Raw genomic sequence first — 56,998 nt, 5'->3', positions numbered from 1 at the left:
GCGTTGGCGGCGGACAGGATCGTCTGCGTGGAGCGGTAGTTCTGCTCCAGCAGGATCGTGGTCGCGTCCGGGTAGTCCTCCTCGAACTGGAGGATGTTGCGGATGGTCGCGCCGCGGAAGGCGTAGATCGACTGGTCCGCGTCACCGACGACGCACAGCTCGGCGGGGGCGTCGACCTCGCCGGCCGGGCCGACCAGTTCGCGTACGAGGGTGTACTGGGCGTGGTTGGTGTCCTGGTACTCGTCGACGAGGACGTGCCGGAAGCGGCGGCGGTAGTGCTCGGCGACGCCGGGAAACGCCTGGAGCAGGTGGACCGTCGTCATGATGATGTCGTCGAAGTCCAGCGCGTTGGCCTCGCGCAGCCGGGACTGGTACATCGCGTAGGCCTGGGCGAGGGTCTTCTCGAAGCCGTCCGATGCCTGGCCGGCGAAGGTCTCCTCGTCGATCAGCTCGTTCTTCAGGTTGGAGACCTTCGCCGTGAACGACTTCGGCGGGAAGCGCTTCGGGTCGAGGTCGAGATCGCGGCAGACCAGGGCCATCAGCCGCTTGGAGTCGGCGGCGTCGTAGATCGAGAACGACGACGTGAAGCCGAGCTTCTTCGACTCGCGGCGCAGGATGCGTACGCACGCGCTGTGGAAGGTCATGACCCACATGGCGTTGGCGCGCGGTCCGACGAGCTGCTCGACGCGCTCCTTCATCTCGCCCGCGGCCTTGTTGGTGAAAGTGATCGCCAGGATCTGGCCGGGGTGCACCCCGCGCTCGGCGAGGAGGTGGGCGATCCGGTGGGTCAGCACCCGGGTCTTTCCGGAACCCGCCCCGGCGACGATGAGCAGCGGGGAGCCCGCGTGGACCACGGCGGCGCGCTGCTCGGTGTTCAGCCCGTCGAGGAGCGCCGCGGGGTCGATGACGGGGCGGTGCGCGCCGTCGCGGTAGTACGCCTCCCTGGGCGGCGGGGGCCCGTCGAATACGCCCGCGAAGAGGTCCTCCGGCACCGCTTCGGGTGCGGAGTCCTCGGGGGGCGGCGGGGGCTCTTCCTCCGAGTGCTGGAGGCCGGCCAGGAAGCTGTCGTCAAAGAGGCTGCTCATCGCTTGTCGAGTCTAGGCCGCCGCAACGACACACGACGGCCGCATGCCGAACCGCACCCGGGCCGCGTGCCCGCCCCACCCCGCGACCGGGCACGCAAAGAGAGCGGACACCCACTCCCGGTGAGGAATTCCGGGCCTCCGTCCGCCCCTGCCGCCCCACTTCGCCGAGGTCACGAAAATGTATCGGGCATATCGAACATCAACCTTCACAGCAGCACCGTGGGTTGGCTAGCGTGCTCGTCCGGGCGGCCCGTACCCCCTGAGGCGAACCACGCCGAGCGGGCGCCCACGCCGAATCCGGGCTGCCCTCGTGGGAGTTCGGAACCGGGGACCCACACGCAGTACCGGGGTGAATCGGTCCTTTTCCCCATGCGGACCGTAGGGCAGCCTTCCGTTCCGCCCGAACCCGACAGCTAACCCGGTAGGCGGTCCACGGAAGGAGATGCCGACCTTGGCGTCGCATCGCAAACCGCGCACCCGGATGCGCACCACCGCACCGGCCGTCGGGCTCACGACGGCCGCACTGGCGTCCGTGACCCTGCTCTCCACGCAGAGCGCGACGGCCGCCCCCGCCCCGAAACCCGGCATCGAGGACGTCCAGAAGAAGGTCGACGACCTCTACCGGCAGGCGGGCACCGCGACCCAGCAGTACAACCAGGCGAAGGAAGCCGCCGCCACCCAGCGCACCAAGGTCGACGCCCTGCTGGATGATGTCGCCAAGCGCGCCGACCAGCTCAACGACGCCCGCAGGACGCTCGGCACGTACGCGGCCGCGCAGTACCGCAGCGGCACCATCGCGCCGAGCGCCACCTTCTTCCTGGCCGACGACCCGCAGTCGTACTTCGACCAGAGCCAGCTGATGGACCGGATGACCAGCCGGCAGCAGAAGGCGATCACGGACTTCCGTACGCAGCAGACCAAGGCGGCGAAGAAGCGTGCCGAAGCGGTGCAGAGCCTGGAGACGCTGACCACGACGCAGACCACGCTGCGCACCAGCAAGCAGGACGTCCAGAAGAAGCTGGGCGAGGCGCGCGCGTTGCTGTCGAAGCTGACCGCCGAGGAAAAGGCGCGGCTCGCGGAGCTGGAGCGGAAGAAGGAGGCGGAGGCCCGGCGCAAGGCGGAGGAACTGGCCAAGCAGCAGGCCGCCGCCAAGGCGGAGGCGGACCGCAAGGCCGCGGAGGCCGCGAAGGAAGCGGATTCCGGCAGCGGTACGGGCACGGGCAGCGGTACGGGCGCCGGCACCGGCTCGGACAGCAGCGCCACCGCCAAGGCGGAGCAGGTCCTCGCCTTCGCCCGGGCCCAGATCGGCAAGCCGTACGTCTGGGGCGCGACGGGCCCGTCCTCGTACGACTGCTCCGGGCTCACCCAGGCGGCGTGGAAGGCCGCGGGCGTCGACATCCCGCGCACCACCTGGGACCAGGTGAAAACAGGCACCCGGGTCGCGACGGCGGACCTGCGCCCGGGCGACCTCGTCTTCTTCTACGACGACATCAGCCACGTCGGCATCTACAAGGGCGACGGGATGATGATCCACGCGCCGAAGCCGGGGGCGAATGTGCGCGAGGAGTCGATCTACTACATGCCGATCTACGGCAGCGTGCGGCCGGCCTAGCGGTTCGCGTGACCATCGGCCGGGGCGTGAGCCGACATCGGCCGGGGCGTGAGCCGGCCCGCGCCCCGGCCCGCCCGCGCCCCGGCCGATTCAGGACCCGGGTCCGGCTCAGGCCCCAGGCCTCAGGCGCCTGGCGCCTGGCGCCAGGCGCCAGGACAGCGACCTCAGACCCCAGGCCCCAGGCCCCAGGGCAGCGACCTCAGGCCCCAGTTCTCAGGTCCAGAGCGTGGCGATGAAGATGTTGGCGAGCGTCAGCCCGCCCACGGCCGAGAAGGCGCCCTTGTCGACCTTCTCCTCGTCCCGCTTGATGTAGACCAGCGCGAGGACGACGACCAGGAGCAGCAGCTTGACCCCGATCTTGATGTTGTTCACGGGGTTGTCATCGGCCTGGTTGAGCCCGACCAGTGCGACACCGGTGACCAGCATCGTCAGCGCGCCGTGGAGCATCGCCGGAACGAACCGGGCCGTGCCCGCGCCCATCGCCTTCATCTGGGTCAGGAAACCGCCCAGCAGAGAGGCGATACCGATGATGTGCAGGGCGACGAAGACATGAATGAGTACGTCCATGAGGCCGCAGCCTAGCCCCGCCCATATCACCACTCCGCAGGCAGGTACGGCTTCCTGCCGCTTCGCTCGCGTCTGCACCAATTGCCTGACTCTGGTGCAATTTTTCCGATCGATTGGCGACAGTGCCGCGCCAAATTCGGGCAATAGGCGTCATTACGACTCTTCCCCGTGCCCCGGGTTTAGCGTCCTGACCAGGTGACCGGCCTCACCGCCGCTCCGCACCCGGACGGCACACCGGTCACCCCGCTGGGAGATCCGGCGGCGGGCCGCTCCCCCGTTGGCGACCCGCCGCCGGACCTCCGGCGGGCCCGCCGGTAGTCCCCGACGGGCAGTCGCCAGGAAGGACGCACGCCCCCGTGGCAGCGCACCGGAAACCCAAGCAGCGCCCGTACACCGGCTCTGCTGCCCGCACCGCGGCCGCCCTCGCCTTCGCCGGGGCCGCCACCGCTGCCGTACTACCGGGGTCGGCGCACGCCGACCCCCAGCGAACCCCCGCCCAGATCAAGGCCGAGGTGGACCGGCTCTACCACGACGCGGAGGTCGCCACCGAGCAGTACAACGGCGCGAAGGAAAAGGCGACCGCCGCCGCCGACGCCGTCGACACCCTGCGCGACGAGGCCGCCCGCAGGACCGAGCGCCTCAACGCCTCGCGCAACGCACTCGGTTCGCTCGCCGCCGCGCAGTACCGCACCGGCGGCCTCGACCCGTCCGTACAGCTGGCGCTCTCCTCCGACCCCGACCAGTACCTGGAGCGCGCGTCGTACGTCGACCGGATCGGCGACCGCCAGGCCGCCGGGGTCGACGAGGTGGAGCGGCAGGTCGTCCGGATCGCCCAGCTGCGCTCGCAGGCCAAGGGCAAGCTGGCGGCGCTGGCATCGCGCCAGGCCGAACTGAAGAAACACAAGGCGACGATCAGGGCCGAACTGGCCGACGCGCAACGGCTCCTCGCCGCCCTGTCCCCGGCCGAGCGCACCGCCTACGAGGGCTTGGACGGCGTGCGTTCCGCCGGCCACGCCGACCGCGGCACCGCGCGCGGCCCCGTCCTCGCCCCCAACTCCCGCGCCGCCGAGGCCGTCGCGTTCGCGTACGGGGCGCTCGGCAAGCCGTACGTCTGGGGCTCGACCGGTCCGTCCTCGTTCGACTGCTCCGGGCTCACCCAGGCCGCCTGGCGCTCTGCCGGCGTCTCGCTGCCCCGGACCACGTACACCCAGATCAACGCCGGTCAGCACGTCTCGCGCTCCGAACTGGCCCCGGGCGACCTGGTGTTCTTCTACTCGGGCATCAGCCATGTCGGGCTCTACATCGGCAACGGCCAGATGATCCACGCCCCGCGCCCGGGAGCGCCGGTGCGGATCGCGCCCATCGATCACATGCCCTTCGCCGGAGCGACCCGGGTGGCATAGGCTCGCCGCTTCCGGTCAATAGGCAAGAGGACACCCGCACATGCCCATGGACGCCGAGGTCCAGATCCACGCCCGTACGCTCGCCCTGCGCTCCCCCAACCATCTGCGGGTCGGCCCCTTCACCGTGCAGTACACCCCCGGCTGGTCGCTCAAGTACGCCAATTACGCGATACCCGACCAGGACGCCGAGCCGACGGCCGCGGACCTCGACGCGCTGATCGCTGCGTTCCGCGAGCGCGAGAGGCTGCCTCGGCTGGAGTATCTGCCGGGCTGGGCGCCCGCAGTCGAACCGGCTCTGCTCGCCGCCGGGTTCACCGTCGAGAACCGGGCCCCGATCATGGCCTGCGCCCCGGACGACCTGCTGCCGCCGAAGCCGGTGGAATCCCTCGTGATCGCCGAACCGGTCACCGACGCGGAGTTCGACGCCGCCGCGCTCGTCCAGCACCACGGCTACGGCGGGACCGGCGAACCCGAGGGCGGCGAGGCGGCCTGGCTGCGCGCGGCGGCCGGGGGCGGCGGGGCCGCGGCCCTCGCCACGGTCGACGGCGTCCCGGCGGGCGCGGGCGGCTGCTCGATCCCGGCCGACGGCCTCAGCGAACTGACCGGCCTCGCCGTCGCCGACGCCTTCCGCCGCCGCGGCATCGGCGCCGCGCTCTGTGCCCACCTGACCACGACCGCCTTCGAGCGGGGCTGCCGGGTGGTGTGGCTGGAGCCGGGCGACGCCGATGTGGAGCGGATCTACGCAGGCATCGGCTACCGCCGGGTCGGCGAGAAGCTGAACATCTCGCTCGACCCCGACGGTACGGCCGGCTGAGACGGGACCCGCCCTCGGCGGGCCGGTACCGGAACCAGCCCGCCGACTCAGACCAGCCGTCGCGCCGTCGCCCACCGGGTCAGCTCGTGCCGGTTGGACAGCTGGAGCTTGCGCAGCACCGCCGAGACGTGCGACTCGACCGTCTTCACCGAGATGAACAGCTGCTTGGCGATCTCCTTGTACGCGTAGCCGCGGGCGATCAGCCGCAGCACCTCGCGCTCGCGCTGCGTCAGCCGGTCCAGGTCCTCGTCGACCGGCGGGGCGTCCGTGGAGGCGAAGGCGTCGAGGACGAAGCCGGCCAGCCGGGGCGAGAACACCGCGTCGCCGTCCTGGACCCGGAAGACCGAGTCGACCAGGTCGGTGCCGGTGATCGTCTTGGTGACGTAGCCGCGGGCGCCGCCGCGGATGACGCCGATGACGTCCTCGGCGGCGTCCGAGACGGACAGCGCCAGGAACCGCACCGGGTTCTCCACGGCGCCCATCAGCGGGGCGCAGCGGCGCAGCACCTCGACGCCGCCGCCGCCCGGCAGGTGGACGTCGAGGAGGACGACCTCGGGGCGGGTCGCCGTGATGACGGTGACCGCCTGGTCGACGTCGGCGGCCTCGCCGACCACCTCGACGCCCGTCTCCTCGGTGCGGCCGATCTCGGCCTGGACGCCGGTGCGGAACATCCGGTGGTCGTCGACGAGCACGACCCGTGCCCGGCGCTCCGGGCCCCCGGTCGCCTCAGTGGTCTCCGTCATCGCTCGCCCTCTCCATTTCCAGCTCGACTTCCGTGCCCCCGCCGGGCACCGAACGCAGCCGCGCCGTACCGCCGTTGCGCTGCATCCGGCCGATGATTGATTCTCGTACGCCCATTCTGTCCCCCGGTACGGAATCCAGATCGAATCCCGGGCCCCGGTCGCGTACCGAGACGAAGACCGTGCGGCCCTCGACCTCGGCATAGACCTGCACGGCTCCGCCCTCGCCACCGTACTTGGCAGCGTTGACCATCGCCTCGCGCGCGGCCTGCATCTGCGCGGCCAGCTTCTCGTCCAGCGGGCAGTCGCCGACGACGACGACCTCCAGCGGGACGCCGTGCTTGTCCTCGACCTCGGCGGCGGCGCGTTTGACCGCCTCGGCGAGGGTCTCGGGTTCGTCGTCCTCGTCCTTGCCGGTGCCCTCGGGGTTGTACAGCCAGTTGCGCAGTTCGCGTTCCTGGGCGCGGGCCAGTCTGCGGACCTCGCCCGCGTCCTCCGCGTTGCGCTGGATCAGGGTGAGGGTGTGCAGTACCGAGTCATGGACATGGGCGGCGACCTCGGCGCGCTCCTGGGCCCGGATGCGCATCGTGCGTTCCTCGGAGAGGTCCTGGGTCATGCGGACGAGGTAGGGGCCGGCCAGCAGTGCGATGCCGGTGAGGACGGCGATCGCGGCGGTGAGGACGTTGCCGAGCTGGGCCGCGGAGCCGCGTACCACCATGAAGACGGCCAGTCCCAGGCCGACCAGGGCGACCCCGGCCAGCCCCCGGGCCAGATGCAGGACCCGGCGGCGGCTGCCGACCTCCATCCAGCGGGCGCGCCGGGCGTTGTCGGCCTGCCGCCACACCAGTACGGAGCCGGCGCCGATCAGCAGCGTGGGCCAGATGTAGCGGTCGGCCTTGCTGCCCATGTTGACGTTGCCGACGAAGATCATGGCGCCGACGAACAGCGCGATGAGGGCGAAGATCTGGCCCCTGTCGGGTTTGCGGAGCCGGCGTCTGCCGTCCGGGGCGGTCTCGAAGACGGAGCGCGGCACCTCCACGCCACCGACACCGAGCGGGACGATGATCCAGAAAACGGCGTAGAGCAGCGCGCCGAGGCCGTCCGCGAAGAACAGGCCGAGGAAGACGAACCGTACCCAGACGACGGGCAGCCCGAGATGCCCGGCGAGTCCGCGCGCGACGCCGCCGAGCATCCGTCCGTCGGCGCTGCGGTACAGCTTGCGCAGCGGCGGCTCCTCCGGGTCGGTTCCGGGGGAGCTCGCGGCGGCTCGGGGCGTGGCGGCTGGCATGACCCGATGGTCACATGCCCGCACGGGCGACGGCATCAGGGTCCGCCCCGGACTCGACCCTGAGAGCTCGGCTCCGGGGGCGCGAACATTTCCCCCCAGGGGTCCCGCGGGCCAATATCAGGGATCGGCCAGGGTCGGCGCGGGTCCCGGACGGGCGCCCGGCCCGTCACCATGGAGCCATGACCGTTCCCCAGGACGCCTCCCCCGGTGTCGCACCGCCCCCGGCCCCGGGACCCCACCTGCGGCGCAGCTCGCGGCACAAGGTCGTGGCCGGGGTGTGCGGCGGGCTCGGCCGGTACTGCGACGTCGATCCGGTGATCTTCCGGATCGTGCTCGGTGTGCTGTCCGTCACCGGCGGCATCGGGCTGATCTTCTACGGCTTCGCCTGGCTGCTCATCCCCCTGGAGGGGGCGGACGAGAACGAGGCACGCAGACTGCTGTCCGGTCGCGTCGAGGGGGCGTCGCTGATCGCGGTGCTGCTCGCGCTGATCGGCTGCGGGCTGTTCCTCTCGATGCTGGGCAACGGCGGCACGCTGGCGTTCTCCGCGATGCTGACGCTCGCAGTCGTCGGCTTCGCCGTCTGGACGCAGAATCGCAGGACCGCGGCGCCCGAGGACCCGCTGCATCCGGCGACCGCGCAGGCGGTGGCGGACGCGCCGCCCGAGGTGAAGGCCCCGCCCAGGCCGGGCAGCCCGTCGTGGTGGCGGGACCCGATCGTCAAGGACGGCACCTCGGGACCGGTGGGCCCCGGCTATTTGTGGGGTCCGGCCGACGCGGCGTTCGACGGGCGGGCGGTACGCCCCCAGGGAGCGACGCCGAAGGACCCGTTCCGCGCGCCCCGGCGGGAGCCCGGCACCACGGGTCCGGTCTCGATCGGCGGTCTCGTGTTCCTGTTCGCGCTGATCGCGGGCGGGCTGGGCACGGGGCTGAGCTGGGACTCCCACCCCCTCGGCACGAGTCTGCAGATCGGTCTGGCCGGTGCGCTCGCGGTGTTCGGGCTGGGGATGCTGGTCAGCGCGTTCCTCGGGCGGACCGGATTCGGCACGGTCATGCTGTCGATGATCACGGCGGCCCTGCTGGCGGGCGCGTCCGCGCTACCGAAGGACATCACCACCCAGTGGGTGCGCGAGGGCTGGCGGCCGGCCTCGGTGGCGGCGGTACGGCCGCACTACGAACTGGGCTCCGGGGTGGCGCGGCTGGACCTCACGGAGATCACGGTTCCGCCGGGCGGCACCGTCCGTACGGAGGTCAACGTCGGGGCGGGCCGCGCGGTCGTCGTCGTACCGAAGGCCGTGACGGTGAAGGTGGACGCGCGGGCGACCCTCGGCGACATCACGCTGCCGCTCAGCCGGCCGAGCGGCGCACCGGCCGGCAAGGCGCGCGAGGTGAATGTCAATCCTTCGCAGAATGAGCACAGGACGCTGCCGCCGCCCCCGGGGAGCAAACCGGCCGGCACGGTCGAGCTCACTCTCGAAGTCGGCATCGGACAGGTGGAGGTCACCCGTGCTGCGTCATGAGATCCGTCCGGGACGGGCGGTGGCGGGCGTGGTCATGCTCGCGCTGGCAGCGGGATACGCGGCGGACGCGGCGGGGGCCTGGAACGCCCCCTGGGTGTTCTTCTTCCCGCTGTTCTTCGGCGGCCTCTGGCTGGCCGCCACCGTGACCTGGGCGAACTACCTGATCCGTCGCCGTCGGGACGCGAGAAAGGCATCCACGGAGAACGCCGCGGCCCCGCCGAGCAGCAGTGGCAGCCAGGCCATGAGGTAGGCCAGGTCGTTGCCGAAGTAGTACGGCTCGACCTGCCAGCTCACCGTCAGCCACAGGCTCAGCGAGATCAGTGCCCCGCCGAGCGCGGCAAGCCGCGCCCGGAGCCCGATGAGGGTGCCGATGCCGACGAGGAGTTCGCCGATGGCGATGGCGTACCCGAAGGCGCCGGGGCTCTTCAGCGCGAGGTCGACGAGGGCCGGGATCGCGGACGAGTCGCGCACCGCGTGCATCGTCTCGCCGATGGAGCCGGCGCCGTTCGCACGGAAGAAGGAACTGTCCGTCAGTTTGTCGAGCCCGGCGTAGATGAAGGTGACACCGAGAAAGATCCGCAGGGGCAGCAGGGCATGCTCCCGTGCCAGCTCCTTGATCCCTCTCGGCTCACCCAGACCGCGTACCCTCGTGCCGTAACCCTGAATGTCCTGCATGTGGCTGCCCCGCCTTCCGTAGACCCGTTGACAGACCATACGTACGTGGTGAACGCGCGGCTCACCCGGTGGGGCATCCGTTCGGCCGGTATCCGCCACCCCTCGGCGGGGGGGCACGGGCTCCGGCGGTCAGTCCGTCACATCGATCTCGACCCGGTTCGTCTCGACCCCGGCGGCGGTCACGACCTGCACCTCCACCAGCCCCGGTTCCACCTCCACCGGTACCGGCACGGTGAGCACGCCGTCGGTCGGGTTGGCGAAGCCGCCGGCGACCGGGACCAGCGGCACATGCACATGGACCCGGCCGATCCGCACGACCATGCGGGCCAGCCGGTCCGGCGTCCCGGCGCCGGGCGGCACGAAGCCCGCACCGCGGATCTCGATGTCGTCGCCGGTACGGATCGGCGCGTCCAGATCCCCGGCCTCCCGGGCCCGGACCACCGAGAGCACCACCGGACGCCCGCCCTCCACGTACTTCCCGGCGAAGTACGCGAGCGCCGAGACGGTGACCAGCAGCGCGAGGCCCCAGGGCAGGTCGGGCAGCTGCTCGGGCCGCCGGGCCAGCCGGACCGCGGCGAACAGCACGGCGACGGTGCTCACCAGCACGTACTGCACATCCGTGAAGCTGCCCCGCCCCGAGTCGTCGGTGAGCAGATCCGCGGCGCGCGGCCGCTCGGCCCGCAGCTTCTGCAGCCGCCCGGACAGGGCGCGTACGGTCACCACCCGGCGTACGACCACGGCGACGGCGCACACCAGCGCCAGCACGGTCACCACCCCGGCGCCCCGGGACAACTCCAGCCCCTCGATCAGTTCGTCGCGCTCGGCGTGGCCGGACGCGCCCGCCAGCTGGAGCGCCAGCACGAGGACGGAGAAGACGGCGATCAGCACCCAGGACGCGGCGACCGCCCGGGAGGTGGAGAGCCGGTTGTCCTCGCCGATCACCGGGGCGAACAGGCCGCCGCGGGCCCGGTGGACGTGGGCGGCGGCGGTCAGCAGGCCCGCGGTGACGAGCCCGGCGACGAGCCCCGCCGTACGGGCGTTGGTCCAGCCCGCACCGATGGCGGTGGCGGCCTCGGCGACGACCAGCACGGCGACGCTCCCCCACACCGCGATCAGGGTGCGCCGCCACACCCGGTACAGCCAGGCGCCGCCCGCCTCCCGGCCCCGTTCGGCCACGGTCCTGGCCGACTGGGTCAGCTCGTCCGAAACCCACTGGCGGGTCGCGGAGGCGGACTGGGCGACCCCGGGCGGCAGCCCCTGGCCCGCGGCGAATTCGTCCCGTTTGGTCAGGAAGGCGGCCACCGCGCGCCGGTGGCCCTCACGCGCCCCGTGCGGGCAGTCGCCGCACGTGCAGCCGCCGCCGTGCGTGCTGCTCGCCCTCGCCTCGTCCAACGCCACGGAGAACGCCGCCCTTTCAAGCCCAGGTACAGCCAACTCGGCTGTGATTGCTGCGAATTGTGCCGTACGGCAGGGCTGCGGACCGCATCGGGGCGGTCCGTCGGCGCGTATCGTCAGAATGTGCGACTGATCCGGCGCCACAGCGGCTGGTAGTTGATCCAGGCCACCAGGTCGCTACCGAGCTGCTCACGGGTGGCGACGGCGTCCCGATGTTCGATCAGCACCGGCTTTCCGGCCGCCCGCGCGGCCAGTTGCACCTGGCAGGAGCGTTCCAGCGCGATGAACCACCAGGCTGCCGCGTCCACCGAGTCGCCGACGGTCAGCAGCCCGTGGTTGCGCAGCACGACCGCCTTGTGCCCGCCGAGCGCGGCGGCGATCCGGCGCCCTTCCTCCTCGTCGACCACGACGCCGGTGTACGCGTCGTACAGCACATGATCTTCATAGAAGGCGCAGGATTCCTGGGTGATCGGTTCGATGAGCTCGCCGAGCGCGGAGAGGGCCCGCCCGTGCACGGAGTGGGTGTGCGCGACGGCGACGACGTCCGGACGCGCCCGGTGCACCTGCGCATGGACGGCGAACGCCGCCTGATTGACGTGGTGCCGCCCCTCGACGACCTGCCCTTCCCCGTTGACCAGAATCAGCTCGTCCGGCGCGAGCCCGTCGAAGGGGGCCCCGAAGGGGTTGACCCAGAAACAGTCGGCGAACTCCGGGTCCCGCGCGGTGAGGTGACCGGACACGCCTTCCTCGTACCCGTACGCGCCGAACAGCCGCAGCGCCCCGGCCAGCCGCTCCTTGCGGTACGCGCGTTCCTCGTCGACCGTTTCATGGACGGGCGGCAGCGCGAACTGCAGTTGTTCCACAGGTATCGGTGTGGGCTCGGGCATGGCGGCTCCTCCGGACTCCCAGGGCGTACGGAACCGGAAGTTACCGCCGGTTGCCGCAAGTGGCCAGGGGTGTCGGGGAACGATCCGTTGTGGGGCCGGGCGCGGGCTCCTTCAGGGGCGGCGACGGTTGATCGCGGTGAGGTCGATATCGATGGGGAAGGGGGCGTCCAGCTTCAGCCTGCTGTGGTGGATGCCGGTGGCCACGTAAGCCCTGAGCGCGGGATCGAGCTCGTAGACGTACACCACCGGGAGGCCCTCGTTCTGCTCCACCCGCCAGAAGTACCGAACGCCTGCGGCAGCGTATTTGCGGGGCTTGACCTCGCGGTCCCTGTCTTCCGACTCCTCCGAGACGACCTCCACGGCCAGAATGACGTCCTCCGGCCGCAGCCACGTGTCGTTCGGTCCGGTATCCGCTCCGAGCGGAACCACGAGCACATCCGGCTCCGGCCGGTTCCGCTTGTTCAGCCTGATGCTGAATTCCCGGAAGACATCGAGATCGTCCGGAGCCTGGTCGAGAAGTGCGTTTTCCAGCAGACGCATGGTTCGCATATGAAACATTGTCTGCGGACTCATGAAAACGAGACTCCCGTCGATCAACTCCGTGCGCCTCGGCAGATTCGGCAGCCGATCGAGGTCGTCAGCCGTCCAGCCACCGGGCGGCGGAACCGGATAGTTGTACTTCTCGTCCAACTCGAACTCGGGTGCGGCGCTCATGATTGCTCCCATGGGAGTGAGTCTCGTCCAATAAGCCAGCCTACCCAGCTGGTACGACAATGCCGCCGCCCAAACGAATGAGCGACGGCATCAGCGTTGACCCTGCAAAAAGGTCACTCCCACTCGATGGTGCCCGGCGGCTTGCTCGTCACGTCGAGCACGACGCGGTTGACGTCGGCGACCTCGTTGGTGATGCGGGTCGAGATCTTGGCGAGCGTCTCGTACGGCAGGCGCGACCAGTCGGCCGTCATGGCGTCCTCGGAGGAGACCGGGCGCAGGACGATCGGGTGGCCGTACGTGCGGCCGTCGCCCTGGACGCCGACCGAGCGGACATCGGCGAGCAGGACCACCGGGCACTGCCAGATGTCGCGGTCCAGACCGGCCGCGGTCAGCTCCTCGCGGGCGATGGCGTCGGCCTCGCGGAGCAGGTCGAGCCGCTCCTTGGTGACCTCGCCGACGATACGGATACCGAGGCCGGGGCCGGGGAACGGCTGGCGCTGGACGATCTCGTCGGGCAGGCCGAGCTCCTGGCCGACCATCCGGACCTCGTCCTTGAACAGCTGGCGCAGCGGCTCGACGAGCTGGAACTCGATGTCGTCGGGGAGACCGCCGACATTGTGGTGGGACTTGATGTTGGCGGTGCCGGTGCCGCCGCCGGACTCGACGACGTCCGGGTAGAGCGTGCCCTGGACGAGGAACGCGACGTCCTCGCCGGCCGCGCCCGCCTCGGCGACGAGCTCGGCCTGGGCCTGCTCGAAGACGCGGATGAACTCGCGGCCGATGATCTTCCGCTTCTGCTCGGGGTCGGAGACCCCGGCCAGCGCGGTCAGGAACCGCTCCTCGGCGTCGACGACCTTCAGCTGGACGCCGGTGGCGGCCACGAAGTCCTTCTCGACCTGCTCGGTCTCGCCCTCGCGCATCAGGCCGTGGTCGACATACACACAGGTCAGCTGGGAGCCGATGGCCTTCTGCACGAGGGCTGCGGCGACCGCGGAGTCGACTCCGCCGGACAGGCCGCAGATGGCGCGCTTGGTGCCGACCTGCTCGCGGATCAGTGCGATCTGCTCATCGACCACATTGGTCGTGGTCCAGGTCGGCTCGATTCCGGCGCCGCGGTAGAGGAAGTGCTCCAGGACCTGCTGGCCGTGCGTGGAGTGCAGGACCTCGGGGTGGTACTGGACACCGTAGAGCTTCTTCTCGTCGTTCTCGAAGGCGGCGACCGGTACGACGTCGGTGGACGCGGTGACGGTGAAGCCCTCGGGGGCGGCGGAGCAGGCGTCGCCGTGCGACATCCAGACCGACTGCTCGGCGGGCGTGCCCTCGAAGAGCGTGGAGCCGGACTTGGAGACGGTGAGCGGGGTACGGCCGTACTCGCGGGCACCGTTGTCGTCGACGGTGCCGCCGAGCGTGGTGGCCATCAGCTGGAAGCCGTAGCACATGCCGAAGACCGGGACCCCGGCCTCGAAGATCGCCCGGTCGAGGGAGGGCGCGCCCTCCGCGTACACCGAGGAGGGGCCGCCGGACAGGATGATCGCCCGGGGGTTCTTGGCCAGCATCTCGGCCACCGGCATCGTGGACGGGACGATCTCGCTGTAGACCCGGGCCTCACGGACGCGTCGGGCGATGAGCTGGGCGTACTGCGCCCCGAAGTCGACAACGAGGACCACGTCGGTGGCGATGTCGGGGGCGGCGAGGGGTGCTGCTGGCACGGGCGGCCTTCCGGCGGTGAAGGGGGGTCGGTTTTGTCGATTCTACCGGTCGACCGGGGTTACCGAGTCGGCCGTCGTCCCACCCGGGACCGCGGGTGCGGAGCCGGCCGTCGTCCCACCCGGGACCGCGGGTGCGGGAAGCACGGGCTCCGGAGCGGCCTCCGGGTGGTGTCTCAGCATCCGGGCGCCGTGTTGGCCCGCCCGGGCGGGCCGGGCCATACTGAGTTCCATGCGACAGCACACGACCTTCGTCTTTACCTATGGCATCCGGCCCGCCGGCTGCCATGGTCGTGCTGCTTGATCCACTGACAAGCAACGTTCCAGGCGCCCCGGGCCGAAAGGCCCGGGGCGTTCTGGCGTTCCGGACCGGTCGGTTTCGGGGGCCGCACCCCACGAGGAGTCACCACCATGGCCGGCACCGCCCCCACGAGGACCGTTACCGAGCAGACCGCCCCCACGAAGACCGCCGCCGAGAAGACCGGCGCGCACACCGATGAGGCCGCCGCCCTGATCGACGGCGCCAGGTCCCGCATCGACGCCCTCGACGACCGGATCATCGGACTCGTCCAGGAGCGGATGGCCGTCTCGGCGGTCATCCAGGAGGCGAGGATCACCTCCGGCGGCCGCCGGATCAATCTCTCCCGCGAGATGGAGATCCTCGGCCAGTACCGGGACGCGCTCGGCAAGCCCGGCACTTCCCTCGCCATGACGCTGCTGGAGCTCTGCCGCGGCCGGGCCTGACGCCCCGAGCCCGGGGCCCGGGAGTGTGCGGACGTATCCCAGTTCGGGCCGACTCTCACCCGTACGGCGCGTGACCGGGTCCGTCGCGGCTTCGTTGGTCCCGGTGTCCGTGCCAGCCAGGGGCGGCTTTGGAAGAAACCACGCGTGGCTCCGCTGGAGCGTGTGGCGTACTGCAGGTACGCCGTGGGACCGCGCCCCAGCGTGCGTGACCGGTCGGCAGGGGACAGCAGCCCGGTCACTCCAAGAAACGGTCGGCTCCGGGGACGCCCGGAGCCGACCGTATCCGGTCGGAACGGTTTGCTCGGGGAGCAGCCCGTCCAGCTCGGCGCCGAAGCCGCGTCCGGGTGTTCATCCAGCAGGGCCCCCTGGACCACTTCCGGTCCGCGGGGCCCTTGCTCATGTGCCGTGTCCAGGTTCCCGGCGACCACGGGTCGGGCGCGGAGGGGCACGTGAGCGGCGTCACATAAAGGTTCTGTGAACAAGCGGACAACCATTGCGGCGGACCACGGGTCAATCATGCGGAACCACCGGCCCCGCTCGTGTTCCCCCGCCACGCCGGGCCAGTCCCTTATCCGTACTGCTCAAAGCGGTACGCCGGACTTCTGAGGTCATCATGAAGCTTCGCCGCACCATGGCGCTCGCCGCCGCCACGGCAGTCATCGCTCCCGCCGCGGTCCTGGCCGCCCCGGCCGCGTTCGCCGAGACGACGGACGGGACCGCTGCCGTCGAGACCACCGCCTCGCCCTCGCCGAGCGACTCCGAGTCCACGGAGGCCGAGGCGAGCCCCTCCGCCAGTGAGTCCACCACCGCTCCCGCCGAGGAGTCCGGCAAGCCCGGCCCGGGCGAGACGGCCGAGCCGACCGGGAGCACCGCCCCGAACGAGGTCGCCGCAAGCCCGAGCGACTCTGCGCGCGCATCCGCCTCCCCGTCCGCGTCCTCCTCGGCCGCGCCCCCGTCGGAGTCCGAGGACCCGGAGGAGCCGGCGGAGTGCTCCAAGTCCGACCTGGACATCTCCATCAACGGCCTGCCCGGCAAGATCGCCCGGGGCAGCGGCTGGCACCAGTTCAAGATGAACGTCTACAACTCCTCGAAGTCCGTCGTGAAGGAGATCGACTACTTCGCGGGCGCCTCTTCCGACAAGGACGGCAACGACCTCTTCAAGTCGAAGCACGTCAGCCTCCAGGCCCTGGACCAGGACACGAACAAGTGGGAGGACCTCAACGAGGACGGCCGCGCGGTCGGCTACGTCGGCCAGTCCGACGACATCCGTCCGGGTTACGAGGTCGACATCCCGCTGCGCATCAACGTGAAGTCGACCGCCCCCGTCGGCGCCGGCTTCACCCTCGGCGCCGGTCTGTACGTGGGCGACAAGGACTGCTTGGGCTTCAGCGACGTCGCGTACAAGTTCAAGATCGTGAACTCCGGCGAGAGCGGCTCGACGCCGCAGACCGGCGGCACCGCTCCGGTCCCGTCCACGAAGCCGGCCGACAACCCGACGGCCAAGGTCTCCGGCTCCCTCGCGGAGACCGGTTCGTCCTCCGCGGTGCCGGTGTTCGCCACCGCGGGCGGCGCGGCCATCGTGCTCGGCGCGGGCGCGATGTTCATCGTGCGGCGCCGCAGGAACGGTGACGCGGCCGCGTAAGGCGTTTCGTCACCGTAAGCACGGAGGGGCTGCACTCGGAGGGGGGTGCAGCCCCTTCTGCTGTCCCGGTCCGCCGCGGGCCCCTGCTACCGCTGCTCCGACTACTCCGACTGCTTCTACGGATTCTTCTTCGGCGGGACCGTCGGCAGCCCGAGGAACGGCAGCTTCAGCGCGCCGAACGCCTCCTTCGGTACGGCCGGTGCCTGCGGCTCGACCGCGGCCAGCCGTTCGTACCCCTCACCCTGCACGGGGCGCGAGTCCGCCTCGCCCTTGTTGGGCCAGAAGGACATCGCGCGCTCGGCCTGTGCGGTGATGGTGAGCGATGGATTGACGCCGAGGTTCGCGGAGACCGCGGAGCCGTCGACCACGGAGATGCCGGGGTGTCCGTAGAGCCGGTGGTACGGGTCGAGCACCCCTTCCTCGGCGCTCGCGCCTATGGGGCAGCCGCCGAGGAAGTGCGCGGTGAGCGGGGTGCCCATCAGCTCGCCGATGTTCGAGCCGGCGAAGCCGTTGATCTCGTCGGCGAGCAGGGAGGCGCTGCGCGTCGCCTCCTCGATCTGGGTCGGGTTGGGTGCGCCGTGCCCCTGCCGGGCGGTGAGCAGGCCCTTGCCGATTCCGCCCGGCTTGCGGTACGTCGTCAGGGAGTTGTCCAGCGACTGCATGACGAGCCCGATGATGGTCCGCTCCGACCAGCGGCGGTTGGAGAGCGACCGCAGGGCGAGGGTCGGATGCTTGGCCACATTGCCCAGCCAGCCCAGCACCCGGCGGCCGCCGTAGGGCACCTGGAGGATGGACATCGCGCCCATCGCGTTGGAGCCCTTGCCGTAGCGGACCGGCTCGATGTGGGTGTTCTCGTCGGGGTGGATCGAGGAGGTGATCGCGACGCCCTGCGTGAAGTCGGCCTTCGCGGTGCCGTGCTTCTTGCGGTAGCGCCGGTCGCTGGTCTGCGAGCCGACGAGCGCCTCGGAGTTGGTACGGGTCAGCTCACCGAGCCGGTCGGAGAGCCGGGGCAGCAGACCGCGGTCCTTCATGCTGTGCAGCAGGGTCTGCGTTCCGTACGTGCCCGCCGCGACGACGACCTTGCGGGTCCGCAGCCGCGTGGGCTTCGCCTTCCTGCGGCGGTCGGTGGGGACGGTGGTGACGTGGTAACCGCCCTCCGGGTGGTCCGTGATCGCGACGACGGAGGTCATCGGGTGGATGACCGCCCCGGCCTTCTCGGCGAGGTGGAGGTAGTTCTCGTTGAGGGTGTTCTTCGCGCCGTGACGGCAGCCCGTCATGCATTCGCCGCACTCGGTGCAGGCCTTGCGGGCGGGCCCCGCGCCGCCGAAGTACGGGTCGGCGACCGTGCCGCCGGGCTTCGCCGTGGCCGTGCCGTCGGCGTCCTTGCCGTCGCCGAAGAAGACGCCGACCGGGGCGAGACGGAAGGTGTCGCCGACGCCCATGGTCTGCGCGGCCGCCTTCAGATGGACGTCGGAGGGGGTCATCGTCGGATTCAGCCGGACCCCGAGCATCCGCTTCGCCTGGTCGTAGTACGGCTTCAGCTCGTCCTGCCAGTCGGTGATGGACGCCCACTGCCGGTCCTCGAAGAACGGCGCCGGGGGCACGTACAGCGTGTTGGCGTAGTTGAGCGAGCCGCCGCCGACGCCCGCACCGGCCAGCACCATCACATTGCCGAGCAGGTGGACGCGCTGGATGCCGTAGAGGCCGAGCGCGGGGGCCCACAGGTAGTTCTTGATGTCCCAGGAGTTCTTGGGGAGGGTGCCGGGGCCGAAGCGGCGGCCCGCCTCCAGGACCCCGACCCGGTATCCCTTCTCGGTCAGCCGCAGGGCCGACACCGCGCCGCCGAAGCCCGAGCCGACGACCAGGACGTCGTAGTCGTACGCGGCGTCGTCGTCGGTCCCGCCGGCCGGTTCGGCCTGATTCTGGGCAGGGCTGTCCTGGGACATGGCTCTCCTCGGTACGAAAAGGGCAGAACGTGCTGCGGTGTTACGGGGCAGCGCGGGCGGAACGCCCTGCTACGGGGGTCAGCGCAGGCGGAACGCCTTCATCGCCTTCAGGCTGCGGGTCATGAACGCCGCGTACTTCTCGTCGTCCATGCCGAACGCCGGGGCGAGCGGAATCAGCCGTTGCTGGGCAACGGTCTGCGCCTCCGTGTACTTGAGGATGCCCTCGGATCCGTGCCGCCGGCCGAGACCGGAGTCCTTCATGCCGCCCATCGGGGACTGCACGCTGCCGTACGCGGGGGCGTACCCCTCGTTGATGTTGACCGTGCCGGTCCGGAGCCGGGCGGCGACCTGGTGGCCGCGCTTGGCGTCCTTGGTCCAGACGCTCGAATTCAGGCCGTACGGGGTGGCGTTGGCGAGGGCGACGGCCGCGTCCTCGTCGGTGAAGCGGTAGATGGAGACGACCGGGCCGAAGGTCTCCTCGTTGCACACGGCCATCGGCGCCTCGACGCCGTCGAGGATGGTCGGCTCGTAGAAGAGCGGGCCGATGTCCGGGCGGGCGACGCCGCCCGCGACGAGTGTGGCGCCCTTCTCGACGGCCTCCGCGACATGCTGCGTGACAGTCTCCAGCTGGCGTTCACTGACGAGCGAACCCATGTCGGCGCCGTACGCGAGGGAGCTGCCGAGCCGCATGGCCTTGGTACGGGCGGCGAACCGCGCCACGAAGTCGTCGGCGACCGACTCGTGGACGTACAGCCGCTCGATGGAGATGCAGAGCTGGCCGGCCGAGGAGAAGCAGGCGCGGACGGCACCCGCGGCGGCCTTCTCCACGTCGGCGTCCTTCAGGACCAGCATGGCGTTCTTCCCGCCGAGCTCCAGCGAGACCCCGACGAGCCGGGCCGCCGCGCCCTGCGCGACCTCGCGGCCGGTGCGGGTGGAACCGGTGAACGAGACGTAGTCGGCGTGCTTGACGACCTCGGGGCCGACGACCGGTCCGTCACCGAGGACCACCTGGAACACCTCGGCGGGCAGCCCGGCCTCGATCAGCAGGTCCCGGGCCCACAGCGCGGTCAGCGCGGTCTCCGTGTCGGGCTTCATCACGACGGCGTTGCCGGAGACGAACGCGGGCAGCGCATCGCCGACGGACAGCTCGAACGGGTAGTTCCACGGCGCGATCTGGCCGATGACACCGCGCGGCTGACGCAGCTCGGTGACCTTGGTGAGGGTCGGTACGACTCCGGTGTGCCGCTTCGGCTTCAGGTACGCGGGGGCCTTGCGCCCGTAGTGCCGGGCCGCGACGGCGACGGCCTGCACTTCCTCGTGGGCGTGCAGCCGGGCCTTGCCGGTCTCCAGCTGGATGAGGTCGAGCACCTCGGCCTGGCGGCTGAGCACGAGGTCGTGGAAGCGGAGCAGGACGGCCGCCCTGGCGCGGACGGGGGTCGCGGCCCAGCCCGGCTGGGCGGCCCGGGCCCGCTCGAAGGCCGCCGCCACGTCCTCGGGGGTGGACTCGGGCAGATCGGCCAGCTTCTCCCCCGTGAACGGGGTGTGGTTGGCCGTACGGCCGGAGCCGGCCATGCCACGGGTCAGCTGGGCGATCACCTCGGGTGTCACCACATCGGCGGCGGTGCGCACGCCTGCGGGGGCGGCGGCCACGGGGTTGGTGCCGACCGGGTCTGCGGGTGTGGACGTGGAGGCCTGCGAGTCCGTCATGAGGGCGAGAGTACGTCCAGCCGCACACTTTGGGTACCCGTGAGTAACGGGTTTTCACACTCCCCACAAACAAGCCAGTGATCACTGGCAACAAAGCCCCTGATCAGGACCCCTGCGGTCGCCGGACCCACACCCGACGGGCCCCGGGCTGCGGGATCTCGGTCCGGGCTGCCGGATCTCAGCCGGAGCTGTCGGGCGCCCGCCAGCCGCGCAGCATCGTGTCGAACTGTTCCCGGGTCGTGTCCCAGTCCGATGCCGGACCCGTCATGTACATCGCGTACTCCGGGCCGCCGTCCTCCCCGTAGTACATCTGGTCGATCGCGTGGCGCGGGCCCGGGTGGTCCTTGGTCTCGGTCCAGGTGAACTCCCAGAGCGAGCCCTCCCGGTCGCGGTACGTGTTGGAGTGCAGGGTCTCGCGCTGGTAGCCGGGAAGCCGTTCGGCCAGCTGCTTCTCCAGGTTCAGCATGTGCATGTACGAGTTCTCGAAGTCGGGCGCCGGGTCGATGCTGATCCGGATGTAGTGCACGCCGTTGTCCGGGGTGTAGTCGATCTGGTTGCCGTCCGCCCGGCGCACCCAGCCGTCGGGCACGATCAGGCTGAAGCCCTCGGGGTCGTTCACCCGGTTCCAGCCGTCGGGTATGCCCTTCCCCGGGGTGTCCGGCTTCGGCGCCCGCGAAGTGCTGGGCTTCGAGGGGGTGTCGGTCGCGTGCGTGCCCGTGCCGCCGCGCCCGGCGGCACTGTCCGCACGGTCCCCGTACTTCATCGCGGCGAGCCCCGCGCCGCCGCCGACCAGCGCGGCCGCGGCGATGACCAGGACCGTCGTACGCCACCGGCTCCGGCTGCGCCGGGTCACCGGGGACGACGCCGGGCCGGCGACAAAACCGGCGGCCGGGTGCGGAAGCCGGGCCGTACCGGGCGCACCCGCCGTACCAGGAGCACCGGAAGCACCCGCCGCCGAATGCGCACCCGCACCCGCTCCCGACGCGCTGTCCGGGCCCAGCGTGCGCAGGACCTCGTCGGGGACGCGCTGCGTCGGTACGTACGCCTGCGCGGCCCGGGGCTCGCGGCCCTCCATGGCCTCCAGCAGCATTCGTTCCGCCTCGGCCGCCGACGGCCGGTCCTCGGGCTCCTTGCGGAGCAGCGCGGTGATCACGGGACCCAGCGGACCCGCCCGCTCCGGCGACGGCGGCTCCTCGGTGACGACGGCCTGCATGGTGGAGATCGGGGACGTACGGCGGAACGGCGAGCGTCCCTCGACCGCGGTGTAGAGCGTGGCACCGAGGGACCACAGGTCGGACGCGGGGCCCGGATCGCCGCCGCGTACCCGTTCCGGCGCCAGATAGTCGATGGAGCCGACCAGTTCACCGGTCCTGGTGATGGTCGAGTCGCCCTCTATCGCCGCGATCCCGAAGTCGGTGAGCAGCACCTGGCCGTCCCTGGCCAGGAGTACGTTGCCGGGCTTCACGTCCCGGTGCAACACCCCCGCACCGTGTGCGGCACGCAGGGCGCCCAGCACGTGGAGGCCGATCCTGGCGGCCTCGCGGGGCTCGATCTCGCCGGACTCCTTGGCCGCGTCGGCGAGTGACGGACCGTCGACGTACTGCATGACGATCCAGGGCCGGTTGTCGTACTCGATCACGTCATGGACGGTGACCACGCCCGGGTGCGTGATCCGGGCGGCCGCGCGGGCCTCCTTCTGCGTGCGGGCGTGCAGCACGATCCGGTCGGCCTCGGCGACGTACAGCCCGGCGGTCAGCTCCTTGACCGCGACCGTGCGGTGCAGCACCTCGTCGTGGGCGCGCCAGACCTTGCCCATGCCGCCGCGCCCGAGGACTTCACCGAGCCGGTACCTTCCGGCCAGCACCAGTCCCGCGTCCGTGCCCTGTGATCGATCCACGTATTCCGCCCCGTTCCCTCGGAGGCCAGATTACGGAGGGGACGCACGGCCACGGAACCTCGCAACCCCCAAGAGACCGCACTGTGATGCTTGTCGCTCCGCCCACTGCCGAGGTGACGTACCGGAATGCTTCAGGGCGTCACGCGGTAGGAGGTGATGGCTTGTTCGTAGATGTCCGAAACCTTGTCGCGCCGATCCTCCGGGCCGATGACCTGGAGAATGTGGTAGCGGCCGTCGACAATCATCGCGAGGTTGCGGGCGTACACCTCGCGGCCACTGGCGTCCTGCCAGGTGAACTGCCCCTCGGCCATGGCCTGTCGGCCGACGTCGATCCGGCGCAGCCCGCTCGACCCCGACCAGCTGGAGTCGCGGAACGGCCGCAACTCCGGCTCCTTGTCGGCCTGGTACGCCAGCGGGTCGTTGCCGTTGGCCTTGACGGTGTCGCGTCCGGGGACGATCAGCAGGCTGAAGCCGTCGCTGCCGTACCGGATCTGCCGGTCCGCGTTGGCGGGGCTGCGCTGCCAGCCCTTGAGCACACCGATCTCGAAGCCCTCCGGGTCCTTGCGCAGGACGTAGCCGGGGGCAAGCGCGACGGCGGAGCGGCTGGTCTGCGGCTGCTGCGCGCCGGGGGGCTGCGAGGGCGACTGCCCGCCGGACGCGCCGGCGCCGGGCTCCGGTGAACCGGACGCCGACGACGCCGGGCCCGAGGAGCGGGTGCCGGAGCCGCTGTCCGCCTTGGGCATGAACATCACGGCGTACGCGATGGCGGCGACCAGGGCCAGCAGGATCAGCACCAGAAGCAGCCGCCCGAGCCGACGCGGCGCCCGCCCCTCACCCTGCTGGGGGTGGGGCGGCGGGGTGCGCAGCGCCTTGGGGCCCTTGGGCTCGCGCGGTGCCCTGGGCGCCTTCTCCGCCCGGGGCCTGTCGTGCCGGTCGGGCTTCTCCTTCGTGTGGCGGTGGCGGCCGTGGGACGCCCCTTGGCCGAGGCGACCGCGACGCCTGCGGACCAGCTCGCCCCGGCGGCGTACGACGGGGAGCCGGGCGCTGTCGAGGGAGGGCAGGGGTACGACGTCCAGACCGGCCTCGGGCTCGGGCGCCGACCGTACGAGGGAGCGCAGCCAGCCGCGCAGCTCTTCGAAATCCGGCCGCTCGGTGGGGTCCTGACGCAGCAAGGACTCGACCACGGGGCGCAGCGGACCGCATTCCTCGGCGAAGGCGGGCGGCTCGGCGCAGACCATCTGGACGAGCTCGGCCGCGTTCTCCTCGGGGTACGGGGCGTGGCCCTGGACGGCGCGGTAGAGCAGCGCGCCGAGCGCCCAGAGGTCGGTGGCGGGGCCGATCGGCGGCGCCAGCTGCCAGTTCTCGTGGACGGGGCCGGCCTGCTCGGGCGCCCAGCGCTCGGTGACCGCGCCGACGACGGCGATCCGGGCCTGCCGGGCACGCTCGGCGGCGAGGGTGGTGACGGGGCCGCGGTAGGCGGGGCCCGCACTGCCGCTCGCCACGAGGTCGTCCCAGCGGGTCGGCTCCTGCCGCTGCTCGGGCCGGTGTGCGGGCAGCGCCGGGGAGTTGCCGTGACGGCGGGCATCGGCACGCAGCGCGTCCTCGCCCGAGCCCCCGGCGGGCACGGGACGCCCGGATCCGGGCCCGTCGCTCCAACTGCCGGTGAGGTGCAGCCGCCGGGCGGGAGGTGACTGATCGTCGCCTCCGTAGCCGTCGTCCTCCTCGTCCTCCTCGTCCTCCTCGTCGTCCTCGTCGTCCTCGTCGTCGTACGGGTCCTCGGCGGGCCGGCTCCAGGGGCCGGTCGGCCGCGGGTGGCCGCGGTCCGGGTCGGACGGCCCCGCGGGGCGCTGGACGGGGAGGGATCCGGTGTCCTCCGCGTCCTCCGCGTCGCCTGCCCCGGCCCGACGCCGCTCCTCACCGGCCCGGGCGGCGGCGAGGGCGCCCGCGCGGTAGGCCGCGATGGCTCCGGCGCGCTCGGCTCGTGACTGCGCGGCGCTCCCCGTTCCGGGTGCGGCGCTCCCCGGCCGCCGTACGCCCTCCAGCTCGCCCGGCACACCGGTCTGCGCGTCGCCACCGCCGTACGGACCGCCATCGCTGTACGCGTCGTCACCGCCGTACGCGTCGTCACCGTACGGATCGCCGCCGGCCGCGCCACCCGTCTCGATCGCCGCCGGGCCGCGCGAGGCCGGCACCTCGGCCGGAGGGACGGGTGGGACTGACGGGACGGGCGGTGCGTACGGCCCGGACGGACCCGTCTCGGCCGCCGGACGGCCGAAACCGATCTCTTCCTCGTCGTCGGGCTGCGGCGTCGGTACGTACCCGCAGAGCGCCTCCTCCGCCGCCCCGGCCGCCAGACCGGTCAGCACGACGCGGCCGTCGTCGCAGATCAGCACCGTGCGGACGGTGATGTTCCGGTGGGTCCAGCCATGGGCATGCAGCACCCGCAACGCCGTCAGCACGTCGGAGCCGATCTCGGCGGCCCGGAAGGGATCGAGCGGGCGATCCGCCAGCAGGGCCGCGAGTGGGCGGGCCATGACCAGTTCGCTCACGATCCACAGCGAACCGGCCTCGGCGAACACGTCGAAGACCTGGTCGAGCCTGGGATGGTCGGGGACCTGGGCCGCCGCCTGCGCCGCCTCGATGGCGCGCCGCACCGCCGGATCCGTGGACCGCCGCACGGCACGCCCGGTGACCTGCCGGGCCGCCCGTGCCGGACCGTCGGCATCGAGCACCTCGGCATCCACCACCTCGGGCAACGGCACCTGCCGGACCAGGACTTCCTGTCCGCTGTAGGTGTCGAACGCCCGGGTCTCGACCAGTTCGTACTCGTCGGACGGCGGCAGCGGAAGGCGGTAGCGGTCGGCAAGCACCCGACCCGCGTAGTCGTCCACGACGCCTCCCCAGAGCGCGCTGTCCCCCCGGTCACGATGACCGCACAAACCCATCAATTGCGGTCACTTACCGTGCAATTGACCCGCCGTTCCGGCTGCGTACGGTCTTCAGGCTCTCACGATACGTGGCAAGTGACGGCCACGCGTCGGGGTCAGCGCATCCCGGCCCTTTTCACCCACGGATCAGTCGGTGGGCTCGAACGTGTCGAACGCGGTCTCGCGCAGTGTCCGGCACTCCTTGCTGTCCCATTCGCTCGCCTTGCAACTGATCATGATCGCGTAGCCGTGGGTGGCGTCGACCTTGAAGCCCCGGTTCAGCACGTGGACCTGCTGGCCCTGCTGGGTGCGCTCGAACTGCCAGTCGGCGACGGTCGGGTAGCCGTTGTACTGGACCTTGTTCACGCCGAGGTGGTGGTAGCCGTTGCTGCTGGCCGCGACGGCGCCCTTCGCGGCGTTCCAAGCCGCGGCGGCGTCGCCGCCGGGCGAGTCGGTGTAGTCGACCTGGACGCGCGGGAAGCCGCCGCCGGCGTTGTAAATGGCACCGGAGTTATTGCCCGAATTCTTGTCGAACCGGAAGTCCTCGGGCATGGCAATCGTGAAGTGGAAGCTTTTGTTCGTGACCGTCCGATATCCGGCGGGCATTGCGTCGCCCGGCTTGTCGCCCTTCGAACCGTCCGACCCCTTGTCCGCGCTGTCGTCCTTGCCCTTGCCCTTGCCCTTGCCCTGGTCCTTGCCCTGGTCCTGGGCCTTGTCGCTGCCGCTGCCGCTGTCCGTGTCGGCGGAGCCCCCGGTCGTCGTCGAGGCCCCGGCCGAGGTGGACTTGTCGTCCTTGCCGTTGCTACCGCTCGCGTCGTTCTTGTCGTCCCCGCGGAGCGTGAGCGCGAGTACCGTGCCGATCACGGCGAGCACGATCACGGCCGCGATGATCGCGAGAGTGCGGCGCGGCACCACGTCCGTGATGGACGCGCGGGACGGTGCGGTCGGCGACGTGGCCGGCCGCGGCGGCGGTACGGCGGCGGAGGCCGTGGCCGGCTTCGCCGGAGTCGAAGGCTTCGAAGGGCCCGTCGAGGGAGCGGTCGAGGGAGGGGGCGGCGCAGTGGTCGATGCTGCGGCCGCACCCACCGCTGCGGCGGGTGTCGCCTTCGCGTTCCGTACGGAGCGCAGCGCACCCCGCAGCCGGTCCCGCGCGCCCTCCCCCGGCTCCCCGGACTTCGACGCCGCCTTGGCGGCGGGTTTGGTGGGCTTGGCGGGCTCCCCGGGAAGTGCCATGACCTGGGTGGCGTCGGCAGGCGGGGGCACCACCGGGTCCGGCTTCTCTGAGGCGTGGATCACGTCATTGAGCAGGGCGCGCGCGCCCGCGTCGTCGAGCCGCTGATCCAAATCCCTGGCGAGCAGGCCGTAGATGACCTCCTCCAGCGGACCGGCGTTCTTCGGCGGGTCCAGCGGCTCGGTCATCACCGCGGTCAGGGTGGCGATGGCCGACCCCTTGTCGTACGGCGGGGTGCCCTCGACGCTGGCGTACAGCAGTCCGCCGAGCGACCACAGGTCGGCGGGCGGCCCCGGCTTGTGTCCGCGGGCGCGCTCCGGGGAGATGTACGAGGGGGCGCCGACGAGCATGCCCGTCGAGGTGACCGACGGGTCGCCCTCGACCTGCGCGATGCCGAAGTCGGTCAGCACGACCCGGCCGTCCTCGGCGATCAGTACGTTGGACGGCTTCACATCGCGGTGCAGGATGCCCTCGCGGTGTGCCGAACGCAGCACGTCGAGGATGGCGAGGCCGACCTCGGCGGCGCGCTTCGGCGTCAGCACCCCGTCCTCGCGGATGGCCTCGGCGAGGGACTTGCCCTCGATGAGCTCCATCACGATCCACGGCCGGTCGTCCTCGTCGACCACGTCGTAGACCGTCACCGCGCCGTTGTTGCGAATCCTGGCGATCGCCTTCGCCTCACGCAGCGTGCGCGTGATGAGGCGGCGCTTCTCGTCCTCGTCGATGGCCGAGGGGAACCGCAGCTCCTTGACCGCGACCGTGCGGCCCAGCGTCTCGTCGACGGCGCGCCAGACCGTGCCCATACCGCCCCGGCCGAGCACCTCCCCGAGCCGGTAACGCCCCGCAAGGAGACGTCCGTCCTTGTCCCGTTGGGGCTCCCGTGCCTGCTCCGCCTCCGACATGCGTCCCCTCTGCGATCAACCCGCCCTGGCAGAGCGTTCATTGTCCCTCACCCCGGGACCGGTCATGGTGCCGGGTCCGTGGGCCCGTCATGATGTGCCCGGAGGAAGGGAATCCCTGCCATGCCGACACTCAGGGCGCTGCTCGCCGCCCCGCTGCTGCTGGCGCTGTTCGGCCTGGGAACAGCGACCCTGCCCAGCGAACCACACCTCACGCCCGCAGCCTCCCACCTTCCCCGGCTCGTCGCCGGGGGCGGTGCTCCCACGGCGGCGCTGCTGGCCCGTCACGCCTCTTCCGCACCGTACGACACCTATCGCTCGACGGGACCCGGTATTCGCAAGGAGGACCGGTTCCGGGCCGGCAGCGTCACCAAGACCTTCGTCGCCACCGTCGTGCTCCAACTCGCCCGGGAGGGACGGCTGCAGCTGTCGGACACCGTCGACCGGCGGTTGCCCGGTCTGATTCGCGGCAACGGCAACGACGGCCGCCGTATCACCCTGCGCGCCCTGCTGAGCCATACCAGCGGCCTCTACGACTACACCGCCGACACCTCCGCCCGCCCCGTCTCCGCCACTTCGGCGGTTCGTGTCGCCCTGGCCCACCGCCCGACGAATGCCCCCGGCCACTACGCCTACTCCAACACCAATTACGTCGTACTCGGACTCGTCATCCGACGCGTCACCGGACACGGCTACGCCACCGAGATCCGTCACCGCATCATCACCCCCCTCCGTCTCACCGGTACCTCCCTGCCCGGCTCCCGTACCGCGCTGCCCTCCCCGCACGGCCGCGGCTTCACCCGCGACCCGGCCGACGGCAGCCTCCGCGACGTCACCGAGCTCGACCCTCGCACGGCGGGCGCGGCCGGGGAGCTGATCTCCACGCTCGCCGATCTGAACCGCTTCTACGCGGCCCTGCTGGGTGGGCGCCTCCTCCCGCCCGCCCAGTTGACGGCCCTCCTGAACACCGGTGCCACGCACGGCGTCTACGGCCTGGGCATCTATCCGCAGAAGCTCTCCTGCGGCATCACCGTCTGGGGCCACAACGGCCACATAGCGGGCAGTTACGTCCGTACCGCCGCCACGCGCGACGGCCGGCACACCCTGACATACCGCATCGACACGGACACCCTGACCCATGCGGAGACGCTCGAACCGGCGCTGCTCGACGCGGAGTTCTGCAGCCGCCCGGCCCGGCCCTAGATCGGCACGATGTCCGGCGCGCCGAGCCGTGCCGCGTCCGCCGTGAGGTCGTCCGGCTGCCGCTGCGACTCCCGCTCCGCCTGCACCCGCTTCTCGTAGTGCTCGACCTCCCGGTCGATCTGCCCCTCGTCCCAGCCGAGCACCGGCGCCATCAGCTCCGCGCAGATCCTGGCGCTGCGTGTGCCCCGGTCGAAGGTCTCTATGGAGATCCGGGTGCGGCGGGTCAGTACGTCGTCGAGATGGCGGGCCCCCTCGTGCGAAGCGGCGTAGACGATCTCGGCCTTCAGGTAGTCGTCCGCCGACGGCAGTGGCTCACCCAGCGTCGGATCGTCGACGATCAGTTCGAGCAGTTCCTCGGTCATGGAGCCGTAGCGGTTGAGCAGATGCTCCACCCGCGCGACGTGGAGCCCCGTCCGGGCCGCGATTCTCGCCCGGGCGTTCCACAGCGCCCGGTAGCCCTCCGCCCCCAGCAGCGGAATGTCCTCGGTGACGCAGTCCGCCACGCGCTGGTCGAGACCGTGCACCGCCTCGTCCACGGCGTCCTTCGCCATCACCCGGTACGTCGTGTACTTGCCGCCCGCCACGACCACGAGGCCCGGCAGCGGATGCGCCACCGTGTGCTCGCGCGAGAGCTTGCTGGTCGCCTCCGACTCACCGGCCAGCAACGGCCGCAGCCCCGCGTAGACGCCCTGGACGTCATCCCTGGTCAGGGGCGTGGCCAGGACCGAGTTGACGTGTTCGAGCAGATAGTCGATGTCGGCGCTGGACGCCGCCGGGTGCGCCTTGTCCAGGTCCCAGTCGGTGTCCGTCGTCCCGACGATCCAGTGCCGTCCCCACGGGATGACGAAGAGGACGGACTTCTCGGTCCGCAGGATCAGGCCGGTCGAGGAGTGGATGCGGTCCTTCGGGACGACCAGGTGAATGCCCTTGGAGGCCCGGACGTGGAACAGCCCGCGCTCCCCGATCAGCGCCTGGGTGTCGTCCGTCCAGACCCCGGTCGCGTTGACCACCTGTTTGGCCCTGACCTCGTACTCACCGCCCGCCTCGACGTCCTCCACGCGTACGCCGACGACCCGCTCGCCCTCCCGGAGGAAGCCGATCACCCGCGCCCGGTTCGCCACCCGGGCGCCGTATCCGGCGGCGGTGCGCACCAGCGTCGCGACATAGCGGGCGTCGTCCATCTGCGCGTCGTAGTACTGCAACGCCCCGACCAGGGCGTCCTTCCTCAGCGCCGGGGCGACCCGCAGGGCGTGGCGGCGGGAGAGATGCCGGTGGACGGGCAGGCCGCGGCCGTGCCCCGAGGACACCGACATCGCGTCGTACAGCGCCACTCCGGATCCGGCGTAGAGCCGCTCCCAGCCCTTGTGCTGCAGCGGGTAGAGGAACGGCACGGGCTTCACCAGATGCGGGGCCAGCCGCTCCAGGAGCAGCCCACGCTCCTTCAGCGCCTCCCGGACCAGCGTGAAGTCGAGCATTTCCAGATACCGCAGCCCGCCGTGGATCAGCTTGCTCGACCTGCTGGATGTGCCCGAGGCCCAGTCACGCGCCTCCACCAGGCCGGTCGAGAGGCCTCTCGTCGCCGCGTCCAACGCCGTTCCCGCGCCGACCACGCCCGCCCCCACGACCAGCACGTCCAGTTCGCGTTCGGCCATCGCGGCGAGCGCCTCGGCGCGCTCCGCAGGTCCCAGTGTCGCTGTCCTCACCGCTGCCTCCCGGGTAGATCGGGGTGGTCCGGCACAGGGCGCGGCCCGACCGAGCGGTCGGACGCCCCGTGCCCACCTCTCGATTCTGTCCGCCGTCCACGACTTCGGCCACCGCCTGTGGACAACACCAGGTCGACAGGAGCCGCACAATGCGACATATAGGTCATATTTACGCCTAGTCTGACATTGCGCTGTCCCCAGCGGTTGCGCTTTCCGCTCTCATGTGTCTTGGCACCGACCGGCAAATAGAGGGTGGCGCCCTCCATCTGCCGGTCGGTCCAAGGGAAGGACGGCCCATCCACATGCCCGCAGACCTCGCAGTCATCGGACTCGGCCACCTCGGCCTGCCCCTCGCCCAAGCCGCCGTCGCCGCCGGTGTCCAGACCGTCGGTTACGACACCGACCCACGCGCCTACGCGGAACTCGCCGCGGGCCGCACCCCCGTCGAGGGATCGCTCACCGCCTCGGACCTCCGCCGGATGCTCTCGGGGGGTTTCCGGCCCACCACCAACCCGGCCGAACTGGGCCGGATCCGTACCGCGGTGATCTGCGCGCCCACCCCGCTCGGTGCCGACCGCACCCTCGACCTCACCGCCGTCGGCGACGCGGCCCGCGCGCTCGCCGCCCGGCTGCGCCCGCACACCACCGTCCTGCTGGAATCGGCCGTACAGCCCGGCACCACCGAGAGCTATGTACTGCCCCTCCTCGAAGAGGGCTCGGGGCTCCGCGCCGGCCGCGACTTCCACCTCGCCTACTCCCCCAGCCGCCTCGACCCCGGCAACAGGACCCACGTCTACGCCAACACCCCCAAGGTCATCGGCGGCCTCACCCCCGCCTGCACCGAATCCGCCGCCGCCTTCTACGGCCGGCTCACCGACAAGGTCGTCCGGGCCCGCGGGCCCCGCGAGGCCGAGATGACCAAGGTCCTGGAGACCAACTTCCGGCACGTCAACATCGCCCTGGTCAACGAGATGGCGGTGCTCTGCCACGATCTCGGCGTCGACCTGTGGGACGTCATCCGGTGCGCCGAGACCAAGCCCTTCGGCTTCCAGCCGTTCCGTCCGGGCCCCGGCGTCGGCGGCCACGGCGCCCCCGTCGACCCCGGCTACCTTCCGTACAACAGCCGCACCCCCGGCCACCCCCTGCGGATGGTCTCGCTCGCCCAGGAGATCAACGACCGGATGCCGCAGTACGTGATCCAGCGCTGCGCCACCCTCCTGAACGAGCACGGCAAGTCGGTACGCGGCGCCCGGGTGCTGCTCCTCGGGGTCACCTACAAGCCGGACCTCGCCGACCAGGAGGCCTCCCCCGCCCGGGAGATCGCGGCCCGGCTGATGGACATGGGCGCCCAGATCGGCTACCACGACCCGCACGTCCTGGACTGGCGGGTCCGTGAACGCCCTGTCCCGCGCGCCGACTCGCTGTACGAGGCGGCATCGAGCGCGGACCTCACGGTGCTGCTCCAGCACCACCGCACGTACGACCTCCAGGGCCTCGCCGTGAAGGCCCAACTGCTCCTGGACACCCGGGGCGCGACCCCGGCGGGGGCCGCACACCGGTTGTGAGAGGGGATTCCCCGTGGATTTCGGTGGGTGATGTCGTAGGTGACTGCTAGCCTGCGGCGTCACTTCTCGCACAGTCGTGCGCTTCCGTCCCAGGGGGATCCCACCAATGAGCCAGCCCGTGCCACCGAACCAGCCACAGCAGCCGTACGACGCACACCCCGGCGGCGGCAACCCGTTCGCGGGCCAGCAGCCGGGCCGGCCCGACGTCCCGACCGGCAACCCGTTCGCGGGCCAGCAGCCCGGCCAGCCCGGCGTCCCGTTCGGCGGCGCGCCGTTCGCCCCGCCGGCCCCCGCCCGCAACAACATCGGCCTCGGCCTGGCCGCCGCCGTCGTCGCGACCCTCGTCGCCGCGGGCATCTACGGCGGGATCCTCGGCGCCACCAAGCACGAGATCAGCTACGCGGCCGTGGGTGTCGGCGCCATCGTCGGCTTCGCCGCGGGCAAGGTCGGCGGCCGCAACCCCGCCCTGCCGGCCATCAGCGCCGTCCTCGCGCTGATCGGTGTCTACTTCGGCCAGCTGCTCGGCGAGGCCATCTTCATCAGCAAGCAGCTCCCGCTCTCGGTCAGCGAGATCTTCTTCGACCACTTCAGCGACCTGAACAAGGTGTGGAAGGAAGACGCCGACGCGCTGACCTTCGTCTTCATCGTGATCGCCGGAGTGGTCGCCTTCTCGGCCGCCCGCAAGGCGTCCGACTGATCGCGGCCGACTGATCGCGGCCTCGCCCGCGACATACGGGAGGGCCCGGACCACACACGCGCGGTCCGGGCCCTCCCGTAATGTCACAGCCCCGCTGTCGCTCAGCGGCGGTGCTGGGAGTCCGCCACCGTCACCTCGACGCGCTGGAACTCCTTGAGGTCGCTGTACCCCGTCGTCGCCATCGCGCGGCGCAGCGCACCGAAGATGTTCATCGAGCCGTCAGGGGTGTGCGAAGGACCGGTGAGGACCTCCTCGGTCGTGCCGACGGAGCCCAGATCCACCAGCTTGCCGCGCGGCACGTCCTCGTGGACGGCCTCCATGCCCCAGTGGCGGCCGCGGCCCGGCGCATCCGTCGCACGGGCCAGCGGGGAGCCCATCATCACGGCGTCCGCGCCGCAGGCGATGGCCTTGGGCAGGTCGCCGGACCAGCCGACGCCGCCGTCCGCGATCACGTGCACGTACCGGCCACCGGACTCGTCCATGTAGTCGCGGCGGGCCCCGGCCACATCGGCGACCGCGGTCGCCATCGGGACCTGGATGCCGAAGACGTTGCGCGTGGTGTGCGCGGCGCCGCCGCCGAAGCCGACGAGGACACCGGCCGCGCCGGTACGCATGAGGTGCAGGGCGGCGGTGTACGTGGCGCAGCCGCCGACGATCACCGGGACGTCCAGCTCGTAGATGAACTGCTTGAGGTTGAGCGGCTCGGCCGCACCCGAGACGTGCTCGGCGGAGACCGTCGTACCGCGGATGACGAAGATGTCCACGCCCGCGTCGACGACGGCCTTGGAGAACTGCGCGGTGCGCTGCGGGGAGAGCGCGGCGGCGGTGACGACACCGGAGTCGCGCACCTCCTTGATGCGCTGCCCGATCAGCTCCTCCTGGATCGGCGCGGAGTAGATCTCCTGAAGACGGCGGGTCGCCGACTCGACGGGCATCTCGGCGATCTCGTCGAGCAGCGGCTGCGGGTCGGCGTGCCGGGTCCACAGGCCCTCGAGGTTGAGGACACCGAGGCCGCCCAGCTCACCGATGCGGATCGCGGTCTGCGGGGAGACCACGGAGTCCATGGGGGCCGCCAGGAACGGCAGCTCGAAACGGTAGGCGTCGATCTGCCAGGCGATCGAGACCTCCTTCGGGTCGCGGGTACGGCGGCTCGGAACGATGGCGATGTCGTCGAATGCGTACGCCCGGCGGCCGCGCTTGCCGCGCCCGATCTCGATCTCAGTCACGATGGTGTGGCCTTTCCCTCTACGTCTGCGCTGTCCAGTATCCCCGACACACGGCTGAGGGGCGGTCCCGGGAACCCCCGACACTGTTGGTCAACAGTGTCCTGGAACCCCCGGGCCGCCCCTCGGCTGCGCTGATGCGTTACTTCCTGCTGTAGTTCGGCGCTTCGACCGTCATCTGGATGTCGTGCGGGTGGCTCTCCTTGAGGCCCGCCGAGGTGATCCGGACGAACCGGCCGTTGGCCTGGAGCTCCGGGACGGTGCGGCCGCCGACGTAGAACATCGACTGGCGCAGTCCGCCGACGAGCTGGTGCACGACCGCGGAAAGCGGGCCGCGGTAGGGGACCTGGCCCTCGATGCCCTCGGGGACCAGCTTCTCGTCGGAGGCGACGCCCTCCTGGAAGTAGCGGTCCTTGGAGAACGACTTGCGGTCGCCACGGGTCTGCATCGCGGCGAGCGAACCCATGCCGCGGTACGACTTGAACTGCTTGCCGTTGATGAAGAGCAGCTCGCCCGGGGACTCCTCGCAGCCCGCGAGCAGCGAGCCGAGCATCACGGTGTCCGCGCCGGCCACCAGGGCCTTGGCGATGTCGCCGGAGTACTGCAGGCCGCCGTCGCCGATGACCGGAACACCGGCCTCCTTGGCGGCGAGCGAGGCCTCGTAGATCGCGGTGACCTGCGGGACGCCGATGCCGGCGACGACGCGGGTGGTGCAGATGGAGCCGGGGCCCACGCCGACCTTGATGCCGTCGACGCCCGCGTCGATCAGCGACTGGGCGCCGTCACGGGTGGCGATGTTGCCGCCGATGACATCGACACCGGAGGCGTTCGACTTGATCTTGGCGACCATGTCACCGACCAGCCGGGAGTGGCCGTGGGCGGTGTCGACGACGATGAAGTCGGCACCCGCCTCGATCAGTGCCTGGGCCCGCTCGAAGGCGTCGCCCGCGACACCGACGGCCGCGCCGACCAGCAGCCGGCCTTCCTTGTCCTTCGCGGCGTTCGGGTACTTCTCGGCCTTGACGAAGTCCTTGACGGTGATGAGGCCCTTGAGGACCCCCGCGTCGTCGACCAGCGGAAGCTTCTCGATCTTGTGGCGGCGCAGCAGCTCCATGGCGTCCACGCCGGAGGTGCCGACCTTGCCGGTGACCAGCGGCATCGGCGTCATGACCTCGCGCACCTGGCGCGTACGGTCCGGCTCGAAGGCCATGTCACGGTTGGTGACGATGCCGAGCAGCTTGCCCGCGGCGTCGGTGACCGGGACACCGCTGATGCGGAACTTGGCACACAGCTCGTCGGCGTCGCGCAGCGTCGCGTCCGGGTGCACCGTGATCGGGTCGGTGACCATGCCGGACTCGGAGCGCTTCACCAGGTCGACCTGGTTGGCCTGGTCGGCGATGGAGAGGTTGCGGTGCAGCACACCGGCGCCACCCTGCCGCGCCATGGCGATCGCCATGCGGGCCTCGGTGACCTTGTCCATCGCGGCGGAGAGCAGCGGGATGTTCACCCGCACGTTCTTGGAGATGTACGAGGAGGTGTCGATCTGATCGGGCGCCATGTCCGACGCGCCGGGCAGCAGCAGCACGTCGTCGTATGTCAGCCCGAGCGTCGCGAATTTCTCGGGCACTCCGTCGACGTTTGCAGTCATGACACCTTCCCCAAATGGCCTTGATCGGTGCGGATGTCCATGCTAACGGCCTCCGGGGGTGTCTCATTCCACGAGCAAGATCAACCAGAGGTTCTGTAGCTTCGTACGGACCGGGGCAGCCGGCTCGCACAGCCCCGGACAGGCGGCTCGTACGGACCCGGACGGGCGACTCGCACAGCCCCGCACAGGCGGCTCGTACGGATCCGGAAAGGCCCTGCTCACTGTTCCGCGAGGGCCCGCAGCCTGCTCAGCGCCCGGTGCTGGGCGACCCGGACCGCGCCCGGCGACATGCCCAGCATCTGTCCGGTCTCCTCCGCGGTCAGGCCGACCGCGACCCGCAGAACCAGCAGCTCACGCTGGTTGTCCGGGAGGTTGGCGAGAAGTTTCTTGGCCCAGGCGGCGTCGCTGCTGAGCAGCGCACGCTCCTCGGGCCCGAGCGAATCGTCCGGCCGCTCGGGCATCTCGTCGGAGGGCACGGCCGTCGATCCCGGGTGCCGCATGGCGGCGCGCTGGAGATCGGCGACCTTGTGGCCCGCGATGGCGAAGACGAAGGCTTCGAAGGGTCTGCCGGTGTCCTTGTAGCGCGGCAGCGCCATCAGTACCGCGACACAGACCTCCTGCGCCAGGTCCTCCACGAAGTGGCGGGCATCACCGGGCAGCCGGTTCAGCCGGGACCTGCAGTAGCGCAGCGCGAGGGGGTGGACATGCGCCAGCAGATCATGAGTGGCCTGCGCATCTCCCTCGACAGCACGGTGCACCAATGCACCGATCACCGTCGTCTCGTCGTCGCGCATCGGACCATGGTGCCTCGGAGCCTCATCTTCTGCTCCGCCGCGTCCGTAGTTGTACACCGAAGCGTTATGAGCGGGTGCGCCGGAAGTCATGTCCTGCGCCCTCCCCTTCCGCTCGACCGAATCGTCCCCGAGGAACTCCACGACTCAAGGATGCGGCATCGGCCGGGAAGCGTCACATGCCGTGGGCGCGGAAGGCGCCACCGGCGGGGTGGAGCCCACGCCGCGCACCTCGGTCACATCTCCCCGTCCGCCGTTGTGCGGACGGGGAATCGATCGACTGCCGGCCATGACCTGCCCTCAGCGGACCAGGCCCCAGCGGAAGCCGAGCGCCACGGCGTGCGCCCGGTCCGAGGCGCCGAGTTTCTTGAACAGACGCCTGGCGTGCGTCTTCACCGTGTCCTCGGAGAGGAACAGTTCACGGCCGATCTCGGCGTTCGAGCGGCCGTGGCTCATTCCTTCGAGCACCTGGATCTCCCGCGCGGTGAGCGTCGGCGCCGCGCCCATCTCGGCCGACCGCAGTCTGCGCGGGGCGAGCCGCCACGTCGGATCGGCCAGCGCCTGGGTCACGGTGGCCCGCAACTCCGCGCGGGAGGCGTCCTTGTGCAGATAGCCGCGGGCACCGGCGGCGACCGCGAGCGCGACGCCGTCCAGGTCCTCGGCGACGGTCAGCATGATGATCCTGGCGCCGGGGTCGGCGGAGAGCAGCCGCCGGACCGTCTCCACACCTCCCAGACCGGGCATGCGTACGTCCATCAGAATCAGATCCGAACGGTCGGCGCCCCAGCGGCGGAGGACTTCCTCGCCGTTGGCCGCCGTCGTCACACGCTCGACGCCGGGCACGGTCGCGACCGCGCGACGGAGCGCTTCTCGGGCAAGCGGGGAGTCGTCGCAGACGAGGACGGATGTCATGACCGTCCTCCGCAGCTGATGCGCGTCACCTTGAGCCTCCAGGCTGTTACAAGTCGTCACCTGAGCGGTTGACGCTCTCGGACATCTGCCCGATCGCTTTTTCTGTCAACCGCCTCCGCCCTCTCAACGACGGTCACTCGAAAGAGTTACGGGTCGGACGGCCGGGTTCGGCACCCTACGTGAGGACCCGCACACGGAGGAGAGCGGCACGGTTCATCCAACCGTCAACGGAAACTTCATATGAAGCTATGCCCCATTTAGCGGGTTTTCTTCCCTTTTGCTGGTGTCTGTGGCTAGATTCGCAATCAGTCATATTTACATCTACTTACACCGTAGATGTAATGTCATGAGCACGGTCAAAAATGGATGACAACGACGATTCCGACTCAGCATGGTTTGAGGGGACAAGCAATGGCAGATTTCTCCCGCCTTCCCGGACCCAACGCCGATCTGTGGGACTGGCAACTGCTGGCGGCCTGCCGCGGGGTCGACAGCTCGCTGTTCTTCCACCCGGAGGGTGAACGCGGGGCGGCTCGGAGCGCCCGCGAGAACTCGGCAAAAGAGGTCTGTATGCGATGCCCGGTGCGCGCCGAGTGTGCAGCACACGCGCTGGCCGTACGAGAGCCCTACGGAGTGTGGGGCGGACTGACCGAGGACGAGCGCGAGGAGCTCATGGGACGGGCCCGTAATCGCCTGATCGCGGCAGCGGCGCCGTCGGGCGTTCCGTCCCCGTCGGGGCACGGCTGAAACTGCCCCGCCCGCACACCAATAGAAAAACGTTTTTGCGCTTCACCCGGCCACCGAAGGAGGCCGGGTTACAGGCAGGCCCCGTTCAGCGGGCGGCCGCCAGGGACAGCTGGTCCAGGGTGGCCGCCACCGCCGGCACCTGGGCCAGGTCGGGCAGGGTGAGGGCGACGATCTCGCGTTCGATGGCCGGTTCCACCGCGACAGTACGGGCCCGCTTGGGGCGTACCGACTCGATCGCCAGCTCCGGCAGTACGGCCACGCCCAGTCCGGCGCCGACCAGGCCGACGACCGCCGGGTAGTCGTCGGTGGCGAAGTCGATCCGGGGCGTGAAGCCGGACTCCTCGCAGACCTCCACCAGCTGGCGACGGCAGCGCGGGCAGCCCGCGATCCACGACTCCTCGGCCAGCTCGGCGACGGCGACGGCGTCCGAACCGGCCAGCCGGTGCCCCTCGGGGACCAGACCGATCAGCCGGTCGGTGAGCAGCGGGCGTACGACCAGGTCGTCCCACTCGGTGCCGGAGGTGCCGTAGCGGAACGCCAGCGCGATGTCGCAGTCGCCCTCGCGCAGCATCTCGACCGAGCGCGGCGGCTCGGCCTCGACCAGGGAGACCCGGGTGCCGGGGTGGGCCGCGCGCAGTGCCGCGAGGGCGCCGGGGACCAGGGTGGAGCTGCCGCTGGGGAACGAGACGAGCCGGACGCGGCCGGCCCGCAGCCCGGCGATCGCGGCGACCTCCTCCTCGGCGGCGGTGAGTCCGGCGAGGATGCCGGAGGCATGGCGGACGAGCGCCTCGCCCGCCTGGGTGAGCCGCATCTCGCGTCCCGTGCGGATCAGCAGCGTGGTCCCCGCGGAGGCCTCCAGAGCCTTCATCTGCTGACTGACCGCGGGCTGGGTGCAGCCCAGTTCGCGGGCCGCGGCGGAGAACGAGCCGGTGGCGGCGACGGCGCGCAGGACACGGAGATGACGGGCTTCGATCACCCTCCAACCATAAGCCGCTCTTGGGTTGGGTGCGAATTATCGGCATGCACCTTTGGGGATGGAATGGTTAGCGTTCTCCGTATGAAGCCGATGAAGCCGATGAAGCCGATGAAGCCGATGAAGCCGATGAAGCTGTTGAAGCTGTTGACCGTGAACGCGGGGCGACCGAAGGTCGTCGAGTACACAGACGCCGCCGGCGGCGTGACCGGGATCGGCAAGCAGCCGGTCGACGGCCCCGTACGCGTCGCCGATCCCGGCCCCAAGGGCACCGGGGGCAGTGGCCTGGCCGGGGACGCGGTGTGCGATCTGCGCCATCACGGCGGCTCCGACCAGGCCGTGTACGCCTTCGCCCGCGAGGACCTCGACGGCTGGGAGCGGGTGCTCGGCCGCCCGCTGGCCAATGGCGCGTTCGGCGAGAACCTGACGACCGCGGGTCTCGACGTGAACGGCGCGAGGATCGGCGAGCGCTGGCGGATCGGCCCCGATCTGGTGCTGGAGGTCACGTCGAGCCGGATTCCGTGCCGTACGTTCGCCGGTCATCTCGACGAGAAGGGCTGGGTCAGGCGGTTCACGCAGGCTGCCGCCCCGGGTGCGTACCTGCGGGTGATCGAGCCGGGTGAGATCCGCTCCGGGGACCCGGTCGAGATCGTGCACCGGCCCGGCCACGACGTCACCGTGCGGCTGGACTTCCAGGCGTCGACGACGCGAAGGGAGCTGCTCCCGAAGCTGCTCGCGGCGGGCGACGCGCTGCATCCCGAGTCGCTGCGTGCCGCGCTGAAGTACATGGAGAAGGAGGCCGCGCGCGACTGATCGCGGTGGTCCGCGGGGCGACGGCTCCTGTCCGGTCGGGGTCGGCGGACAGGCACTAACGTGCCGCGTATGACGACTGCACTGATTACGGGCGCGACCGCGGGCATCGGAGCCGCCTTCGCGCGGCGGCTGGCGGCCGACGGGCACAACCTGGTGCTGGTGGCCCGGGACACCGAGCGGCTGCGCGAGCAGGCGACCGAACTGCATGACCGGCACGGCATCGAAGCCGAGGTACTGACGGCCGATCTGTCGGAGGACAAGGGGATCGCCGCGGTCGAGGAGCGGTTGACGGACCGTCACCAGCCGGTCGATCTACTGGTCAACAACGCCGGGTTCGGCAACAAGGGCAGCTACCTGGATGTGCCCATGGCCGATGAGCTGAACATGCTGAAGGTGCACTGCGAGGCGGTGCTGCGGCTGACCTCGGCGGCCGCGGCCGGGATGCGCGAGCGCGGGCGGGGCGGGGTCGTCAACGTGGCCTCGGTGGCGGCGTTCGTGCCGCGCGGGACGTACGGCGCGTCCAAGGCGTGGGTCGTGCAGTTCACCCAGGGCGCGGCGAAGGACCTGGCCGGTTCGGGGGTGCGGCTGATGGCGCTGTGCCCCGGTTTCGTACGGACGGAGTTCCACCAGCGGGCCGGAATGGGGACCGGCAGCATTCCGGGCTGGATGTGGCTCGACGCGGACAAGCTGGTGGCGACGGCCCTGGCGGACCTGGCACGCGGCAAGTCCCTCTCCATCCCGGATCCGCGGTACAAGGCGCTGATGGGGCTCGTGAAGGTGACGCCGCGCGGCCTGCTAGGAGGGGTCACCTCCAAGACAGGCCGCAAGTACGGTCCTCAATGAGCGATCGGTCAGCGGGTGCGCGGCTGCCGGGTGCGCGGTCAGCGCACTCCGCGGCCCGCGTAGGCGCCGATGTTGGGGGCGCCGGGCGTCAGCTTGTTGCCGAAGTAGTCCCTGCCGCCGTTGTTCTCGATGACGGCTCCGGCGGCGAGGGCGGGCGAGCCCGCGCCGAGCCTGAAGTCCGTGCGGAGCTTCGGGTCGGCCGTGATGCCACCGGGGTCGGGGCGGGTCATCTCGATGCCGTAGAAGGCGTTGTGGTCGAAGGAGAGCCCGGGCGTCGGGTTCTTGAAGGCGTAGCCGCCGGTGCCCTCGCTCACGAAGACGTTGTTCCGGATGGACAGTTCGTGCTGGGTGGTGGCGGGGCTGCCGGCGTCGTCCTGGACGAGATGGCCGGGGATCTGCTCCTTGTTGTGGAAGGTGTTGTTGTAGATCTCCGTGTCGAGGATCGGGCCCCAGCAGTTCTGGATCAGGCGGGCGCCGTCGTTGCGGCTGACGTTGTAGCGGGCGACCGTGCCGATGGTCTTGGCGCCGCTGTACGGGCAGATCAGCAGGAAGCCGCCCTTGTTGTCGTGGCTGTAGTTGTACTGGAAGACCGTGTTCTGCGAGGCGCCGTCGGCGTCGAAGGACATCCCGTCGTGGGTGTTGCCACCACCCGAGACCTCGTTGTACTCGACGGTCGTGTCGTCGGTGTTGAAGGTCCAGATGCCCGCGTTGGCGGAGGGCGAGCGGAGCTGGAAGCCGTCGACCCGGTTGTGGTCGACGCGGGCGCCGCTGGTGGTGTCGAGCTTCATGCCGTCGCCGGCCAGGGACTTCAGCGTGTTGTGGTGGATACGGACGCCGGTGCTGGGCGTCCACTCCCCCGGGTAGACGTTCGGGTCCTGCTGCTGGCCGACCAGATCGCGCTTGGAGAAGGTCGACTTGAAGTAGATGCCCTCGCGGTCGACGTCCTCGATGCGGTTGTGCCCGATATCCAGACCGTCGTACCAGCTGGCCTTCGCCTTGCCCTCGACCGCGATGTGGATCGCGCTGGAGCCGGACACCGTCTTGTAGTCGCCGCCGCGCACATCGTGGATGTAGAGGCCGGATATGTCGAAGCCGCGGGCGACGCCGTAGTCGGTGAGACGGAGGCGGACGCCGTTGCGCTCGCTGCCGGGGTTGTCCGCGTTGGTGATCTCCAGGGCCTTGAGGTGCACGTACTGCGTGTTGGAGAGCAGAACGACGTCGTGGGCGCCCGCGCCGTCGAGCCTGGCGCGGGCCGGGGCGGTGCCGTAGTCGGCGATGGTGAACGGGGCGTCGGCGGAGCCGGTGCCCGTGGGGGCGAGGGTGCCGGTGCAGGTGGCGCCGCGCTTGAAGAGAAGCCGGTCACCGGGGCCGTAGGTGTGTGCGTTGGCCTCGGCGAGCGTGGTCCAGGGGTGCCGCCTGCTGCCGGTGGCGCCGGCCGGGTCGGCCGCGCAGTCGACATGGAAGACACGGCCGGCGGGTGCCGCGGCCTGCGCGGCGCTCTGGCCGGTTGCGGTCAGGCCGGCGGCGGCCGTCAGGGCCGCGAGCGTCGCAGCGGTAACGCGATGTCTCACAATTCCTCCGTACGAACAGTCAGGGACGGGACGAGTCGGCATCGCCGGAATCCTGGACTCGGATTGATCGAACGTCAATGGATTGCGTTTGAATGATCGAAACTCCCATCGTTCGATCACGTTTGGTCTAGGGTCGGACCACGGCCCCGGCACCGGCCGGACCGGGGGCCGGGCCACACACTGCGAGGGGACTGCTGCCGTGCGCGAGAGTGCTGCTGAACGTCATGACCGCCTGCTGGGGCTGGTACGGGAACGGGGTTCGGCCCGGGTCTCGGATCTCGCCTCGCAGCTGGGGGTCTCCCCCGTCACGGTGCGCCGGGACGTGGAGGAGCTGGCCGGCCGGGGCCTGCTCGACCGGGTCCACGGCTCGGTGTCCTGGCCGCAGGCCGCTGCCGCTGCCGCGGGGCCCGGTGGCAGCGGCAGCGGCCTGGTTCTCGGCATGCTCGCGCCCTCGTCGACGTACTACTTCTCCGAGGTCATCCGGGGGGCCCACGAGGCGGCCGCCGGGGCGGGTGCCCGGCTGATCCTGCGGATCTCCGACTACCGGCCGCAGGAGGACCAGGGCCGCACCGAGGGGCTGCTCTCCGCGGGCGCCGAGGGGCTGCTGATCGCACCGGGCTGGCAGCACCCCGGCGACCCCGCCGCGTTCGGCGACTGGATCGCCTCGCTGCCCGTGCCGACCGTCCTGCTGGAGCGCAGGCCCACCGCCGGCTCCCCGCTGGACGGCCTGGACCGGGTCTGCTCGGACCATGCGCACGGGGTGCTGCTCGCCGTACGCCACCTGGTGGATCTCGGGCACGGGGCGCCGCTCCTGATGGCCCGGGCGGACTCGCCGACCGCCCTCGCGGTGCGGTCCGGGTACGCGGAGGCCCTGGCCGTGCTCGGACTGCGCGCGCCGCAGGACGTGATCGAGTCCGTACCGGCCGAACTCGCTCCGGACACGTTCGACCAGGCCGTGCGGGCGCTGCGCGAGGCGGTCCACTCGGGCGTGGCGACGGCGGCGCTTATCCACAACGACGTGGACGCGATCCAGGTCGTGCAGCGCCTCGCCGAACTGGGCGTACGAGTGCCGGACGACCTGGCGCTGATCGCCTACGACGACGAGGTCGCGGCTCTTGCGGACACCCCGCTCACAGCGGTGGCACCGCCCAAGCGCGACGTGGGCCGCCATGCGACGGAACTGCTGGTGGAGCGGCTCGGCCAGGGCGGGGGCGCACCACGGCGCCATCTGATGCTGCTGCCGCAGCTGCGGGTCCGGGACTCGTGCGGAGCGCCCCTCTCGTAGGCGTTCCCGCGGGCCCCGCGTTCCCTCACACAGGGCGTTCCACACACTTCCGTACGCAACTTTTCTGATCTTTTTTCGATCAATCGCTCTTTCGCTCTTGACTTCGGTCACGGCTGGTCCAAGGATCACGGCCAACGCCAATGTCGTCGCCTGTTCAGGAGCCTCGCTGTGAGCCGCAGTTCGAGCAGAACGTCCCTCGCCGTAGTCGGCGCCGCCACCGCCCTCGCCGTTCTCACGGCCTGTGGTGGTGGCGGCGACGGCAAAACCGCCGCCGGAAGCGACGGCAAACCCGTCAGCATCACCTTCTGGGGCTGGACCAAGGGGTCCAAGGAGGTCGTTGACGCGTTCAACGCCTCGCACAAGAACATCAAGGTGGTGTTCGAGGAGATCCCGTCCGGCAACGCGGGCGGCTACGCCAAGATCTCCAACGCGGTCAAGGCGGGCAACGCCCCCGACCTGGTCTCCATCGAGTACCCGCAGCTTCCGGAGTACGTCAGTCAGGGCGCGCTCCAGGACATCGGCCAGTACTTCACCGAAGACATCAGGAAGAAGCTGCTGCCGCAGGCGGTCGAGCTGACGACGCTCGGCGGCAAGAACTGGGCCGTCCCGTTCGACGCCTCGCCGCAGTCGTTCTACTACCGCAAGGACCTGTTCGAGAAGTACGGCGTCGAGGTCCCCAAGACCTGGGACGAGTTCCGCAAGGCCGCCGAGAAGATCAAGAAGGCCGACAAGAAGGCCCGGATCGGCACCTTCTTCCCCGACGACCCGACCACGTTCCAGGCGATGGCCTGGCAGGCCGGCGCCCAGTGGTACAAGCCCGAGAGCGACACCTGGAAGGTCAGCACGGCCGACGCGGCCACCAACAAGGTCGCCGACTACTGGCAGGGTCTGCTCGACGACGACCTGATCCGCGCCAACGCCTCGTTCAGCCCCGAGTGGACCAACTCCCTCAAGAACGGCGGCACCGTCGGCTACCTCGGCGCCGCCTGGGGCGCGGGTGTCCTCAAGGGCACGCTGCCCGAGCAGAGCGGCAAGTGGGCCGTCGCCCCGATGCCCAGCTGGGACGGCAAGCCGGCCAGCGGCATGCTCGGCGGCTCCACCTTCGCGGTGACGAAGACCAGCAAGAAGGCCGAGGCCGCGGTCGAGTTCGCCACCTGGATGTCGACCACCGAGGAAGGCATCAAGGCCCGCATCGAGTCCGGCACGTCGAGCGCCTTCCCGGCCGCGGCGGCGCTGCGCCCGGTGGCGAAGAAGTCCTTCGACGCCGGGTTCTACGGCGGCGAGGACATCTACCAGGTGTTCGAGGACGCCGCCGCGTCCATCGGCCCGGACTGGAACTGGGGCCCGACGACCGGCACCACGAACACCACCATGAAGGACCAGTTCGGCAAGGTCGCGAGCGGTGGCACCACCATCAAGGACGCCGTGAAGGCCGCGCACGACGCCACGGTCGCCGAGCTGAAGAAGCGCGGTCTGAAGGTCGAGGACGCCGGCTGATGAAACGCGCCCGGACGACCAGAGCCGCCGCCATCCTGCTGGGGCCCTTCTTCGCACTGTTCACCGTGGCCATGGTGCTGCCGATCGGATACGCGGTCTGGCTCAGCCTGTTCACCGAGAAACAGTCCGGCCTGGGCTTCGGCGGCACCGAGACCGTCTTCAGCGGACTCGACAACTACACGGCGGCCCTGGGCGACCGGGCGTTCCGCGAGGGCTTCGGCGTACTCCTCGGATACTGCCTGTTCTACATTCCGCTGCTGCTCATCGGGGCCCTCGCCCTCGCCCTGCTGCTGGACTCCACGCTGGCCCGCGCCCGCCGGTTCTTCCAGCTCGCGCTCTTCCTGCCGCACGCCGTGCCCGGCATCATCGCCGCGCTGATCTGGGTGTACCTCTACACACCCCAGCTCAGCCCGGTGGTCAGCGCCATGGAGTCCGGCGGTATCGGCTTCGACTTCTTCTCGCCCGAGGGCGCCCTCCCCTCCGTCGTCAACATCGCCCTGTGGGAGTGGCTCGGCTACAACATGGTGATCTTCTATGCCGCGTTGCAGGCCATCGACCGCTCCGTACTCGAAGCGGCCACGGTCGACGGGGCGGGTGCCTGGCGCGTCGCCCTCAGCATCAAGGTCCCGCTGATCCGCGCCTCGGTCGTGATGGTCGCGCTGTTCACCGTCATCGGCTCGCTCCAGCTGTTCACCGAACCGCTGATCCTCAACAAGGGGACCGGCTCCGCCGTCTCCTCCACCTGGACGCCGAACATGTACGCGTACACCGCGGCCTTCGAGCGCAACGACTACGGTCTCGCCGCGGCGGCCTCCATCCTGCTGGCGCTCACGGCCGCGCTGCTGTCCTTCGTCGTCACCCGCTTCACCGGCCGGAAGGGCAAGAAAGCATGAACTCCCCCGCTTCCCACGGTCGTTGGATGTCGAAGACCGCGGTCAACGGCTTCCTCCTGCTCGCCGTCGTCTACATGCTCTTCCCCCTCGTCTGGCTGGTCACCGCCGCCACGAAGGACACCGGCGGGCTGCTCGCGGGCAACGCGTTCTCCTTCGACGGCTTCAACCTCGGCGAGAACCTGTCGAATCTGGCCTCCTACGGCGACGGCATCTACTTCCGCTGGTACCTCAACAGCCTCTTCTACGCGGGCGGCGGGGCGATCGTCTGCTCACTGATCTGCGTCGCCGCGGGATACGCCTTCGACAAGTACGAATTCCGGGGCAAGGAGAAGCTCTTCGGCCTCGTGCTGATGGGCGTGCTCGTCCCCACCACGGCGCTCGCCCTGCCGATGTATCTCCTGGCCTCCAAGACCGGCCTGGTCAACACCTACTGGTCCGTGCTGATCCCGGTGCTCGTCAACCCGTTCGGCGTGTATCTCGCCCGGGTGTTCAGCGCCGGCTACATACCGAACGAGGCCCTGGAGGCCGCCCGTATCGACGGGGCCGGCGAGCTGCGCGTCTTCTGGTCCATCGGACTGCGCATGGTCATGCCGGGCTTCGTAACCGTCTTCCTCTTCCAGTTCACCGCGATCTGGAACAACTTCTTCCTCCCTCTCGTGATGCTCTCGGACCGCAAGCTGTTCCCGCTGAGCCTCGGTCTGTACTCCTGGAACACCAACACGCACGGCGAGCCGAGCTTCTATCCGCTCGTCGTCACCGGCTCCCTCCTCGCCGTCATCCCCCTGATCGTCGCCTTCGTCTCGCTGCAGCGGCACTGGAAGGCCGGTCTGACCGCCGGCAGCGTCAAGTGACTCTCGCGCGAGCCCTGAGGAGTACGAGTTCCACCATGCCCCACGCCACTGACAACCGGCCGGCCGCCCTGCTCGCGATGGGCCCCGGCATCGCCGCACGCCTCCTCACCGACCACCACCGCACCCGGCTGACCGCCCTCACCCGCACCGACCCGCACCTCGTCGCCCACGACCTGGCCGACCCGACGCCCGAGGTGGCCGCCGCGCTCGCCGATGCCGAGGTGCTGTTCACCTGCTGGGGCGCGACGCCGCTCACCGCCGAGGTGCTGACGGCCGCGCCCCGGCTGCGGGCCGTGGTGCACGCGGCCGGTTCCGTGAAGCACCACATCACCGACGCCTGCTGGGAGCGCGGGATCGCCGTCACCTCGGCGGCCGGGGCCAACGCGCTGCCGGTCGCCGAATTCACCCTCGCCGCGATCCTGTTCGCGAACAAGCGCGTCCTGCACTCCGCGGACCGCTACCGCGCGCTGCGCACCGAGCACGACTGGCTCGCGGAGCTCGACGGCACCGGCAACTACCGCCGCACGGTCGGCATCATCGGCGCCTCGCGTATCGGCCGCCGGGTGATCGAGCTGCTGCGCCCCTTCGATCTGGACGTCCTGCTGTACGACCCGTACGTGGACGTCACGGAGGCAGCGCGGCTCGGCGCCCGGCTCTCCTCGCTCGACGAGCTGTGCGCGAGCAGCTCGGTCGTCTCGGTGCACGCGCCGCAGCTCCCCGAGACGCACCATCTGATCGGCGCGGCGCAGCTGTCGGCCATGGCGACCGGGACGACCCTGATCAACACGGCGCGGGGTTCGCTCATCGACGAGGGCGCGCTGCTGCCCGAGCTGACGAGCGGGCGGCTGCACGCGGTGCTGGATGTGACGGAGCCCGAACTTCCGCCCGCGCATTCACCGTTGTACGAGTTGCCGAATGTGCTGCTCACTCCGCATGTGGCGGGTTCGCTGGGCAATGAGCTGTACCGGATGGCCGACGAGGCGCTGGACGAGCTGGAGCGGTACGCGACCGGCCTGCCGTTCGCGGCTCCGGTGCTGGCGGGAACGCTGCCGCGCTCGGCGTGACGCGGGGCTTTGTCCCGTACCCGCCCCATTCCCTGAACCGGGGCTCTGCCCGGACCCCGCTCCTCAATCGCCGAACGGGCCTGGTGTGCGGGCGGATCCCCCGTCACGGGGCAGCACACGCCAGAGGCCCGGTACCCCGCGACGGGGTACCGGGCCTCAGTGGCTGGGCGGAGCTACGCGTCAGTGCGAGTGGCCGTGGCCGCCGTGACCGGCATCGGCCTCTTCCTCGGCCGGCTTCTCGACGACCAGCGTCTCGGTCGTGAGCAGCAGCGACGCGATGGACGCGGCGTTCTCCAGCGCGGAGCGGGTGACCTTGACCGGGTCGATGACGCCGGCCTTCACCAGGTCGCCGTACTCGCCGGTCGCGGCGTTGAAGCCCTGGCCCTTGTCGAGCTCGGCGACCTTCGACGTGATGACGTAGCCCTCGAGGCCGGCGTTCTCGGCGATCCAGCGCAGCGGCTCGACGGCGGCGCGGCGCACGACCGCGACACCGGTGGCCTCGTCGCCGGTCTTGTCGAGGTTGCCCTCGAGGACCTTGACGGCGTGGACCAGAGCGGAGCCACCACCGGAGACGATGCCCTCCTCGACCGCGGCGCGGGTCGCGGAGATGGCGTCCTCCAGACGGTGCTTCTTCTCCTTGAGCTCCACCTCGGTGGCGGCACCGACACGGATCACGCACACGCCGCCGGCCAGCTTCGCGAGGCGCTCCTGGAGCTTCTCGCGGTCCCAGTCGGAGTCCGTGGCCTCGATCTCGGCCTTGATCTGGTTGACCCGGCCCTTGACGTCGCCGGGCTCGCCGCCGCCGTCCACGATCGTCGTGTCGTCCTTGGAGACGGTGACGCGGCGGGCGGTGCCCAGCACGTCCAGACCGGCCTGGTCGAGCTTGAGGCCGACCTCCTCGGCGATGACGGTCGCACCGGTGAGGGTGGCGATGTCGCCGAGCATGGCCTTGCGGCGGTCACCGAAGCCCGGGGCCTTCACCGCGACGGCGTTGAAGGTGCCACGGATCTTGTTGACGACGAGGGTCGACAGGGCCTCGCCCTCGACGTCCTCGGCGATGATCAGCAGCGGCTTGGAGCCACCGGCCTGGATGACCTTCTCCAGCAGCGGGAGCAGCTCCTGGATCGCGCCGATCTTGCCCTGGTGGATCAGGATGTACGGGTCGTCGAGGACGGCCTCCATACGCTCCTGGTCGGTCACCATGTACGGGGACAGGTAACCCTTGTCGAAGGCCATGCCCTCGGTGAACTCGAGGTCCAGACCGAAGGTGTTGGACTCCTCGACGGTGATGACACCGTCCTTGCCGACCTTGTCCATCGCGTCCGCGATGAGCTCGCCGACCTGCGAGTCCTGCGCGGAGAGCGCGGCCACGGCGGCGATGTCGGACTTGTCGTCGATCGGGCGGGCGGTCGCGAGGAGCTCCTCGGACACAGCCTTGACCGCGGCGTCGATGCCCTTCTTCAGGGCGGCCGGGGAAGCACCCGCGGCGACGTTGCGCAGACCCTCGCGGACGAGCGCCTGGGCCAGCACGGTGGCGGTGGTCGTACCGTCACCCGCGACGTCGTTGGTCTTGGTCGCCACCTCCTTCACCAGCTGGGCACCGAGGTTCTCGTACGGGTCGTCGAGCTCGACCTCGCGCGCGATGGTGACACCGTCGTTGGTGATGGTGGGAGCGCCGAACTTCTTGTCGATGACGACGTTGCGGCCCTTGGGGCCGATCGTCACCTTGACCGTGTCGGCAAGCTTGTTGACGCCGCGCTCAAGGGCGCGACGGGCGTCCTCGTCGAACTTCAGGATCTTCGCCATGGCTGGTGAGCTTTCCTCTCAAACGAACTGCGCCCCCGGCCACCCGGCTGGTTATTCGCAGGGGGCCAGGGGCGCAGAACAGAAGCAAACGTGGGTGAATTACTTCTCGATGATCGCGAGCACGTCGCGGGCCGAGAGGACGAGGTACTCCTCGCCGTTGTACTTCACCTCGGTGCCGCCGTACTTGCTGTAGAGCACGACGTCGCCGGTCTTGACGTCGAGCGGAAGGCGCTCGCCGTTCTCGAAGCGGCCCGGGCCCACGGCCAGGACGACGCCCTCCTGGGGCTTCTCCTTGGCGGTGTCCGGAATGACCAGGCCGGAGGCCGTGGTCTGCTCGGCGTCGAGCGGCTGGACCACAATGCGGTCCTCGAGCGGCTTGATCGCAACCTTGGTGCTGGCGGTCGACACGATCCGGTCTCCCCCTTCGGAGATCTCACGGGGTAACAGTCTTTGGGTGGCGACCAGGTGGATCCGTCGTCGCGGGTGCCGGACCTGCCAGTCGCACAGTACTGCTGGCACTCTCCAGTGGTGAGTGCCAGCACCGAGACTATGACCGCGATTAGCACTCGGTCAAGCGGAGTGCCAATTCACGCGGTCGTGGCGTCCACCGGCGCCCCGCTCCCGCCCTGCGCCACGCGCCGACCGGGGCACCGCTCGAACAACAGTCTGGACAACGTTCTGGACAACACTGGGACAACGGTCGTACGGACCGCGGCGTTCCGTACAACCGTGTGAACATGTCCGAATCTCCGTCCCGGCAGTCGACTCCACGGCCCCCGCGGCCCCGGCACGGCTCGCGCGCCGTGAACGGCTGTCTCGATGTGGTGCTGGGTCTGCTGCTGTTGCTCCTGGAGGGGCTGATCTGCGCGGTCGCCGCCCACTCCCTGACCCTGTCGCGGTGGGACCCCGGTGGTCCGGAGACGACGGGCCCGCCGCCGATGGACTGGACGCCCGTCCTCGTCTTCGGCGCGATCGCGGCGGTGGTCGCGCTGATCGCCGTGGTGCTGATCCGCGAGAACTGGCCCTGGGCGGGGGCGATCCAGATCCCGGTCGTGCTCCTGCTGTGCGTGGCGACGGTGCACGTCGGGCACGAGGACTACCGCCGCTCGCACCCGGCGCCGGCCTCCACCCCTTCGGGCGATCCCGGCCGGTCCGGCCACCAGTGCCTCAGCGGCGGCGACAACCACGAGTGCCTGGACTCCGGCGGCTGAGGGCAGGCGATGACGACCAGCGATCCCGGCGCCCCGTGATCACCGTGGTCACCGTGGTCACCGTGGTCACCGTGGTCATGGCGGTCACGGCGGTCACGGCGGTCACGGCGGCCGCTGCGATCACCCCGATCACCGTGCGGATGCGTCTGCGGGCCCGCCGCGGGGGCCGGCCCCGAGTGGGTCACTTTCTGTGCGGCCTTGCGGCCCAGACGTTCGATCGGGGCGACCGACTGCGCGCACCCGGCAGTGGTGGTCAGGAGCGCACCGGCTGCCAGCAGGCCGGCGAGCAGCCGGTACGCCCTTCTCATACGTAGTCCTCCAGCCGGGCCACGGCGTACCCCTGGTCCGTGACGGTCTTCATGACCGCGCGGACCAGGTCGGCCATGTCCGCGCCCCACGCCCCCCGGCCCCGGAAGTGCGTGAGGATGATGTCGCCGGGGCGCAGGTCCTGGTCCCCGCGCCACTCCATGTGGTCCGGGAACGCCTCCGCGTTCCAGAGCGGCACGGCCTCGATGCCGCAGGACTTCGCGATCCGGAGCGTGTCCCCGTTGTAGTTGCCGTACGGCGGACGGAAGAGGACGGGGCGCTTCCCGTACTGCTTCTCGAGGATGGCCTGCTGGCCGCAGATCTCGCGCTTCTGCTCGCTGTACGAGAGTCCGGGAAGGTACGGGTGGCTGAGCGTGTGGTTGTTGAGGCCGACGCCCAGCCGCTGCGCCTCCCCGAAGTACCCGTAGTTGTCGCGCACCTCCGAGTCGCTGAGGAAGGCGCTGTACGGGATGTCCAGCTCGTCCATCATCCGGAGCAGTTCGGGGTCCTTCTCGGACCCGTCGTCCATGGTCAGGAAGACGACCCGGTCCTTGGTCGGGACGGTGGTGAAGACCGGCGGCAGCGAGTCGTCGCCGCCGTTCACCTCGAAGCCCTCCCGAGTGGTGATGTGCGGTTTGACGGCGGGCGGCGGGGGTGCGATCAGGGGTGGCCGGTCCAGCCTCCACTTCTTGGCGAGGGCCGCCCGTACGGCCGGACCGAACTTCGCGTTCTCATAGGGACCGGCGGGTGCGCGGCCCTGCCCGGCCGGCCGCTCGGGGCCTGCCATCTGCCCGGGACCACCCGGGAGTCCCGGACCGCCCGGGAGTCCGGCGGAGGGCCGGGCGCGGTGTTCGGCGTCGGCCCGGCCGTCGGTCCCGGAGGCGCAGCCGGAGCCGACGGCGGCGATCAGGAGCGCGGCCAGGACCGCGCAGACGGGCCGGTGCCCGCCGGGCCGTCGTGCGCGCCCGGATGCGCGCGCAACCGATTCGTTCCGCTTCACGGCTAATTCTTCCTTTTGTCGTACAAGACGCATGGCGTCGCATCCTGCCAGCAGGGGATGGGCACCCCCCGCCCGACACCGCCGCCGGGTCCGCCGGTCAACCCGGCTGGCTCACAATGGGGCGGGTGAACGCTCTCGCTCCGAACGACCCGAACGACCCGAGCAGCCCGAACGACCCGTCCGGCGCCGACTCCCCCCTCGCCTCCTTCATGGCCCTGCGCACCCCCGAAGGTGCGGCGCTCCTGGACGAGCTGCGGTCGTACGACCCCGCCCAGGAGCTCGCCACCGCCACCCGGCTGCGCCGCGACCACCCGGCCCCCCTGGTCTCGGCGGCGCTGGGGCAGGCGCGGCTGCGCCAGCGGGCGGTGGCGAAATTCGGCGCCGAGGACGCGTACCGGATGTTCTTCACGCCGAACGGCGTCGAGCAGGCGACCCGTACGTCGGTGGCCACCCATCGCGCGCGGCGGTTCGTGGCGGCGGGCGGGGTGCGGCGCGTCGCCGACCTCTGCTGCGGGATCGGCGGCGACGCGATCGCGCTCGCGCGGGCGGGCATCTCCGTCCTCGCCGTGGACCGCGACCCGCTGACCGCCGAGGTGGCCCGCGCCAATGCCGCCGCGCTCGGCCTGGACGGCCTGATCGAGGTGCGGTGCGCCGACGTCACCGAGATCGACACCTCGCCGTACGACGCGGTCTTCGTCGACCCGGCCCGGCGCGGCGGCAGGGGCAGGATCTTCGACCCCGAGGCGTACTCACCGCCGCTCTCCTGGGCGACCGGTGCCGCGCTCGGCGCCCCCCGCGCCGCGCTGAAGATCGCCCCCGGCATCCCGCACGAGGCGATCCCGGCACGGGCGGAGGCCGAGTGGATCTCGGACGGCGGCGACGTGAAGGAGGCGGTGCTCTGGTTCGGCGAGGGCTTCGCGCCCGGTTCGTACCGCGCCACCGTGCTCCCGGCCCGCGCCACCCTGTCGTCCGCGGCTCCGCTGCCCGCCCCGCCCGTGGGGCCGGTCGGCCGCTACCTGTACGAGCCGGACGGGGCCGTCATCCGCGCCCATCTGGTCGCCGACATCGTGGCGCGGTGCGACGGCCGGCTGATCGACGAGACCATCGCGTACGTCACGAGCGACGAGCCGTACGACTCCCCGTACACCACCGGGTACGAGATCACCGACCGGCTGCCGTTCAACATGAAGAAACTGAAGGCGCTGCTGCGGGAGCGGAAGGTCGGCGTCCTGACGGTGAAGAAGCGCGGCTCGGCCGTCGAGCCGGAGGAGCTGCGCCGCAGGATGAAGCTCCAGGGGCCGAACGCCGCGACGGTCTTCCTGACCCGGGTGGCCGGGGCCCCGACGATGCTGATCGGTCACCCCGTGCGGCCGGAGGCGTCTTAGGCCAGGTCGGTCAGGTCCTCGGCGTACACCTGGGAGAGCGGCTGAGGACCCACGTACTGCTGGCAGTTGCACTGCCCCGACTCGAAGCGGACCGGCTTCTTCGACTCGTCCCAGGCCGTCGGCACCTCGACCCGCTCATGGCACTTGCCCCGCTTGTCGTGCTTGGCGAGATGGTGCGTGCAGCCGCAGACCGGCTCCGGCGGCCGGTGGGCCGCTTCGACGGCCAGCCGCTCCTGCTTGGCCGCCTCCAGCAGCTCCAGCTTGCGGGTGTGCCGGTTGCGCAGTGCGGTACGGACGTTGTCGACAGCCCACCCGAAGCCGCCCGTCCAGAAGATGATGAGCACCCACCAGTACCACTCCATGTGACACTCCTCCCCCTGTGCGACTCAGGTACCGGTCAGGATAGGTCCGGACTCAGCGGTGCGCGCCGCCCCCGACGGAGAGCAGCGGCTCCGGAGCGGGCGCCCCGATCAGCACCCGCAGCACCCAACGGCGGTGCGCGAAGGCCTTGATGATGCCGATCAGCCCGATGTTCCAGCCGGTCATCCCGAGTCCCGTGACCAGAGCGACCAGCCCGAAACTGTCCTGGGCCGCCTCGGCGGTCGCCGGGACGGCGATGCACGCGTACAGCCCGAGTGCGCACAGCGTGAAGGACATCAGCAGCCAGACGAGGCTGACGCCCGGCATCCGCAGCCGCGCGTCCCGTACCGGATCGCGGTCCAACTGGCCCCAGGCGCTGAGCAGTCGGCGGATCTCGTGGTCGCGGCGCAGGCCGATGACGACGAAGACGATCGCCGGCACCGCGCAGCAGGCGCCCATGACGGCGACGATCACGCCGAGGAGGGCGCTGAAGATGTCGTACGTCTCCTCGAACGTGATGAGCGCCGCGCTCACCAGCGACCAGCCGAGCGCACAGAGCGCTCCCCACAGCCACAGCGTCACCAGTCGTACCGGTGAGACATGCACCCTCACCAACTCCCCGAGCACCACGGCCCGGTCGGCGAGCATCGCCTCGCGGTCGGGCCAGGAACGTATCTCCACGGGCGGTGGCGGCGGCGGCAGTTGTACGCGGCGAAACATGGGCCAGACCCTACCGACCGCGCGCCCTCGCCCCGCGGGCGGCACGGTGCGCGGGGGCCGCCGCGGTGCCATGCTGGAAAGGGACACACGGAGGTTCGCGATGGGGTTCTATGCCGAACGGATCGTGCCCCGGATCGCCGATGCCGTCGGCGGAATGAAGCAGGTCGAACCGTTGCGGCGCCGGGTCTGCGAGGGCCTGTACGGCGAGATCATCGAGATCGGGTTCGGTTCCGGACACAACGTTCCGTACTACCCGGATGCCGTCACCGAAGTGGCCGCGGTCGAGCCGTCCGATCTCGGCTGGAAGCTGGCCCGGGACCGGATCGACGCGGGGCACACCCTGGTGCGGCGCGCCTGTCTGGACAGCCAGTACCTGCCGTTCGAGGACGACACCTTCGACGGCGCCCTGTCGACGTGGGCGCTGTGCACCATCCCCGACGCCGACGCGGCGCTGCGCGAGGTGCGCCGGGTCCTCAAACCCGGTGCGACCCTGCACTTCCTGGAGCACGGTCTGGCACCGGAGGAGGACGAGAACGTACGCCGCTGGCAACGCCGCCTCGATCCGCTGGAGCGGCGGCTCTTCGCCGGGTGCCGCCTGACCCGGCCGGTCGCCGAGATGCTGACGGCCGCGGGGTTCACGATCGTCGACCTCGACGAGTTCTACGAGAAGGGCGCACCGAAGGCGATGGCGGCCGAGTCGATGGGCGTGGCCGTGCCGTAGGCCGGTGTGGCTGTGCCTTGGGCCGGTGTGGCTGTGCCTCAGGCCGGTGTGCCGTCCGGCGCCCGGAGCTCATCGGCCGGCGCGGTCCGTACCTGCCGCGCGGTCCAGGAGCAGCGCGCGCTCCCGTTCGTTGCGGGTCAGTCCCGCCGCCCGTACGAACTCCGCCCGCGCCTCGTCCGTACGTCCCAGCCTGGCCAGCAGGTCCCCGCGGACGCTGGGCAGCAGGTGGTAGTCCTTGAGCGCCGGGTCGCCGGCCAGCGCGTCGACGAGCGCGAGACCGGCCGCCGGGCCCCGCGCCTTGGAGACCGCCACCGCCCGGTTCAGCTCGACGACCGGGGACGGTGCGATCGCGGCGAGGCGGGCGTAGAGGGCGGCGATGGTGGTCCAGTCCGTGTCCTCGTACGTCACTGCCCGGGCGTGGCACGCGGCGATCGCGGCCTGCACGGTGTACGGGCCGAGACCGGCACCCTCCTCCGTCGCCGCCACGGCCCGTTCCAGGGCCGCGACGCCGCGCCGGATCAGCAGGTGGTCCCAGCGGGCCCGGTTCTGGTCGGCGAGGAGCACCGGCGCACCGTCCGGCCCGGTCCTGGCGGCGGTGCGCGAGGCCTGGAGCTCCAGCAGCGCGACCAGGCCGTGGACCTCGGGCTCCCGCTCCATCAGGCCCGCGAGGACCCGGGCCAGCCGCAGGGCGTCCTCGCACAGCGCCGGGCGCAGCCAGTCGTCGCCCGCGGTCGCCGCGTACCCCTCGTTGAAGATCAGGTAGATGACTTCGAGCACGGAGTCGAGGCGGGCGGCGCGCTCGGGTCCGTACGGCACCTCGAAGGGGACGCCCTCCCGGCCCAGGGTCCGTTTCGCCCGGACGATGCGCTGGGCGACGGTCGGCTCGGGGGCCAGGAACGCGCGGGCGATCTCCTCCGTGGTGAGCCCGCCGAGCAGCCGCAGGGTGAGGGCGATCCGGGCCGCGGTGGTGAGCACCGGGTGGCAGGCGGTGAAGATGAGCCGGAGCAGGTCGTCGTCGATGTCGTCCGCTTCCGGGGGCTCGGGCGGCGGCACGTCCTCCCGGTCCCGTCCCACCTCGGCGAGCTTGCGCGCGTACGTCTCCTTGCGGCGTACGAGATCGATCGCGCGGTGTCTGGCGGTGGCCATGAGCCAGGCGCCCGGCCGGTCCGGGACACCTGACTGCGGCCACTGTTCCAGCGCGGCCACCAGGGCGTCCTGCGCGAGTTCCTCGGCGATGCCCACGTCCCGCACGATGCGGGCGACACCTGCGATGATCCGCGCGGACTCGATCCTGAAGACCGCCTCGACCGCCGCCTGCGCGCTTGCTGCCGTCACGGTCACCCATCAGAGCAGCCGGGCGGGAACGCGGCAAGCGGGGCCGGTCAGATGCTCGGGGCCTCGTCGATCTGGCGGACCTCGGAGGTGACGGTCCAGTTCTCCGGGTGGACCTGCAGGAACCGCTTGGTCCACTCCAGGGCCTCGGCCTTGTCCTTGGCCTGGAGGATGGCGTAGCCGCCGACGACCTCCTTGGTCTCGGTGAAGGGGCCGTCGGTGTAGCTGAGCTTGCCGCCGGACCAGGTGACCCTGGTCCCCTGGGAGGTCGGGGTGAGCCCGGCCGTCTCCAGCATGACTCCGGCCTTGGTGATCTCCTGGAAGAGGGCGCCCATGCGCTTCTCGAACTCGGGGCCCGGGTTCTCGGTGGGGAGGTTCTGCTCATCGATGCGGATCAGCGACATGAAGCGGGGCATGGTGACTCCTCGGTCGGGAGGGCGGGGTCCTTCCCCGCCTCTCACCCTTGCGTCGAACGGGAGACG

At 70.8% G+C, this 56,998-nt stretch carries 49 protein-coding genes and 1 riboswitch (1 of these 50 cut by a window edge); of the genes, 21 read left to right on the top strand and 28 right to left on the bottom strand.

The window, feature by feature from the left end; all coding sequences use genetic code 11:
• On the bottom strand, positions 1-1,085 hold the start of the coding sequence (gene pcrA, locus ACFVV1_RS26465; RefSeq protein ID WP_389993753.1) for a DNA helicase PcrA. 1,354 nt of this gene lie to the left of the window's left edge; the window shows 1,085 of its 2,439 coding nt (coding positions 1-1,085); its start codon is at positions 1,083-1,085; the stop codon falls past the left edge of the window.
• A 279-nt stretch (positions 1,086-1,364) separates the two neighbouring features.
• Positions 1,365-1,529: riboswitch (cyclic di-AMP (ydaO/yuaA leader) on the top strand.
• Between pcrA and ACFVV1_RS26460 the strand changes: the two genes are divergently transcribed.
• On the top strand, positions 1,528-2,697 hold the full coding sequence (locus ACFVV1_RS26460; protein ID WP_389993750.1) for an NlpC/P60 family protein: 1,170 nt from the start codon (positions 1,528-1,530) through the stop codon (positions 2,695-2,697). (Overlaps the previous riboswitch by 2 nt.)
• A gap of 213 nt (positions 2,698-2,910) precedes the next feature.
• On the opposite strand, the gene ACFVV1_RS26455 is transcribed toward ACFVV1_RS26460, so the two are convergent.
• Positions 2,911-3,264: a hypothetical protein gene (locus tag ACFVV1_RS26455; protein WP_389993747.1), complete on the bottom strand. Its 354-nt coding sequence runs from the start codon at positions 3,262-3,264 to the stop codon at positions 2,911-2,913.
• A gap of 356 nt (positions 3,265-3,620) precedes the next feature.
• Between ACFVV1_RS26455 and ACFVV1_RS26450 the strand changes: the two genes are divergently transcribed.
• Positions 3,621-4,667: an NlpC/P60 family protein gene (locus ACFVV1_RS26450; protein WP_389993744.1), complete on the top strand. Its 1,047-nt coding sequence runs from the start codon at positions 3,621-3,623 to the stop codon at positions 4,665-4,667.
• Between the two features lie 40 nt (positions 4,668-4,707).
• Positions 4,708-5,481: a GNAT family N-acetyltransferase gene (locus ACFVV1_RS26445; protein ID WP_389993741.1), complete on the top strand. Its 774-nt coding sequence runs from the start codon at positions 4,708-4,710 to the stop codon at positions 5,479-5,481.
• Positions 5,482-5,528: 47 nt separating this feature from the next.
• Here the strand turns inward: ACFVV1_RS26445 and ACFVV1_RS26440 are convergent, their stop codons facing one another.
• Together ACFVV1_RS26440 and ACFVV1_RS26435 are read right to left on the bottom strand one after the other, a co-directional pair.
• A complete protein-coding gene (locus ACFVV1_RS26440; protein WP_389993738.1) occupies positions 5,529-6,224 on the bottom strand; it encodes a LuxR C-terminal-related transcriptional regulator in 696 nt (231 codons plus the stop codon).
• The gene (locus ACFVV1_RS26435) at positions 6,208-7,509 is read right to left on the bottom strand and encodes a PspC domain-containing protein (protein ID WP_389993736.1); all 1,302 of its coding nucleotides are present in this window, start codon (positions 7,507-7,509) and stop codon (positions 6,208-6,210) included. Before ACFVV1_RS26435 ends, ACFVV1_RS26440 begins: the two co-directional genes overlap by 17 nt.
• Before the next feature lie 179 nt (positions 7,510-7,688).
• On the opposite strand from ACFVV1_RS26435, the gene ACFVV1_RS26430 reads away from it, so the two are divergent.
• The gene (locus ACFVV1_RS26430; protein ID WP_389993733.1) at positions 7,689-9,026 is read left to right on the top strand and encodes a PspC domain-containing protein; all 1,338 of its coding nucleotides are present in this window, start codon (positions 7,689-7,691) and stop codon (positions 9,024-9,026) included.
• 156 nt (positions 9,027-9,182) lie between these two features.
• Here the strand turns inward: ACFVV1_RS26430 and ACFVV1_RS26425 are convergent, their stop codons facing one another.
• The 5 genes from ACFVV1_RS26425 to guaA all read right to left on the bottom strand — a co-directional run bounded on the left by ACFVV1_RS26425 (position 9,183) and on the right by guaA (position 14,406).
• Positions 9,183-9,692 (bottom strand): DoxX family protein, encoded by a 510-nt coding sequence (locus ACFVV1_RS26425; protein WP_389993821.1) that lies wholly within the window; start codon positions 9,690-9,692, stop codon positions 9,183-9,185.
• A gap of 138 nt (positions 9,693-9,830) precedes the next feature.
• Positions 9,831-11,099, bottom strand: a complete 1,269-nt coding sequence (locus ACFVV1_RS26420; RefSeq protein ID WP_389993730.1) for a hypothetical protein — start codon at positions 11,097-11,099, stop codon at positions 9,831-9,833.
• Positions 11,100-11,212: 113 nt separating this feature from the next.
• A complete protein-coding gene (locus ACFVV1_RS26415; protein WP_389993727.1) occupies positions 11,213-11,983 on the bottom strand; it encodes a class II aldolase/adducin family protein in 771 nt (256 codons plus the stop codon).
• A gap of 111 nt (positions 11,984-12,094) precedes the next feature.
• A complete protein-coding gene (locus tag ACFVV1_RS26410; RefSeq protein WP_389993724.1) occupies positions 12,095-12,697 on the bottom strand; it encodes a Uma2 family endonuclease in 603 nt (200 codons plus the stop codon).
• Positions 12,698-12,810: 113 nt separating this feature from the next.
• Positions 12,811-14,406 carry a glutamine-hydrolyzing GMP synthase gene (guaA, locus tag ACFVV1_RS26405; protein WP_389993721.1) on the bottom strand — a complete coding sequence of 532 codons (1,596 nt, stop codon included), beginning with the start codon at positions 14,404-14,406 and terminating at the stop codon, positions 12,811-12,813.
• Between the two features lie 408 nt (positions 14,407-14,814).
• Here guaA and ACFVV1_RS26400 point away from each other — a divergent pair, with 408 nt between their 5' ends.
• Entirely contained in the window at positions 14,815-15,147 is a 333-nt protein-coding gene (locus ACFVV1_RS26400) for a chorismate mutase (RefSeq protein WP_389993718.1), read from the top strand.
• A gap of 613 nt (positions 15,148-15,760) precedes the next feature.
• Positions 15,761-16,789 carry an LAETG motif-containing sortase-dependent surface protein gene (locus ACFVV1_RS26395; protein WP_389993715.1) on the top strand — a complete coding sequence of 343 codons (1,029 nt, stop codon included), beginning with the start codon at positions 15,761-15,763 and terminating at the stop codon, positions 16,787-16,789.
• Positions 16,790-16,905: 116 nt separating this feature from the next.
• On the opposite strand, the gene ACFVV1_RS26390 is transcribed toward ACFVV1_RS26395, so the two are convergent.
• The 5 genes from ACFVV1_RS26390 to ACFVV1_RS26370 all read right to left on the bottom strand — a co-directional run bounded on the left by ACFVV1_RS26390 (position 16,906) and on the right by ACFVV1_RS26370 (position 27,399).
• Positions 16,906-18,735: a GMC oxidoreductase gene (locus tag ACFVV1_RS26390; protein WP_389993712.1), complete on the bottom strand. Its 1,830-nt coding sequence runs from the start codon at positions 18,733-18,735 to the stop codon at positions 16,906-16,908.
• Positions 18,736-18,813: 78 nt separating this feature from the next.
• Positions 18,814-20,442 (bottom strand): succinic semialdehyde dehydrogenase, encoded by a 1,629-nt coding sequence (locus tag ACFVV1_RS26385; protein WP_389993709.1) that lies wholly within the window; start codon positions 20,440-20,442, stop codon positions 18,814-18,816.
• Between the two features lie 178 nt (positions 20,443-20,620).
• Positions 20,621-22,339, bottom strand: coding sequence for a serine/threonine-protein kinase (locus tag ACFVV1_RS26380; RefSeq protein ID WP_389993706.1), 1,719 nt, complete (start codon positions 22,337-22,339; stop codon positions 20,621-20,623).
• A 131-nt stretch (positions 22,340-22,470) separates the two neighbouring features.
• Entirely contained in the window at positions 22,471-25,230 is a 2,760-nt protein-coding gene (locus tag ACFVV1_RS26375; RefSeq protein WP_389993703.1) for a serine/threonine protein kinase, read from the bottom strand.
• Positions 25,231-25,413: 183 nt separating this feature from the next.
• Entirely contained in the window at positions 25,414-27,399 is a 1,986-nt protein-coding gene (locus ACFVV1_RS26370) for a serine/threonine-protein kinase (protein ID WP_389993701.1), read from the bottom strand.
• A 120-nt stretch (positions 27,400-27,519) separates the two neighbouring features.
• Here ACFVV1_RS26370 and ACFVV1_RS26365 point away from each other — a divergent pair, with 120 nt between their 5' ends.
• A complete protein-coding gene (locus tag ACFVV1_RS26365) occupies positions 27,520-28,599 on the top strand; it encodes a serine hydrolase domain-containing protein (RefSeq protein WP_389993699.1) in 1,080 nt (359 codons plus the stop codon).
• Here the strand turns inward: ACFVV1_RS26365 and ACFVV1_RS26360 are convergent.
• Positions 28,596-30,302, bottom strand: coding sequence for a glycerol-3-phosphate dehydrogenase/oxidase (locus tag ACFVV1_RS26360; protein WP_389993697.1), 1,707 nt, complete (start codon positions 30,300-30,302; stop codon positions 28,596-28,598). The two genes, ACFVV1_RS26365 and ACFVV1_RS26360, sit on opposite strands and share 4 nt — an antisense overlap.
• A gap of 302 nt (positions 30,303-30,604) precedes the next feature.
• Here ACFVV1_RS26360 and ACFVV1_RS26355 point away from each other — a divergent pair, with 302 nt between their 5' ends.
• Both ACFVV1_RS26355 and ACFVV1_RS26350 read left to right on the top strand, forming a co-directional pair.
• Complete coding sequence (locus ACFVV1_RS26355) at positions 30,605-31,867, top strand: nucleotide sugar dehydrogenase (protein ID WP_389993694.1); 1,263 nt, start codon at positions 30,605-30,607, stop codon at positions 31,865-31,867.
• Between the two features lie 106 nt (positions 31,868-31,973).
• Entirely contained in the window at positions 31,974-32,564 is a 591-nt protein-coding gene (locus ACFVV1_RS26350; RefSeq protein ID WP_389993691.1) for a hypothetical protein, read from the top strand.
• A 101-nt stretch (positions 32,565-32,665) separates the two neighbouring features.
• Here ACFVV1_RS26350 and ACFVV1_RS26345 read toward each other — a convergent pair whose 3' ends face one another.
• From ACFVV1_RS26345 to ACFVV1_RS26330, 4 genes are all read right to left on the bottom strand, one after another.
• Positions 32,666-33,790: a GuaB3 family IMP dehydrogenase-related protein gene (locus ACFVV1_RS26345; RefSeq protein ID WP_389993688.1), complete on the bottom strand. Its 1,125-nt coding sequence runs from the start codon at positions 33,788-33,790 to the stop codon at positions 32,666-32,668.
• A gap of 139 nt (positions 33,791-33,929) precedes the next feature.
• Entirely contained in the window at positions 33,930-35,435 is a 1,506-nt protein-coding gene (gene guaB, locus ACFVV1_RS26340) for an IMP dehydrogenase (RefSeq protein WP_389993685.1), read from the bottom strand.
• A 218-nt stretch (positions 35,436-35,653) separates the two neighbouring features.
• Positions 35,654-36,229, bottom strand: a complete 576-nt coding sequence (locus tag ACFVV1_RS26335; protein ID WP_093893485.1) for a sigma-70 family RNA polymerase sigma factor — start codon at positions 36,227-36,229, stop codon at positions 35,654-35,656.
• A gap of 297 nt (positions 36,230-36,526) precedes the next feature.
• Positions 36,527-37,138 (bottom strand): response regulator transcription factor, encoded by a 612-nt coding sequence (locus ACFVV1_RS26330; protein WP_003948568.1) that lies wholly within the window; start codon positions 37,136-37,138, stop codon positions 36,527-36,529.
• A 411-nt stretch (positions 37,139-37,549) separates the two neighbouring features.
• Between ACFVV1_RS26330 and ACFVV1_RS26325 the strand changes: the two genes are divergently transcribed.
• Positions 37,550-37,885, top strand: coding sequence for a WhiB family transcriptional regulator (locus ACFVV1_RS26325; RefSeq protein ID WP_266748016.1), 336 nt, complete (start codon positions 37,550-37,552; stop codon positions 37,883-37,885).
• An 85-nt stretch (positions 37,886-37,970) separates the two neighbouring features.
• On the opposite strand, the gene ACFVV1_RS26320 is transcribed toward ACFVV1_RS26325, so the two are convergent.
• Positions 37,971-38,861 (bottom strand): LysR family transcriptional regulator, encoded by an 891-nt coding sequence (locus ACFVV1_RS26320; protein ID WP_389993681.1) that lies wholly within the window; start codon positions 38,859-38,861, stop codon positions 37,971-37,973.
• A 135-nt stretch (positions 38,862-38,996) separates the two neighbouring features.
• Here ACFVV1_RS26320 and ACFVV1_RS26315 point away from each other — a divergent pair, with 135 nt between their 5' ends.
• Positions 38,997-39,671 (top strand): MOSC domain-containing protein, encoded by a 675-nt coding sequence (locus ACFVV1_RS26315; protein WP_389993818.1) that lies wholly within the window; start codon positions 38,997-38,999, stop codon positions 39,669-39,671.
• Positions 39,672-39,740: 69 nt separating this feature from the next.
• Positions 39,741-40,514, top strand: coding sequence for an SDR family NAD(P)-dependent oxidoreductase (locus tag ACFVV1_RS26310; RefSeq protein WP_389993678.1), 774 nt, complete (start codon positions 39,741-39,743; stop codon positions 40,512-40,514).
• 38 nt (positions 40,515-40,552) lie between these two features.
• Here the strand turns inward: ACFVV1_RS26310 and ACFVV1_RS26305 are convergent, their stop codons facing one another.
• The gene (locus tag ACFVV1_RS26305) at positions 40,553-42,085 is read right to left on the bottom strand and encodes a right-handed parallel beta-helix repeat-containing protein (protein WP_389993675.1); all 1,533 of its coding nucleotides are present in this window, start codon (positions 42,083-42,085) and stop codon (positions 40,553-40,555) included.
• 199 nt (positions 42,086-42,284) lie between these two features.
• Between ACFVV1_RS26305 and ACFVV1_RS26300 the strand changes: the two genes are divergently transcribed.
• From ACFVV1_RS26300 to ACFVV1_RS26280, 5 genes are all read left to right on the top strand, one after another.
• A complete protein-coding gene (locus tag ACFVV1_RS26300) occupies positions 42,285-43,370 on the top strand; it encodes a substrate-binding domain-containing protein (protein WP_389993673.1) in 1,086 nt (361 codons plus the stop codon).
• A gap of 168 nt (positions 43,371-43,538) precedes the next feature.
• Positions 43,539-44,867, top strand: a complete 1,329-nt coding sequence (locus ACFVV1_RS26295) for an ABC transporter substrate-binding protein (RefSeq protein ID WP_389993670.1) — start codon at positions 43,539-43,541, stop codon at positions 44,865-44,867.
• Positions 44,867-45,760 carry a carbohydrate ABC transporter permease gene (locus ACFVV1_RS26290; RefSeq protein WP_389993667.1) on the top strand — a complete coding sequence of 298 codons (894 nt, stop codon included), beginning with the start codon at positions 44,867-44,869 and terminating at the stop codon, positions 45,758-45,760. Before ACFVV1_RS26295 ends, ACFVV1_RS26290 begins: the two co-directional genes overlap by 1 nt.
• Positions 45,757-46,611, top strand: coding sequence for a carbohydrate ABC transporter permease (locus tag ACFVV1_RS26285; RefSeq protein ID WP_389993664.1), 855 nt, complete (start codon positions 45,757-45,759; stop codon positions 46,609-46,611). Before ACFVV1_RS26290 ends, ACFVV1_RS26285 begins: the two co-directional genes overlap by 4 nt.
• Before the next feature lie 35 nt (positions 46,612-46,646).
• The gene (locus ACFVV1_RS26280; protein ID WP_389993660.1) at positions 46,647-47,675 is read left to right on the top strand and encodes a hydroxyacid dehydrogenase; all 1,029 of its coding nucleotides are present in this window, start codon (positions 46,647-46,649) and stop codon (positions 47,673-47,675) included.
• 180 nt (positions 47,676-47,855) lie between these two features.
• Here ACFVV1_RS26280 and groL read toward each other — a convergent pair whose 3' ends face one another.
• Together groL and groES are read right to left on the bottom strand one after the other, a co-directional pair.
• Positions 47,856-49,481 carry a chaperonin GroEL gene (gene groL, locus ACFVV1_RS26275; protein WP_389993657.1) on the bottom strand — a complete coding sequence of 542 codons (1,626 nt, stop codon included), beginning with the start codon at positions 49,479-49,481 and terminating at the stop codon, positions 47,856-47,858.
• 99 nt (positions 49,482-49,580) lie between these two features.
• On the bottom strand, positions 49,581-49,889 hold the full coding sequence (gene groES / locus ACFVV1_RS26270) for a co-chaperone GroES (protein WP_093540722.1): 309 nt from the start codon (positions 49,887-49,889) through the stop codon (positions 49,581-49,583).
• A 329-nt stretch (positions 49,890-50,218) separates the two neighbouring features.
• On the opposite strand from groES, the gene ACFVV1_RS26265 reads away from it, so the two are divergent.
• Both ACFVV1_RS26265 and ACFVV1_RS26260 read left to right on the top strand, forming a co-directional pair.
• Entirely contained in the window at positions 50,219-50,692 is a 474-nt protein-coding gene (locus tag ACFVV1_RS26265; protein WP_389993654.1) for a DUF6234 family protein, read from the top strand.
• Between the two features lie 35 nt (positions 50,693-50,727).
• Entirely contained in the window at positions 50,728-51,006 is a 279-nt protein-coding gene (locus ACFVV1_RS26260; protein ID WP_389993651.1) for a hypothetical protein, read from the top strand.
• On the opposite strand, the gene ACFVV1_RS26255 is transcribed toward ACFVV1_RS26260, so the two are convergent.
• Complete coding sequence (locus ACFVV1_RS26255) at positions 50,997-52,031, bottom strand: polysaccharide deacetylase family protein (RefSeq protein ID WP_389993648.1); 1,035 nt, start codon at positions 52,029-52,031, stop codon at positions 50,997-50,999. The two genes, ACFVV1_RS26260 and ACFVV1_RS26255, sit on opposite strands and share 10 nt — an antisense overlap.
• A gap of 83 nt (positions 52,032-52,114) precedes the next feature.
• On the opposite strand from ACFVV1_RS26255, the gene ACFVV1_RS26250 reads away from it, so the two are divergent.
• Positions 52,115-53,383 (top strand): methyltransferase domain-containing protein, encoded by a 1,269-nt coding sequence (locus tag ACFVV1_RS26250; RefSeq protein ID WP_389993645.1) that lies wholly within the window; start codon positions 52,115-52,117, stop codon positions 53,381-53,383.
• On the opposite strand, the gene ACFVV1_RS26245 is transcribed toward ACFVV1_RS26250, so the two are convergent.
• Positions 53,380-53,745: a hypothetical protein gene (locus ACFVV1_RS26245; protein WP_266748003.1), complete on the bottom strand. Its 366-nt coding sequence runs from the start codon at positions 53,743-53,745 to the stop codon at positions 53,380-53,382. The two genes, ACFVV1_RS26250 and ACFVV1_RS26245, sit on opposite strands and share 4 nt — an antisense overlap.
• A gap of 52 nt (positions 53,746-53,797) precedes the next feature.
• Positions 53,798-54,463: a hypothetical protein gene (locus ACFVV1_RS26240; protein WP_389993641.1), complete on the bottom strand. Its 666-nt coding sequence runs from the start codon at positions 54,461-54,463 to the stop codon at positions 53,798-53,800.
• A 100-nt stretch (positions 54,464-54,563) separates the two neighbouring features.
• Here ACFVV1_RS26240 and ACFVV1_RS26235 point away from each other — a divergent pair, with 100 nt between their 5' ends.
• Entirely contained in the window at positions 54,564-55,184 is a 621-nt protein-coding gene (locus ACFVV1_RS26235; RefSeq protein ID WP_389993638.1) for a class I SAM-dependent methyltransferase, read from the top strand.
• 69 nt (positions 55,185-55,253) lie between these two features.
• Here ACFVV1_RS26235 and ACFVV1_RS26230 read toward each other — a convergent pair whose 3' ends face one another.
• On the bottom strand, positions 55,254-56,525 hold the full coding sequence (locus ACFVV1_RS26230; protein ID WP_389993635.1) for an RNA polymerase sigma factor: 1,272 nt from the start codon (positions 56,523-56,525) through the stop codon (positions 55,254-55,256).
• A 41-nt stretch (positions 56,526-56,566) separates the two neighbouring features.
• Positions 56,567-56,932, bottom strand: coding sequence for a YciI family protein (locus ACFVV1_RS26225; protein WP_389993632.1), 366 nt, complete (start codon positions 56,930-56,932; stop codon positions 56,567-56,569).
• Positions 56,933-56,998 lie beyond the last annotated feature (66 nt).

Source organism: Streptomyces sp. NPDC058092 (assembly GCF_042884935.1).
In the GTDB taxonomy this organism is placed as follows: Bacteria; Actinomycetota; Actinomycetes; order Streptomycetales; family Streptomycetaceae; genus Streptomyces.
This window is presented reverse-complemented; position numbering and strand designations above follow the sequence as displayed.

What these genes read in the sequence shown, in the direction of transcription:
- ACFVV1_RS26460 (WP_389993750.1), top strand. Translation starts at nt 1,528, where the DNA reads ATGCCGACCTTGGCGTCGCATCGCAAACCGCGCACCCGGATGCGCACC.
- ACFVV1_RS26455 (WP_389993747.1), bottom strand. Translation starts at nt 3,264, where the DNA reads ATGGACGTACTCATTCATGTCTTCGTCGCCCTGCACATCATCGGTATC.
- ACFVV1_RS26445 (WP_389993741.1), top strand. Translation starts at nt 4,708, where the DNA reads ATGCCCATGGACGCCGAGGTCCAGATCCACGCCCGTACGCTCGCCCTG.
- ACFVV1_RS26440 (WP_389993738.1), bottom strand. Translation starts at nt 6,224, where the DNA reads ATGACGGAGACCACTGAGGCGACCGGGGGCCCGGAGCGCCGGGCACGG.
- ACFVV1_RS26435 (WP_389993736.1), bottom strand. Translation starts at nt 7,509, where the DNA reads ATGCCAGCCGCCACGCCCCGAGCCGCCGCGAGCTCCCCCGGAACCGAC.
- ACFVV1_RS26430 (WP_389993733.1), top strand. Translation starts at nt 7,689, where the DNA reads ATGACCGTTCCCCAGGACGCCTCCCCCGGTGTCGCACCGCCCCCGGCC.
- ACFVV1_RS26415 (WP_389993727.1), bottom strand. Translation starts at nt 11,983, where the DNA reads ATGCCCGAGCCCACACCGATACCTGTGGAACAACTGCAGTTCGCGCTG.
- ACFVV1_RS26410 (WP_389993724.1), bottom strand. Translation starts at nt 12,697, where the DNA reads ATGAGCGCCGCACCCGAGTTCGAGTTGGACGAGAAGTACAACTATCCG.
- ACFVV1_RS26400 (WP_389993718.1), top strand. Translation starts at nt 14,815, where the DNA reads ATGGCCGGCACCGCCCCCACGAGGACCGTTACCGAGCAGACCGCCCCC.
- ACFVV1_RS26395 (WP_389993715.1), top strand. Translation starts at nt 15,761, where the DNA reads ATGAAGCTTCGCCGCACCATGGCGCTCGCCGCCGCCACGGCAGTCATC.
- ACFVV1_RS26390 (WP_389993712.1), bottom strand. Translation starts at nt 18,735, where the DNA reads ATGTCCCAGGACAGCCCTGCCCAGAATCAGGCCGAACCGGCCGGCGGG.
- ACFVV1_RS26385 (WP_389993709.1), bottom strand. Translation starts at nt 20,442, where the DNA reads ATGACGGACTCGCAGGCCTCCACGTCCACACCCGCAGACCCGGTCGGC.
- ACFVV1_RS26370 (WP_389993701.1), bottom strand. Translation starts at nt 27,399, where the DNA reads ATGTCGGAGGCGGAGCAGGCACGGGAGCCCCAACGGGACAAGGACGGA.
- ACFVV1_RS26365 (WP_389993699.1), top strand. Translation starts at nt 27,520, where the DNA reads ATGCCGACACTCAGGGCGCTGCTCGCCGCCCCGCTGCTGCTGGCGCTG.
- ACFVV1_RS26355 (WP_389993694.1), top strand. Translation starts at nt 30,605, where the DNA reads ATGCCCGCAGACCTCGCAGTCATCGGACTCGGCCACCTCGGCCTGCCC.
- ACFVV1_RS26350 (WP_389993691.1), top strand. Translation starts at nt 31,974, where the DNA reads ATGAGCCAGCCCGTGCCACCGAACCAGCCACAGCAGCCGTACGACGCA.
- guaB (WP_389993685.1), bottom strand. Translation starts at nt 35,435, where the DNA reads ATGACTGCAAACGTCGACGGAGTGCCCGAGAAATTCGCGACGCTCGGG.
- ACFVV1_RS26335 (WP_093893485.1), bottom strand. Translation starts at nt 36,229, where the DNA reads ATGCGCGACGACGAGACGACGGTGATCGGTGCATTGGTGCACCGTGCT.
- ACFVV1_RS26330 (WP_003948568.1), bottom strand. Translation starts at nt 37,138, where the DNA reads ATGACATCCGTCCTCGTCTGCGACGACTCCCCGCTTGCCCGAGAAGCG.
- ACFVV1_RS26325 (WP_266748016.1), top strand. Translation starts at nt 37,550, where the DNA reads ATGGCAGATTTCTCCCGCCTTCCCGGACCCAACGCCGATCTGTGGGAC.
- ACFVV1_RS26310 (WP_389993678.1), top strand. Translation starts at nt 39,741, where the DNA reads ATGACGACTGCACTGATTACGGGCGCGACCGCGGGCATCGGAGCCGCC.
- ACFVV1_RS26290 (WP_389993667.1), top strand. Translation starts at nt 44,867, where the DNA reads ATGAAACGCGCCCGGACGACCAGAGCCGCCGCCATCCTGCTGGGGCCC.
- ACFVV1_RS26285 (WP_389993664.1), top strand. Translation starts at nt 45,757, where the DNA reads ATGAACTCCCCCGCTTCCCACGGTCGTTGGATGTCGAAGACCGCGGTC.
- ACFVV1_RS26280 (WP_389993660.1), top strand. Translation starts at nt 46,647, where the DNA reads ATGCCCCACGCCACTGACAACCGGCCGGCCGCCCTGCTCGCGATGGGC.
- groL (WP_389993657.1), bottom strand. Translation starts at nt 49,481, where the DNA reads ATGGCGAAGATCCTGAAGTTCGACGAGGACGCCCGTCGCGCCCTTGAG.
- ACFVV1_RS26265 (WP_389993654.1), top strand. Translation starts at nt 50,219, where the DNA reads ATGTCCGAATCTCCGTCCCGGCAGTCGACTCCACGGCCCCCGCGGCCC.
- ACFVV1_RS26255 (WP_389993648.1), bottom strand. Translation starts at nt 52,031, where the DNA reads ATGCGTCTTGTACGACAAAAGGAAGAATTAGCCGTGAAGCGGAACGAA.
- ACFVV1_RS26250 (WP_389993645.1), top strand. Translation starts at nt 52,115, where the DNA reads ATGGGGCGGGTGAACGCTCTCGCTCCGAACGACCCGAACGACCCGAGC.
- ACFVV1_RS26245 (WP_266748003.1), bottom strand. Translation starts at nt 53,745, where the DNA reads ATGGAGTGGTACTGGTGGGTGCTCATCATCTTCTGGACGGGCGGCTTC.
- ACFVV1_RS26240 (WP_389993641.1), bottom strand. Translation starts at nt 54,463, where the DNA reads ATGTTTCGCCGCGTACAACTGCCGCCGCCGCCACCGCCCGTGGAGATA.
- ACFVV1_RS26235 (WP_389993638.1), top strand. Translation starts at nt 54,564, where the DNA reads ATGGGGTTCTATGCCGAACGGATCGTGCCCCGGATCGCCGATGCCGTC.
- ACFVV1_RS26225 (WP_389993632.1), bottom strand. Translation starts at nt 56,932, where the DNA reads ATGCCCCGCTTCATGTCGCTGATCCGCATCGATGAGCAGAACCTCCCC.